We start from the raw sequence: 51,739 nt of genomic DNA on the forward strand, positions 1-51,739 counted from the left end.
TGCCAAGCAGGGCAATGTTCTTGATTTCATTCGTCTGATATACTTTCATGATATTACAAATTTTATAATATGAATAATTTGACATGCTTATGGGCATGTCTTTGACTTTAATGGGGCGCAAATTAGGAATTAATTGAAAAATACACAATTTATCGTCTGTGTTACTAAACTATGTTATATAGCATGTAGATGCTGAGGGGTGCCATTGGACGTGTAAAGGCTATGTTTTCCTTGAGGTAAATTGAAGCTTTGAACGAATACAGAGCTGTGTCTGAATGGTAGGATATGTGGATAATAATGGGTTGATAGTCAGATTGGTGCTTCTTTTATATAAGAAGCCGATTGCTTATGGCTTAGAAATTCGCTGCCTATAGCTTGGCAATTTGCTGCTTATAGCCTGGAGGATTTTTCGGAAGCGTTTATTGCCTGTTGAGTCTGTCCCAACATGGGTTCGGGTTATTATGCTGTTACGTTATCCGAATGAAGTGAAGGATGCTGCTTAAATTTGCTTTATTGGAATTTTATAGTAAGCTATGGTGTCGGCAAAGACTGGTTCATGCGACAGGAGGCAGCTTCAAACCTTATTCTTTACCATTACTTAATAAAAGACAGAAGACACGGGAAAGCACTGCTTGATGCTTTATCCCGCGTCTTTTGCGTAGTATTGGGAGAACTGCTAAATCAAATGAATGTGATGTTTCAGACATTCTTGGCGCATATCCTCAGGCCAGATACTGGCTTGTATCTCGCCGATGTGTGCCTTGCGTAGATAGAACATGCAGAGGCGTGACTGTCCGATACCTCCTCCGATAGACAAGGGCAGGGTGTCGTTCATCAGTCGCTTATGGAAATAGAATTGCAGCCGTTGTTCTTGTCCTTCCAGTTTGAGTTGGCGTAACAAGGTCTCTTTGTTGACTCTGATACCCATCGATGAAAGTTCGATGCTGCGTTGCAGCACCTCGTCCCACAGCAGTAAGTCGCCATTCAATCCCGGCAGATCGTTCAGTCCCGGTGTGGTGTAGTCATCATAGTCTGGTGAGCGGCCATCGTGCTTCTTGCCATCTCCCAATTTGCAGCCGATGCCGATGATAAACACGGCGCCGTGTTTTTGTGCAATGGCGTGTTCCCGGCATTTGGGTTCCAGGTGTGGATAAAGCTGGCGCAATTCTTCGGCATGTATGAAATGCAGTTTGGCCGGCAGGCAAGGTTTGATTTGCGGATACATTTCATATACCATATATTCAGTACGTACCATAGCGGCATAGATGCGCGATACAATTTCTTTCAGAAACTCTACATTCCTATCGGCTTCCGTAATGACTCTTTCCCAGTCCCACTGGTCCACGTAGAGCGAATGCAGGTTGCCTAATTCTTCGTCGGCCCGTATAGCATTCATGTCCGTATAAATGCCATAGCCCGGCTCGATGTGATAATCGGCCAGAGTCAGTCTTTTCCATTTGGCCAGTGAGTGAACCACTTCCGCCTGGGCGTCTCCCATATCTTTGATGGGGAAAGAAACCGGTCGTTCCACGCCATTCAGGTCATCGTTGATGCCCATGCCTTTTAGTACGAAAAGCGGTGCAGTGACACGTCTCAGGCGCAGTTCGGAAGATAGATTCAGTTGGAAGAAATCTTTTATTTGTTTGATTCCCAACTCAGTCTGCTTTAAATCCAACAAGGGCTTGTATCCTTCGGGGGTAATCAGATAGCTCATATATTTTAAATATTATATTAAATTGTCCGGCAAATATAGGTATAATATTGATAAGTGTTATGGATTCTGTGGAAATAAATGGCAAAATGATTCTTTTTTTTCTTGTTGCGTTCCCTTTAATAGTCCCTGCCAATTTGCATAAGCCGATATTATCTGTTATATTTGCAATCCTAACCGATAACAGTTCGTTTTTATGATTATCATAGCCAACCCTATTTATGACTCCGTGTTCAAATTCCTGTTGGAAGATGAGCGTGTAGCTAAGGTACTGCTTTCAGCCTTACTGAAACAGGAGGTGCACGACCTGAAGATGCGTCGTAACGAATATACTAATCTCAGTCAGACTCGTATTTCGTTGTTCCGCATTGATTTTTCCGCACGTATTAAAGATGCTGCAGGTAGGGAACAGTTAGTATTGATTGAGTTGCAGAAAACATGGCTGGCTACGGAAACCCTGCGGTTCCGCCAGTATTTGGGCACACAGTATCTGGATGCGGAGAATATTCATGGTGAAGGACACGCTACTCGATATGGACTGCCGATTATCTCCATTTATATTTTGGGGCATAAGCTGGGCGACTTGAGTGAACCGGTGGTATATGTGCGCCGACGTTACTTGGATTATGACAGTCGGGAAATTAGGCAAGGTGTGCCTGACCCGTTTATCGAAAGCCTGACGCATGACAGTATCATTGTGCAGATTCCTTTTTTGAAAGGGCGTGCCCGTAATCATTTGGAACGTCTGCTGAGCGTTTTCGACCAGGACTGCCGTGTGGAAGCAGATAACCATTTGCTTCAGATTAACGATGAAGGCCTGGATAAGGAAGGACGCCTTTTGGTGGATCGTCTGGTAATGGCCGCCGCTTCTCGGGAAGTGAGGAGGGAAATGCAGGTGGAAGATGAAATTTTGTCGGAGATTGAGTCGCGGGATACGACCATTATGCTGAAAGAACAGGAGATCAGGCAGAAAGATTTAGAGATAGAGCAGAAGTCTCAGGAGATAGAGCAGAAGTCTCAGGAGATAGAACAGAAGTCTCAGGAGATAGAACAGAAGTCTCAGGAAATAGAGCAGAAGTCTCAGGAAATAGAACAGAAGTCTCAGGAAATAGAGCAGAAGGACAGAGAAATAGAACAGGCAAAACAACAATTGGAGCAACAGAGGAATATGTTGTGTGTAGTTGTGAAAAATATGTTCCAACAGGGGGTGTCGGTGAAGGATATTGCGCGGATGTGGGCTGTATCAGAGGATACAATAACAGAATTGTTGGCAAAGTAAACTGGAAGTGAAAGCTGACTTTTTTATATTTGGTCTGAAGAGGAGCAATGAGGAATAGCAGCGTGTTGATTACATCATGATCATGGGACGAAATGGATTATAAGCAGCGGGATACGGAACGGATTATATGTTATCTGAAAAAATACCCGGAAGGGGTAGGGGTGGAGGATATTATAGCTCACAGTGGGGCAGAGAAATTGCGTGTATATCCGGCTCTGTTTGAATTGGAGCAGTCCGGTTGTGTACGAGTGTTGGAACGCGGGCTGTTGGGGGCTCCGGAAAGGGTGTTGTGGTTGAAGTGAGAAAGAGGTAGCAAAAGCACAGGCAGGTTTGTTGGAGGAGCTGCCTGTGGGTGGTGCAAGGGGAACTGGCACAATATGCAGGATTCTCTTGCGCTTATTTTTTGAGGAGGTATGTTAACAGGTGTTGCTGTCAGCTTGATGAAATGTCCTGTTTGCGGGGCGAATCGTTCATTTTAGTGTATTTTGGTCAAAAAATACTATAAAAGAGAACAAGTATATGAGATTTCTTTCTAAATTTGTGAGGCAGTTCTAAGAACTACTATAAGAGAATTAATTTAAGAAACGAGTATATAATAACAAATGCTTATGTCACAGATAATCGGACATATTTCGCAGGTAATCGGACCTGTTGTGGACGTCTATTTTGAAGCTCCTGAATCTGAAGCCGAAAAAGTGCTGCCAAGCATTCATGACGCGCTGGAAATAAAGAGACCCAATGGTAAGCGTCTGATTGTAGAGGTGCAACAGCACATTGGTGAAAATACGGTGCGTACCGTGGCTATGGACAGCACGGACGGACTTCAGCGGGGCATGAAAGTGCGTCCGATGGGAGGACCGATTACGATGCCGGTAGGAGACCAGATTAAAGGTCGTCTGATGAATGTGGTAGGTGATACCATTGACGGTATGAGAGAATTGGACCATACGGGCGCTTATCCCATTCACCGTGAACCGCCTAAGTTTGAAGACCTGACGACTGTTCAGGAAGTGCTTTACACGGGTATTAAGGTAATTGACCTGCTCGAACCCTATAGTAAGGGAGGTAAGATTGGCTTGTTCGGTGGTGCCGGTGTGGGTAAAACCGTGTTGATTCAGGAATTGATTAACAATATTGCCAAGAAACAACACGGCTTTTCTGTGTTTGCTGGTGTCGGTGAACGTACGCGTGAAGGTAACGACTTGCTGCGTGAGATGATTGAATCGGGGGTTATCCGCTATGGCGATGAATTCAAGAAAAGCATGGAAGAAGGTAACTGGGATTTGTCAAAAGTGGATTACAACGAAGTGGCTAAGTCGCAGGTTTCTTTGATTTTTGGTCAGATGAATGAACCGCCTGGAGCACGTCAGTCTGTGGCTTTGTCCGGTTTGACTGTGGCTGAGTCGTTCCGTGACAGAGGCGCTGAAACGGATGGACCGCGTGATATTCTGTTCTTTATTGACAATATCTTCCGCTTTACACAAGCTGGTTCGGAGGTTTCGGCTTTGCTGGGTCGTATGCCTTCTGCTGTAGGTTATCAGCCTACGCTTGCCACGGAAATGGGTGCCATGCAGGAACGAATCACTTCGACGAAAAATGGTTCTATCACTTCGGTGCAGGCTGTGTATGTGCCGGCAGATGACTTGACCGACCCTGCTCCGGCTACCACTTTTACGCACTTGGATGCCACAACGGTGCTGGACCGTAAGATTGCTTCTATGGGTATTTATCCGGCCGTTGACCCATTGGAGTCGACTTCTCGTATTTTGGATCCACATATCGTGGGTAAAGAACATTATGAGGTGGCTCAGCGTGTAAAGCAGATCTTGCAACGTAATAAAGAGTTGCAGGATATTATCTCTATCTTGGGTATGGAGGAATTGTCGGAATCCGACCGCATCTTAGTGAATCGTGCCCGCCGTGTGCAGCGCTTTTTGTCGCAGCCATTTGCTGTGGCAGAGCAGTTTACGGGTATACCAGGTACTATGGTGAACATTGAGGATACAATCAAAGGATTCAAGATGATTCTGGACGGTGAGGTGGATTATCTGCCAGAACCGGCTTTCCTGAATGTGGGAACCATCGAAGAGGCTATAGAGAAAGGTAAAAAATTGTTGGCTCAGGCAGAGAAAGCATAAGGTGATATGGAAGGATTATTGCATTTGGAAATCTTTTCGCCTGAAAAGGAAATCTTCAGCGGTGAGGTGGAGCATGTGACGTTGCCCGGTACGATGGGTTCGTTTACCATTCTTCCGTTGCATGCGCCTATCATTTCATCGTTGCAGGCCGGCACTTTATCGTATGTGACAAAAGAAGGTGAGGAACATGCGGAGGAAGTCAAGGGAGGTTTCGTCGAGATGAACGGCAATAGGGTTTCCGTCTGTGTCAACTGAGAAGAAAAAGTAAGTGATGATGAGTGTGACTGTACGGAAATATCTGTTCGAAATGGCCTTGTTGACTGTGTTGACAGCGGGGATGGGAGTCTGGATTTTCGATAAATTCTACCCTGGATTATTCTTGGCTCATTACGTTTGGATACCGGTTTACTTTTATGTGGCGGGTGCCGTGCTGATGCCGGGTGTGGCGAGAAAAAACGGAGAACCTAAGCGGTTGGTGCAAATGTATATGTTGGCAAGAATCGTGAAGTTGTTCGTTTCGGTGATAGCTGTTGTGGCATTCTGTTTGGCAACACATACGGAAGTGGCGGTAGTAGTGGTTGCATTTGTCATTAACTATATTGTCTATTTAGTGTATGATTCGTGGTTTTTCTCCCGCTTGGGAAAAAAGTCGGAAAAAGGAAAATAAATGAATATGAAACAATTACGGACTATATTGGCAGGGATACTGTTTGCCGTGGGTGGAGTCTTGTGTGCTGTATCTGCACAAGCGGAGAATGTTACTGCTTCGACTCCTGCTGCCACGGAAGAAGCAGAGGCTGAACCGGTGGATGTGAAAGGCATTGTATTTGGACACATTGGCGATGCTTATGAATGGCATATCACGGACTTCGGAGATACAAAAGTCATTATTCCGTTGCCGGTAATTGTGTATAGCAGTGCGACCGGCTGGCACGTCTTTCTCTCCTCGCGTCTGGAAGAAAATCACGGAACGTATGAGGGCTTTTCTATTGCTCCGGCCGGCAGTCCTTATGAAGGTAAGTTGGTGGAACATGATGCGGCAGGAAATGAAATACGCCCGTTTGATATTTCCATTACCAAGGTGACGCTGGCTCTCTTGATAAACAGTGTCTTGTTGATGGTAATTATTTTGGGTGTGGCCCGTTGGTATAAGAAACATCCGAAAGAAAGTGCTGCACCGGGTGGCTTCGTGGGATTCATGGAAATGTTTATTATGATGGTGAATGATGATGTGATTAAGAGTTGTGTGGGACCGAATTACAGAAAGTTCGCTCCTTATCTGCTAACTGCTTTCTTTTTCATTTTTATCAATAACCTGATGGGATTAATTCCTATCTTTCCTGGTGGTGCCAATGTAACGGGCAATATAGCAATAACTTTTGTATTGGCTATATGTACTTTCTTGGCTGTCAATCTTTTTGGAACTAAACACTATTGGAAGGATATATTCTGGCCAGATGTGCCTTGGTGGCTAAAGGTGCCGGTTCCTATGATGCCCTTTATTGAGTTGTTCGGCATTTTCACCAAGCCTTTTGCCTTGATGATTCGTCTTTTTGCCAATATGTTGGCTGGGCACATGGCAATGTTGATTCTGACTTGTCTGGTATTCATTTCCGCAAGCATGGGGCCTGCTCTGAATGGTTCGCTGACAGTGGCTTCGGTACTGTTCAATATTTTTATGAACGCTTTGGAATTGTTGGTAGCTTTCATTCAGGCATACGTGTTTACCATGCTGTCGGCAGTGTTTATAGGGCTGGCGCAAGAACGTAAAGTCGAGGAAGAGCCGGTTGGCAAATAGAATTCTAACTGAAAGAACATTAAACAAATTAATAAATAACCAATTAAAAACTGAAAGTTATGTTATTGTCTGTATTATTGCAAGCTGCTGCTGCAGGTGTAGGTGTTACAAAAATGGGTGCTGCAATTGGTGCTGGTCTGGCTGCAATTGGTGCTGGTATCGGCATTGGTAAAATCGGTGGTTCGGCAATGGATGGCATTGCCCGTCAGCCGGAAGCTTCCGGTGATATCCGCAACAACATGATTATTGCTGCTGCCTTGATTGAAGGTGTTGCCTTGCTGGCAGTCGTAGTATGTCTGTTGACCTTCTTGATGTAATATTTATAACCTTGCAGTCGGCAATCCGGTTGTGTCATTACGCAACCGGATTGCGGGTTGCTTAAATTGAGTTTTCAAAGTATGTCATTGTTAATGCCCGATACCGGTTTGCTATTTTGGATGCTCCTTTCATTTCTGGTGGTTTTTGTAGTCGTTGCGAAATATGGTTTCCCGGTCATCGTCAAGATGGTGGAAGAGCGCAAGGCTTACATTGACCATTCAATGGAAGTAGCTCGTGAGGCAAATGAGAAATTCTCCAAACTGAAGGAGGAAACAGAAGCCTTGATAGCTTCGGCCAACAAAGAGCAGGGCCGTATTGTAAGGGAGGCCATGCAGGAGCGCGAAAAGATCATTGCTGAAGCGCGTAAGCAGGCAGAAACAGTTGCCCAAAAAGAACTGGAAGAAGTGCGGAAACAGATTCAGCAGGAGAAGGATGAGGCGATTCGTGACATCCGTCGTCAGGTGGCTGTATTGTCTGTCGACATTGCTGAGAAAGTAATCCGCAAGAACTTGGACGAAAACCAGGAACAGATGGATATGATTGACCGTCTGCTGGATGAAATGCTGCCCGCCAGCAAGAAGAATTAAGAATTAAGGCTTGACAGACTAGTATTGTTTGCCGGGTTGTAATCATTGGAGAAAGATGGATATAGGAATTATTTCGATGCGATATGCAAAAGCACTGATGGGCTTTGCTAAAGACAAAGGAACGGAGGAGGTTATGTATAGGGAGTGCAGTAAGCTGGCGAAGAGCTTTTCTGCTTATCCCGATTTACGGTCTGCTTTAGAAAATCCGTTGTTGCCTGCTCAGGAGAAATACTCTTTGGTTTGTGCGGCAGTAGCTGGTGACGGTAAGGTAGATACAACTTTTTCCGATTTCATCAAGTTGGTATTAAAGCAGCGGCGTGAAGACCTCTTGCAATACATGTGCCTTTCATTCATGGACTTGTATCGTCAGAGCAAGCACATTGGTGTGGCCAGGCTGATTACCGCTGTTCCGGTAAGCAGGGAAATTGCCGACCGCATCCGGAATAGTGCCTCGTCCATGTTGCACGCTCGGATGGAACTTGAGACGGAAGTAAATCCTTCGTTGGAAGGCGGTTTCATTTTTGATATAAATGATTACAGGTTGGATGCCAGCATCGCTACCCAGTTGAAGAGAGTGAAACAACAGTTTATCGACAAAAACAGAAGAATCGTATAATAAGGGGTGGGGCATACTTGACGGAGAGTTCATGCGACGTTAAAGTTACTGCTGCCCGTTAATCATTAATAATATGTTATCTGAAAATATAAAAGTAAGCGAAGTTTCCGATGTCCTCCGCAAACAATTGGAAGGCATAGATACCCAGGTTTCGCTGGATGAAATCGGTACGGTGCTCCAGGTGAGCGACGGTGTGGCACGTATCTATGGCTTGCGCAACGCCGAGGCCAGTGAGTTGGTGGAGTTTGAAAATGGCATCATGGGTATCGTGATGAACCTTGAAGAAGATAATGTGGGCGTAGTATTGCTGGGTGCCACGGACAAGGTCAAGGAGGGATTTACGGTGAAACGTACCAAACGTATTGCCTCTATCATGGTAGGTGAAAGTATGTTGGGACGTGTTATTGACCCGCTGGGGGTTCCTCTGGACGGTAAGGGGCTTATCGGTGGTGAGTTGTGTGAAATGCCGTTGGACCGCAAGGCGCCGGGCGTTATTTTCCGTCAGCCGGTAAATCAGCCTCTACAAACCGGGTTGAAGGCTGTGGATGCTATGATTCCTATCGGTCGCGGACAGCGTGAGTTGATTATTGGTGACCGTCAAACGGGTAAGACTGCTATTGCCATTGATACTATCATTAATCAGCGTCATAATTATGAGGCGGGTGACCCTGTATATTGTATTTATGTGGCTATCGGTCAGAAAGGATCTACGGTCGCGAGCATTGTGAATACCTTGCGCCAGCATGGGGCTATGGATTATACAATTGTGGTGGCTGCTACAGCTGCCGACCCGGCTGCTTTACAGTATTATGCGCCGTTTGCTGGTGCCGCCATCGGTGAGTATTTCCGTGATACCGGTCGTCATGCACTGGTGGTTTACGATGATTTATCGAAGCAGGCTGTTGCTTATCGTGAGGTTTCTCTGATTTTGCGTCGTCCTTCCGGTCGTGAAGCTTATCCGGGTGATATTTTCTATTTGCACTCTCGTCTGTTGGAGCGCGCGGCCAAGATTATCAACCAGGAGGAAGTGGCTTGCCAGATGAATGACCTGCCCGACAGTTTAAAGGGAAAGGTGAAAGGTGGTGGTTCGTTGACAGCCTTGCCTATTATCGAAACTCAGGCGGGTGATGTATCTGCCTATATTCCTACGAATGTAATTTCAATTACAGACGGTCAGATTTTCTTGGATACGAATTTGTTTAACCAAGGTAACCGTCCGGCTATTGATGTCGGTATCTCTGTGAGCCGTGTAGGTGGTAACGCGCAAATCAAGGCCATGAAGAAAGTGGCTGGTACGCTGAAAATCGATCAGGCACAGTATCGTGAACTGGAAGCCTTCTCCAAGTTTAGCGGTGATATGGATGCTGTGACAGCTTTGACCATAGACAAGGGACAGAAGAATACCCGTCTGTTGGTACAGCCGCAATATAGCCCGATGCCTGTAGAAAAGCAGATTGCCATTCTGTATTGTGGTACACATGGATTGTTGCATGAGATACCTCTGGATAAGGTGAGCGAATTTGAGCACGCTTTCTTGGAATATCTGGAAGCCAATCAGCAGGCTGATATTCTGGATGTGCTGAAGCAAGGTGTTATCAATGATGAGGTATGCCAAAAGATTGAGAAGGCTGCCGCAATGATTGCAAAACAGTTTAAGTAATCGGTTGGGATATGGCTTCACTGAAAGAGGTTAAAAATAGAATTAATTCCGTCAAGAGCACGCGTCAGATTACGTCGGCCATGAAAATGGTGGCGTCGGCCAAGTTGCATAAGGCGCAGGGTCGGATTACGAGCATGTTGCCTTATCAGCGGAAGCTGAATGAGATTCTGACGAATTTTCTTCGGACGGACACTTCGTTTGAGTCTGCTTATACAGTACGGCGGGAAGTGAAGCGAGTGGCTTTAGTTGTCTGCGCGTCCAATAGTTCGTTGTGTGGTGCTTTCAACTCAAATGTGGCTAGACTGCTGGAGAAGACTTTGGCTGAATACCATTCATTGGGTAAAGAAAATATCGTGATTTATGCAGTGGGCAAAAAGGCCGAGGAAGCTGTGAAGAGAACCGGTTGTTCCTACAAGGGAACTATGCAGCAATTGGTGGATAAACCTGCCTATGTGGATGCCTATAAGCTGGCGGAGGAACTGATGATGAGTTTTGCTGATGAGAAAGTAGACCGCGTGGAATTGATTTATCATCATTTCAAGTCTATGGGTTCACAGATTCTGACCCGGGAAGAATATTTGCCTATTGATTTATCGAAGATGACGGAAAATGGCAGCGGAGATGAAAAGAATGCTTCACGAGGATATAATAATGATTACATCGTGGAGCCGTCGGTCGGTGCTGTTATTTCCGAACTTTTGCCGATGGTGCTTTGCCAGAAAATATATACAATGTTGCTGGACTCAGTTACTTCTGAGCATGCAGCCCGTATGCTTGCCATGCAGGCTGCAACGGACAATGCCGATGATTTGGTACAGGAATTGACTATTCAATATAACAAGACCCGTCAGCAGGCTATTACCAGTGAGTTGTTAGATATAATCGGAGGTAGTATGAAATAGGAATATTTCTTATAGCATTAGGAGATAAAAAACGGAGAGTGCAGGGTTCTGCGACTCTCCGTTTTTTTTCTTTTTCTTCAGAAGAGCCATGGCTTTTATGGAATTTGTCGTACCTTTAGGGCTTTAAATGGTAACGCATATAGTATGGAAAAGAATCCTGAATTGGAATTAGCTTGGAATTTTATAGAAAATACAGGTACTCATCTCTTTCTAACCGGAAAGGCCGGTACAGGCAAGACGACATTTTTACATAAGCTGAAGGCAGAGTCTCCTAAACGCATGGTTGTATTGGCTCCGACAGGTATTGCTGCCATGAATGCCGGAGGTATTACCTTACATTCGTTTTTCCAGTTGCCGTTTGCTCCTTATGTACCGGAAAGTTCATTTCAGGCAGACGGTGATATTGTTTACCGCTATCGGTTTAGCAAGGAGAAAATCAGAATTCTCAGAAGCATTGATTTGTTGGTGATTGATGAAATCAGTATGGTGCGTGCAGATGTATTGGATGCCGTGGACTCTGTATTACGCCGCTACCGGAACAGTCGGCTTCCGTTTGGCGGGGTGCAGCTGCTGATGATTGGGGATTTGCAGCAACTGGCACCGGTAGTGAAAGAAGACGAGTGGAAAATTCTTTCCCGTTATTACAAGACTCCCTATTTTTTTTCTTCGCAGGCCCTACAAGATACAGAATATTTCACCATAGAATTGACAACTGTTTACCGCCAGAAAGATGACCGCTTCCTGGAGATGTTAAACAGTATCCGTGAGAACCGTTGCGATGCTTCAGTGTTGGCTCTACTAAACAGCCGTTACTTGCCAGGGTTCAATCCGCCTGAAGAGGAGGGATATATCCGGCTTGTTACCCATAATTATCAGGCACAGCGGGTGAATGACAGCGAACTGGAGAAGTTGCCGGGGCGTTCGTTCGTTTTTGAAGCAAAGATTGAAGGCAAATTTCCCGAGTATCTTTATCCTACGGAGAAGGTGCTGGAATTGAAGCAGGGAGCGCAAGTGATGTTTGTGAAGAACGACGTGAGTGGAGAACACCGGTACGTGAACGGTACCATAGGTGAGGTGACAGCTGTGGCTTCGGGACACGTGGAAGTCCGCTGTTTGCAGACAGGTACTGTTTTGACTGTGCAGCCTGAGGATTGGACCAATGCCCGTTATGCATTGGACGAAGAGACCAAAGAGATTACCGAAGAAGTAGAGGGCACATTCAGGCAGTATCCTTTGAAGTTGGCTTGGGCTATTACCATTCACAAGAGTCAAGGGCTGACATTTGATAAGGCAATCGTAGATGTCGGGGCTTCGTTTGCCCATGGGCAAACTTATGTGGCGTTGAGCCGTTGCCGGACTCTGGAAGGACTGGTACTGAGTTCGCCGGTGTCAGCCAAAGCTATCATTAATGACCAGGCGGTGGCTTCCTTTACGGAGGAGGCTCGTGAGAAACGGCCGGGAGATAGATTCTTTGTTCTACAGCAGGAGTATTTCAAGGAATTGCTGACGGAGGTATTCGGTTTTCAACCTTTACTGCGTGCTTTCCGACATTATATCCGTTTGCTCGATGAACATCTTTACCGGCTTTATCCCAAATTGCTGGAGGCCTGCAAGGTGGAACTGCTCCGGTTGGAACAGCGGGTGGAGCGGGTTGCAGAGAAGTTTTCTGTACAATATATGCGTCTGGTCAATGACAGCAGTGATTATGAACACGATGCTGTGCTGCAAAGCCGTATTCATGCTGCAGCCAAATATTTCGGCGACGAAATTCGTCCGTTGTATGCTGTAGCGGTGCGCAACCCGCTGGATACCGACAATAAGCAGTTGAAAAAACAACTCACCGCAGCTTATGAAGAGTTGCGTGACCGTTATCGTCTGAAAGAAGATATACTGGCTTTTGTTCGCGATTCTGGTTTCTCGGTATCTGCCTATCTTAAACAGAAGTCTTTGCTGACTTTGGAAGATGTGGGGACTCCCATCCGTGCCAGGGAAGATGCCCGTCGGATGGGCTTGCCGGATGTGGGCGAAGACGAACCGGAAAAGAGCCGGAAAAATGCGGCAAAGAAAACGAAAGAAAAGGCAGAGGTGTCTTCGGATATTTTGCATCCCGAATTGTTTGAGCAACTGAAGGCGTGGCGAAGTGCTGAGGCTGCTCAACTCAATGTGCCTGCTTACGTCGTTTTTGCTCAAAAGGCTATTATCGGCATCAGTAACCTATTACCGGTAGACAAGACCATGCTTCTCCGCATTCCATACGTAGGGAAGAAAAGTGTAGAGAAGTATGGTGATGAAATCTTGAATATCGTGCATCGGTATCGGGAAGAGCAGGGATTGGAAGATTCCGCATTGCTATGAGAACATCCGTCGTAACCCTTCTTCCAACGAAAGGGGGCGGTAACCTAACTCCCGACAGGCTTTTTCTATGCTCATTCCGGTGCGGAGCGGTCGGGGTGTTTTGTCTGGCAGTGTAGCTGTAGTCTGTGGGCGTATGAGGCTGTGCCCTTCACCTAAGACATCGGCTACGCGATAGGCTATATCGGCTATCGAAACTTCATCTTTGCCACAGAGGTGGTAGATACCGCGTCGGGGTGATTCAATCAGACGTTCAATGCCTTGCGATACGTCTCCTACATAAGTCGGCGTGCGTAGCTGGTCGGATACAACAAAGATTTCCTCGTTGTTGCGGATGCGGTTGGCTACCAGTTGGGCGATGTTGCCGTGCTGGCCGGGCAGGGGAGTACCATAAACAACTTCTACCCGCACGATGGCATGGTCCGGACATAAGGATGCTGCCAGCCGTTCGCTTTTCAGTTTGGTCTCGCCGTAGTAATTCACCGGTTGAGGTTCGTCGTTTTCGCGGTAGAGATGGGTGGCTGTGCCGTCGAAGACAAAATCGGTAGACAGGTGAATCAGTCGTGAGCCGTACTGGCGACAACAGGCAGCAAGTATGGCAGTTGCCTCGATGTTCAGTCGGTCGGCTTCCCGCCGATGTGTTTCGCAATATTCGGTAGCAGACAAGGCGGCTGTGTGGATGGTGACTGCCGGACAGATTTCCTGAAACAGTTTCTCTACCGCACAGATGTCCCGTATGTCTGTTTGCAAAAAACGGTAAGCATCTGCACGCGGACAGAGGTCGTCGTGCAGTGAGCAACCGGTTACTTCATAATGAGGGCGGCTGGACAAATCGTCCAATAGTCGGCGGCCGATGAAACCGTTGGCACCTGTGATGAGAATAGGAAGCATGATGCGATAAGTATTTAGAATGGATTTTCCCGTCCGTGCTGTACTTCAATCCGGAAGCCGAATGAGCCGTCTTGCGATTTCAGTTCAAAAGCTCCTTTGAAGTTGTTGCGTTGCCAGGGCAATGCCGAGGGGTTGTACACCCGATTCCCGTCTGCATCATATTCTCCATAAGTGTTGAGTTGCCATCCGTTGTTCAGGCGGAAACTGCTCATCTGTAGGGTGGAGGGAGTGTTCCAGAATCCGTAGTAAGGAGAAAACATGGATGAAGTTCCTTGCGAGTAGATGACATTTGTTTGAGGCCGGAAAAGGAAGCTGTAGTCCTTGCTGGCATCGGGAATTTCCAGTTTGTAGTTGCTCAGGCTGGGGCGTTCGGGCATGTTCAGATTCATAAGTCCCATGTCCAGCAGAAAGCCACCGTAACTTTTTACCGTAGAAGGAAGTATCGGAGCATCTGACGGAGGTGTGAGGGTGACTGTGTCGGCAGGCACTTCGTTCTGAGCATGTAACAAGACAATGCTGCCCAGCAAGCCCAGCAGGCAAAATAGAAGGCGTTTCATATCTCAGTCTGTAGTTTTTGGTTGACAGACAAAGGTACTTCTTTTCTGCTTAATGTAGGAAATTCTTTCACATTATTTTGTTCTCTACCCGTTCAGTTTACAATTGGTTTGTAGCCGGTGCCCTTGTCCGGCTGACTAAATATGTTCGAAAGTGTTTGTATGTTGGAAAAAAAGTCTATTTTTGCGCATGAAAAAATTAAAGCAATCTGTTTTTATGAGAAAAAGGAATGTATGTGCCGTCCTTTTCGTCTGTCTGCTGGCAGCTTGTGGCGGTAATCCGAAGACGACGGCGGACAGCCTTTCCGTCATTGATGTGAAGAGTGCCATTGAGCACCCTACCGAACTGAAAGTATCGCAACTGGGGCAGACCGTGCGATATGTGCCGTTGGAAACTGGCGACTCGTGCTTCGTTGGCAATCGCTCTCAGATTCGGATTTGCGGAAAGAACATAATTGTCACGTTCGAAGGCAATTGTCTCAGTTTCGACCGGGAGACGGGTCGCTTCATTGCCCGTATCGGTCATGTCGGTGATGACCCGCAGGGTTATTCGAGCACGGAATTTTCTTACGATGACCGTAACGGACTGTTCTACTTCATACGCCAGCCTAACCTGTTGCAGAAGTATGATGCGCAAGGTAACTATCACGGTAGTGTCACTGTTCCCACCCCGCCGCCCTTGAATGCCATGCCGACGGATTATAGTTTTACGGAGACCTCGCTGGTGGGTTACTATGCCAACATGGGCCGTCAAGACGCCCATCATAATGCTCTGTTGCTCTTCAGTGCAGACGGACAAGTGGTCGATACCATTCCCAGCCGTCTGCCTGCCCTTTCCGCCATGACCGTAGTAGACATTGCCGGCATCAGCGTCATGAAGTTTGGCGAAGCCGGCGCCATCCTTATCCGCTATAAAGACGGTTCTGCCTCTGCCAATCTGGCGGGTACGCGTCCGTTATGGAGGCGAGACGGTCAACTGCATTTCAAGGAGCCTTTCAACGACACCCTCTATACGGTTTCTGCCGGGGGCGACCTTGCTCCTTATGCTCTCTTTGATATGGGTGACCGTGGCGTACGGCTGACGGGCGACTGGGAATCGCATGACCTTAACGGCAAGCAGTTCATTGTCTTCACGCTGGAAGGCCGGAACGCTCTCTTCTTCCAATGCGTGACTGAGTTGGAAAAGACCCTGAACGGTATTTATGATAAGACAGCCGGTACTGTCTACATGGCTCCCGAAGCGGATGGCCTGACGGATGATCTTACCGGTTTCTTGCCTTTCCACCCGTCTTCCTGCAGTGAACAGGGCGAATTTGCTTCCCTTGTCTGGTCTGAAAAGATTTTGCCTTGGTTGGACGAACATCCCGAAGCCAAAGACAATCCTGCCTTGAAGCCGTTGCTGGAAATCGGCGAGGAGGACAATCCCGTGGTAGTCATTGTTCAATGATCAGTGCGGGCATTCCGCTTCAGTTCACAATCAGTTTGTAGCCGATGCCCCACACATTGACAATCCGTACCCGCTTGTCTTTGTTCAGTTTATGGCGTAGCTTGGTGATGAACACGTGCAAGCTGCGCTGGTTGAAGAACGAGTCGTCGCCCCACAGTTCCAGCAGAATATCACGCATTTCCACCACCTGGTCCTGGTGTTCGCACAGGCGACGCAAGATTTCGCTTTCGCGGTGGGAGAGTCCGGTGACCGTTCCCTGGTAAAGCAATTGCTGGGTGCGGGGGATAAAGACATAATCGCCTATCTCGAACAAGGCTTGAGTGCGGGGCGGTCGGGCTGTGCGCAGGACGCGTCCAACCAATGCCCTGATACGCACGATGAGTTCTTGCATGCCGAAAGGTTTTTTCAGGTAGTCGTTGGCTCCCAGTTCAAATCCCTCTACCACGTCGTTAATGGCCGAGCGGGCGGTGAGAAACAATACGGGTGTCACAGCATCGCTCCGACGGATATGACGCACCATCTCGAAACCGTCCATGCGGGGCATCATGACATCGGCCACTAACACGTCGGGCTTTTCGTGGAAGAAGCATTGCAATCCCTCTTCGCCGTCTTTGGCCAAGCGGATGCGGAAGCCTTGGCCTTCCAGCGTGTCTTTGATAATCATGGCCAGGGTTGATTCGTCCTCTACCAATAATACATTTATTAAATCTTCACTCTTCATCTTCCATTCTTGATAATTTAATAATGAATTCGCTTCCCTGTCCCGTTTCGCTGTGTGCTTCCACCGTGCCGCCGTGCTTTTCCACCATCGTCTTGACGTAGAACAGGCCGAGTCCGTAGCCTTTCACCTCGTGCCGGTTGCCTGTGGGGACGCGGTAGAACTTGTCGAACACCCGGGGCAGTTTGTCGTGGGGAATGCCGATGCCGTGGTCGCGAACGGAAATCACGGTGTACATCTCTTGCTTGTGGCTGGTAATCTCCACTTCGGCTTTCTTCGGAGAATACTTGATGGCGTTGTCCAGCAGGTTGCTCACGATGTTGCAGAAATGGGTGCGGTCGGCCGTGACGGTCAGGTCGGGCGGCGTGATATGCAAGGCTATATCCACGGGCTTGTCTGCTTTCAGCCTGTGTTGTTCGATAAGGGGGGCGATGGCTTCGCCCACGGCAAAGGTCGTGGGGTGCAGGCGGAAGGTCCTGCGCCGCTCCATGGAGAGGGAGAGAATCTGCTCCACCAGTCCGCCGAGCAGCTTCAGTTGTTCCTGGCAGATGTGCAGGTAACGGTTGCGTTTGGCTGCGTCGGCATCTGCACCGAAGTTCAGCAGGGCGTCGTTGGCGGCGTAGGCCACGGCGATGGGCGTCTTCAGTTCGTGGGTGATGTTGTTGGTGAAATCGTCCTTCATCTCCTCCAAGGTGCGTTGGCGCAGCAGGATGCGGATGAGGTACCAGAAGGAGAACCCCAGCACCACCAGGATGAAAGCCGATGTGGCCAGTATGCCCGCCATCTGCCGGAGCACGAGGCCGTCCACCGGCTCCATGGTGAGGCGGTATATCCAATGGTAGTGCAGGTCGTAGGCATAATCGTAGGTCACGGCCCGGGGCGAGGGCACATATCCCTGCGTGCCGCCCACGGCCAGCGTATCGGTGAACACATAGCTGGAGTCGTAGGTCGCGCCCCGGTGCAGATGCTCCAGGTGATAATCGGCCGTGATATCCACCTGTCTCAACTCTTCGGCCAGCAGGCTGTCGTAAGCCTGGAAGTCAGGGTCGTTCAATACATCCAGACCGCCGTGCAGCCCGCGTTGGAAGTATGCGGCCAGTTCCTGCATCGTGTTCTTCCGTCCGAAGAGGAAGCCCATGTCGCTGGTGTGCAGGGACGACTGCATGTGGGCCGTGTCCTTCATGGTCTGCTGCGTCAGGTTGATGAGCGTGGAGTCGCCCTTCTGTTCGGTGACGATGGTGCGGCTTTCCACGTAGGGAGTATCGTTGTTGAACCCGGCGTTGACGGACACCTCGCCGTGTTCGGTAGAGTCCCGGTTCAGCCGGTCGATGCGGAGGATGATTTCGTTGTAGTCGCTCATGCGCAAGGCTTCGTTGATGTTGCGCTCCACGGCCTGCCGTTGCGTGCGGTAGAGGTTCACCAGCCAGTAGGCCTGGTAGGCGAAGATGGCCGCAAGCGAGAGGATGACCACGAGGGCGATGTATTTCGAGGGCAGTTTCATGAGAATGCAGGGCGGATTATTGGTCGGCGGCTTCTTCAAACTCTTCAATCCATGCCTTCAGCTTGCTTTGCAGCAGAGCTTTATCCGGCAGATAGAGGGCATATTGCTGTGCGTAGATATGGGCATCCTTGGGCAATGTCAGCTCTACCAGCGCGTCGTTTTTCGATTCGCACAACAGGATACCGATGGTGGGATTCTCGAAATCCTGCTTTACATAACGGTCGAAATAGTTGACATACATCTGCATCTGTCTCAAATCCTGGTGGCTCAGGCGGTCTGTTTTCAAGTCTATCAGCACGTAGCACCGCAACAGTCTGTTGTAAAAGACCAGGTCTACAAAGAAATGTTCTTCGTCGAAAGTAAACCGTTTTTGACGTGCTTCAAACAGGAAGCCGCGCCCCATCTCCAGCAGAAACATTTGCATCTTGTCGATGATGGCCTGTTCAAGGCGGGTTTCTGTATAAACGGCCTGTGGCTTCAGCCCTAAGAATTCAAGCGTCAGCGGGTTTTTGATGATGTCGTCAGGTTTTTCCATCGTTTGTCCTTCGTTGGCCAGACGCATCACTTCTTCCTTGTTGCGGCTCAGTGCCAACCGCTCGTACAGGCTGCTGCCTACTTGCCGCTGGAGTTGGCGGACGCTCCATTGCTGGCGGGCGCACTCTATTTCGTAGAAGCTCCGTTCGGCGTCATCGGCAACGCGCATCAGCACCAGGTAGTGGCTCCATGAGAGGACGTTGGAAAAACTGTCTACACTGTGGACACTTTTTGAATATACATTGTAGAACTTGATGCATTTGTGCAAGGTTTCCAACGACCAGCCCTCCCCGTATCGCTCCGTCAGCCTTGCCGAAAGGCGTTTCAGTACTTCTTTGCCATACGCTGCGCGGGGGTTCCCTCCCTGCTCGTATTGCACGATGTAGTGGCCTACGCCATAGTAGGTGCGAACCATGGCCACGTTTACCGCCGTCTTTACTTGGCGGCGCGATCCTTCTATCAGTGTGGATATGTGGCAGAACAACTGGTCGAAGTCCTGCCCATCAGTCGGATGTGTCATACGTATCTTCTTATTCCTGTTTAGCGGGACAAAGATAAATCAATTCTCCCGGATATGGCAGGCAGGGCAGCATGAAATAGGAGGGACGGTAAGACTAAATAACACTTCCAGTAAGACTTGCTAAGCCGCTTCCTTCTCATCTATCGGGGAAAAATGCCGTACTTTGCACCATTTTTCAGATAAGGAAGAGAATAGAAAAGGTGCCATCTTTTTCTTGTCAAGGTAGCAAGGAGGTTGTCTCTTAATGCAATCAAGGCAAGGCCTAAGTTTTTAGGCTAATGTGGAAAAATAGAACTAAAATGAGGATAAGTATGAAACGAATGACTCTATGGGCATTTGCCATGCTATGCGTGCAAATGCTGGATGCGCAAGAAGTGAAGACGGACAGCCTCTGGGCGGACAGCCTGGTGCAGACGCTGCCCGAGGTGATGGTGACGGGCGAGCGTCCCGTGGTGCGGGCCAAGGCCGGGAAGCTGGAGTATGACCTACCGCGCCTCATCGAGGGCAAACCCGTGGACAATATCTACGATGCCCTGAAGCAGTTGCCCGGCGTGGTGGAGATGAACGGCTCGCTGACCCTCGGTGCGCGCAGTGTTACCGTCGTCCTGGATGGCAAGGTGACGAACATGAGCACGGAGCAGCTCTACGCCCTCCTCCGGTCGATGCCCGCCGACCGTGTGGAGCAGGTGGACGTGATGTTCAACGCCCCGGCGCGTTACCAGGTGCGCGGCGCGATGATTGACGTGCGGCTGCGCCATCGCATCGGCGACCCCGGCACGGTGCAGGGCGAAGTCTACGGCAAGTACGACCAGAGCCACGAGGCCAGCTTCCAGGAGCGCGCCTCCTTCTTATATAATGGTGGACGATTCTCTCTCGACCTTCTTTACTCGCACGACCACGGCAAGGGCTTCAACACCACCGACAAGGAGGCGCGCCACTGGCAGGAGGCCACGGACGAGACGCACCTCATCGAGAACCACGAGGTGATGCGCGGCCGGAGCCATACGCACAATTTCCGGCTGGGGGCGGACTACGACATCGGGAAAGACCACGCCCTCTCCTTCGTCTACAACGGTGCATACGCCACCAGCCATACCCGCCAGCACACCACGGGCACGCAGACGGCCACCAACCTGAGTACGCAGACTTCGTGGCTGCACAACGGCCGTCTGGATTACGAGGCGCCCATCGGGCTGAAGGCAGGCGCGGAGTTCACGTGGTATCAAGCCCCCGGCGACCAACTCCTCCACAGCGAGATGGAGGGCGCCCGCATGGACTTCTACACCACGGACAAGCAGCGCATCAATGCCTGGAAGTTCTTCCTTGCGCAAGAACATGCGCTGAAGAACGGATGGGGACTGAACTACGGGGCGACATACACCACGAGCGTGGACAACTCGTACCAGTACTATTATAATGAAGAATTGAGAATGAAGAATGAAGAATCCGTGTTGCCGCCGGACATGCGGTCGCGCCGCAGGGAGCAGACGCTCAACCTCTATGCCGGGTTCAACAAGAGCTTCGGGCAGAAGTGGATGCTGGACTTCTCGCTGGCGGGTGAGTGCTACAAGACGCCCGTGTGGGATGAGTGGGATGTCTATCCCGTGCTGAATGTGACTTACCTGCCCAAGCCGGGGCACATCCTGCAACTGTCCTTCAGCAGCGACAAGAGCTATCCGTCCTACTGGGAAGTGCAGGACGCCGTGTCCTACCTGGGCGGCGGATACTCCGAGATACAGGGCAACCCGCTGCTGAAGCCCGAGAAAGACTACCAACTTTCGCTGAGCTACATCTTGAAGTCGAAGTACGTTTTCTCTTTCTGGTTCGACCACAACAAGGACATGTCCATGCAGACCCTCTACCAGTCGCCGGAGAAGTTGCTGGAGATATACAAGTCTCTGAACTTCGACTTCCGGCAACAGGCAGTCGTGCAGGTCTCAGTCCCCTTCAAGGTCGGCCAGTGGCTCGACTCGCGCCTCACCCTGGTGGGCATGTGGCTGCGCGACAAGGACTCCGACTTCTACGACCTGCCCTTCGACCGCCGTACATTGGCGGGTGTCGCCGTGCTGAACGCTACCTTCAAGCTGCCAGTCAAGCCCGACCTTCGCCTGACGCTTAACGGCTTCTGCCAGACCGGGGCCATACAGGGCATCTACGACCTGCCCACCAGCGGCAATCTCGACCTTGGCCTGCGTTATGCCTTTGCCGGGGGCAACTGCATCCTCACGGCCTGGTGCAAAGACATTTTCCAGACGGCCGGCATCGACCCGCAGATACGCTATGGCCGCCAATGGGTGACGAACGATTATTCATGCTTCCGCTCGGTGGGCCTCTCCTTTGCCTGGAAGTTTGGCGGCTATCAGGAGAAGAAAAGGGAAGGGGTGGATACTTCGCGGTTCAAGTAAAATTCTCCATGTGCTTTTGGGGGCTCTGTAACGGATAAGTGTAGAAGGGGAATTGCGGTAAATCTACTCACGGCTTGCCAGGATAAGGATTGATTCATATTTTGTTGATAATCAATATGCTATTACTAATATATTACCACTCTGCTGCTGATGGCTTGGCAGTGGATTGGTTATCGCTTAGCAATGGATTGCTGATAGCTTGGCAATGGATTGCTTATTGAGACTGCTTGTGTGGGTAGGATTCCCGTTCATCCGTTTGAGGTAATTTCATTGTGCGGAATATGGGGCAACGAAGCGGGCAGGGGTGCCGGCTTATAGTCAATGACTTGGAATAAAAAATACTGTAAGAACAGTTTCTTATCTGATTGAAAGTTTTTTTTCCTCATAAAAAAAACTACTTTTGCGGAGAATTTTATCAAATGAACTCACGCAATGAGAGAAAGAATAGGCTGCTTAATCAAAACTTACGGGTTATTTGTTTGTCTTTTTGTCATACAGAAGCCGCTATTCATGCTGTTTTATAATGCGCTATATGCCGATTGCCCGTGGGCAGATTGGCTACGCGTGCTATGGTATGGTTTGCCGCTCGATCTTTGTGTGGCAGGGTATCTTACGGTTTTGCCCGGCTCCTTGCTCGTTGTTTCTGCATGGACTCAGGCCCGATGGCTGCGCATGGTCTGGCAGATATATTTGTGGGTGGTGTCTTTGCTTCTTGGAGTTGTATTCGTGACAGATTTGGTTCTTTATGAATATTGGGGATTCCGCTTGGATACAACCCCCTTTTTCTATTTCTTCTCTTCGCCGAAAGTTGCAGTAGCCAGTACAAGTGGTTGGATGGCGGCATTAGGTTTTCTGTTGATGGCTGTGACTACAGTGTTGATATACATTTTGCTATATGTGGTTACATATCGTCCGCTGGACCGGCTGAAGGTACCTTTCCGCCGTGTGCGGGTTTCTATGGTGATGTTGTTTCTTACAGTATGTTTGTTTGTTCCCATTCGGGGTGGATTCACGTCGTCAGCAATAAATATAGGAAAAGCTTATTTCAGTACCAACCGGCAGTTGAATCATGCTGCCGTCAATCCGGCGTTCAGCTTGCTGGAATCAGTGTCTGAGCAGACAAATTTTTCTGCACAATACCGTTTCCTTCAACCCGCAGATGCCGATAATCTGTTTGCCACTTTGCTGGACCCTCAGGTTAAAGCCGCTTCGACTTCCGTTGCTGTCCCAGATAGCCTGCATGCTCTTTTGAACACATCCCGTCCTGACATTCTATTTATTGTTTTAGAAAGTTTCTCTTCACATCTCATGTCAACGCTGGGAGGTAAGGGCAATGCGACCCCTTGCCTTGATTCGTTAGCTGACGAAGGGGTGTTGTTTACCCATTTGTATGCCAATAGCTTTCGTACCGACCGGGGATTGGTCTCTTTGCTTAGCGGTTATCCGGCACAGCCAACTACCAGCATCCTGAAATTTTCCCGTAAGACACAGTCGCTGCCGGCTATAGTTGGCGTGCTGAAAGAAGAAGGATATGCCACATGCTATTATTATGGCGGCGATGTCGATTTTGCTAATATGCGTTTCTATTTGATGTCTTCGGGCTTTGAGAACCTTGTGTGTGATAGTGATTTCCCGTCTGCCGAACGTTTAGGCAAGTGGGGAGCGCATGACCATATTGTTTTTCGTCGGTTGTTGGACGACCTTCGCGCTGATTCCTTTCCTTCGGAGAGACCATTCTTCCGTGTGCTCCAGACATCGAGCAGTCACGAGCCTTTTGAAGTGCCCTATCGCCGTCTGTCTAACGACCGTCTGAATGCTTTTGCCTATACAGACAGTTGTGTGGGTGATTTTATCCGTCAGTTCCGTAACTTGCCCCAATGGAAGAATACACTTGTGGTGCTGGTTTCAGACCATCAGGGAGGGTATCCTGAGGTTTTGAGTAATTTCAGTGAAGAACGCTATCGCATTCCTATGTTGTGGCTGGGAGGGGCGGTACAACGCACTTCCCGCATCGACACCTATGGCTCGCAGCATGACCTCGCTGCTACCTTGCTGGCTCAGTTGGGGTTACCTCACGGGCAGTTTGTTTTCAGCAAGGATATGCTTAATCCGCAAGCTCCCCATTTTGCCTATTTTACTTTTCCGGGGATGTTGGGGATGCTGACCGATACGTCTTGTGCAGTTTATGATATTAGTGCGGAAATACCCGTTACTATGCAGGGAAACTGGCCCGAGCGGACGTTAGTGGAAGCCATGGCTTATTTGCAGAAACTTTATGACGATATAACTAAAAGATGATAAGATGACAGACTTTTTACAACTGCTAAAGGATTGGGATACTTCATTTTTGTTAGCAATCAATGGATGGCACAGCCCTTTCTTTGATACGTTTATGTACACGTATAGTGGCAAGCTGATTTGGGTGCCGATGTATGTGGCTTTGGTGTATGTACTTTTCCGCAATCTTCAGTGGAAGGTGGCTTTGATGTGTCTCGTAGGAGTGGCTTTGACCATTGTGTTTGCCGATCAGGTAGGTGCTTCTCTCATCCGTCCGTGGGTGGAACGCCTCAGGCCGTCTAATCTGGACAATCCCATTTCGGAATATGTGCATTTAGTCAACGGCTACCGGGGAGGGCGGTATGGTTTCCCGTCATGCCATGCAGCCAATACATTTGGATTGGCCTTTTATCTGATGTTCCTCATCCGTCGGAAAGGTTTTACTTGGCTGATGGTGGCTTGGGCTGTGCTGACTTGTTATTCGCGTGCTTATCTTGGAGTGCATTATCCGGGCGACTTACTGGCTGGAGCCCTGATCGGTTTGTGTGGAGCTGCATTGATGTATGGGGTGCTGGTCAGATGGGGACGTTATCGTCGTCCCAGACAGTTCAAGGAGCTATGGGTGCCTATGGCCGTGTGTATGCTGACTGTAGCCGGGATATTGGTGTATGCCGCCTTCTGATGGGCACTTCGGATGAAAGGTTTTGATTTTGGGGCGAACAACTTGTGGCTTTGGCGTGTTATCACAAGCATATAAAACTATTTGAATTATGGAAAATATACGAGACATCGGTACGTTGGGCGGTTGGATGAACGACTTGCTCATTTCTTGGGGTTTCTCGCCCGAATACGCCGATATGTTGGATGAATTTGTAGTGGCAGCTCTTATTATTTTGCTGGCCATCGGTTTGAATTATTTCTTCCAGGCGATTGTGGTGGGAGGCATCAAGCGTTATACGCGTCGGTTCCCCCGGCGCTGGAATACTTTGTTGGTAGAACGTAAGGTTGTGCATCATCTGTTGCATGTGGTTCCGGGTGTCATTATTTATCTGCTGTTGCCTTTGGCATTTGTCAAGGGCAAGGGAATGCTGGATTTCTCGCAACGGGTCTGTGCTGTCTATATCATTGCAGCTATACTGCTTACTTTGAATGCTCTGCTCCTTGTCGGGCTGGACATCTATAATTCGAAGGAGATACGCAAAAACCATCCTATTCGCGGGCTGGTACAGGTGTTTCAGGTAATTCTTTTCTTTTTGGGAGGAATTTTGATTGTAGCCACACTGATAGACAAGTCGCCTGTGACACTCTTTGCTGGTTTGGGTGCTTCTGCGGCAGTGCTGATGTTGGTATTCAAGGATAGTATATTAGGGTTCGTGTCGGGTGTGCAACTTTCGGCTAATGATATGTTGCGTATTGGCGACTGGGTGACTTTGCCCAACGGAACAGCCGATGGTATTGTGCAGGAGATAACCCTGAATACAGTGAAGATTCAGAACTGGGACAATACCATTACGACCATTCCTCCCTACACAATGGTGAACAGTACTTTCCAGAACTGGCGTGGCATGCAGGAGAGTGGCGGACGCCGTGTAGACAAACGTATCTGGTTGGACTTGGATACCTTGCGTTTCTGCACGACTGATGAGTTGGAGCAGATTCGGAAAGACATCCCTCTTATGGCCGATTATCAGCCTGACGGACAACCCACCAATTCACAAGTGTATCGCGTCTACATAGAACGATATCTGATGAGTCTTCCCGTAGTCAATCAGGATCTCGACCTTATCATTGCACAGAAAGAGCCTACGGAACATGGCTTGCCCATCCGTGTATATTTCTTTTCGCGCGTCAAAGCGTGGAAAGAATACGAACGCATTCAGTCGGATATTTTCGACCATCTGCTGGCCATGGCTCCCCGTTTCGGGCTGAAGTTGTATCAGGGAATCTGACTTAGATACTCAGTACTGAATATTATAGCTTTTTAAGCTATTGGAACTACTTATCCTTTTGCTTCCTGGTACATGAAGCGTTTGATGCTCTTCTTTGCCGTCTTCTCAAATTCCTCGAAATGTATCTTCACTTTGGAGATTTGTGAGTAGGATGGAAGTTGCTGATTCAGCTCAACGCGGTTAGTTTCCATGGCTGTGGTAATATCTTCCACCTGGAGGCCCTTGGCAAAGGCTTCGTCGAAGTCAGGATAAATGAGGGCCACTAGCTTGTCGTTTTGCAGCACGATGAGCGATTCGGCTACGTAGGGCATGTTGTTTAGCTTGCTCTCAATTTCTTCGGGGTATATGTTCTGTCCGCTGGCGGTAAGCAGCATGTTCTTGCTTCGTCCGCGAACGGTGACATAGCCTTCGTCGTCCATTGTGGCCAGGTCACCCGTGTGCAGCCAGCCGTTGACATCAATGATTTGGGCGGTGGCTTCCGGATTCTTGTAATATCCCAGCATGGTATTAGTACCTCGGCAGATGATTTCGCCGGCCACGTGAGCGGGGTCTGGAGAGTCAATTCTTACCTCCATACGGGCGGCTGCTTTTCCGCATGATGCCTGTTTCAGAGTTTCCCACCGGCTGGAGCAGATGATGGGACCACACTCAGTCATGCCATAGGCAATGGTATAGGGAAAGCCTATCTGCTTGAGGAAGCGCTCAACATCAGCATTGAAAGGTGCTCCCCCGATGATGATTTCGTCGAACTGTCCGCCGAATATCTCCATGGCTTCTTTGCGGGCGGAAGCTTTTATCTTGTCATTGACGATGGGTACGCGGAGCAGTAGTTTGCCGATGGTGTTGTCTACTCGTGGCAGGATATTTTTCTTGATGATTTTCTCTACGATGAGAGGCACGCACGAGATGACGCGCGGACGTATTTCTGCAAACGATTGGGCAATGATTTTCGGTGAGGGCATCCGAGTAAGGAAATACAAGTGTGCACCAGCAGAGAAACCGTAGAGAAAGTCATAGACCATACCGAATACGTGTCCTAGTGGGAGCATTGATACGATGTGGTCGCCAGGACGGATACGCAGCATTTCACGGCAATAGTCCACATTGCTCCACAGACTGCGGTAGGGAAGCATGACTCCCTTAGAGTAACCCGTGGTGCCAGAGGTGTAGTTGATAACAGCCAGCTCATCAGGTGACTTCTCCTCGCGGTAATTGATGTCTTCGGGGCGGAATTTCTTGGGATAGCGGGCACCATAACGGGCATTCCGGTTTTCGAATGCTTCCAGTAATTGTTCATTGCGGCATACCACCGGTTCGAAATCCTCCAGTACTACGATGCCTTCCAGAAAGGGCATGGCCGATTCGTCTAACGCTTCCCAAGCACGGGCTCCTACAAAGAGTAGCTTCGCTTCGGAGTGGTTGACGATGTGGTGTATGTTATCGGCCTTGAATTCGTGCAGGATAGGTACGATGACGGCACCGTAGGTTACAGTAGCCAAAAAGGTCACAGCCCAGTGAGCGCTGTTTCGTCCGCACACGGCTATCTTGTCGCCTGGCTGGATACCGGCACTTTCCAGTACGATATGAAACTTGGCTATCTTCCGTGCCACGTCTTTGTATTGCAAGGTGATTCCCTTGTAGTCAGTCAGGGCATTGCGGTCCCAGTTGCTGATAATGCTTTGTTCTATGTAGTCAATAAAGGTGGCTGCTCGTTCCATATCTGTTGTTTACTGAGTAAGTTTGATGTATTTGGGCGCAAAGATAGGGCTAATTTGTGGTTCTTCCCTTATGATTAGGTCTATATTTTTATGCGATTGGGCGGAAATATGGTTGTGTAAGGGAGTTACACCTCTGTGGAGATGTCAATCAAACTTCAGCCGGAAGGTGGTGGGCTGGCCCGTCATGAGTGTGAGACTGCCTCCGGAGAGTCGCATAATTTGTCTGGAGATGCTCAGTCCGATGCCGCTTCCGTCTTCTTTGGTAGTGAAGAAAGGGATAAAAATCTGTTCGGCCACTTCAGGCGGTATGGCGGGACCATTGTTGCTGACCTCGATGATGACCGCCTCCGATTCGTCGCAGTAGCTTCGGATGGAGATGCGTCCTTCTTTGCATAGGTCGGGATCGGTTCCGATAGCCTGTATGGCGTTTTTCAGCAGGTTGGTCATGACTTGTCCGATAAGGTTTTCGTCGGCATGCAGGATGAGGTCACCGGGTGACACTTCGGTGTCGAAAACGATGTGCACGTCGGGATGCTGGTGGCGGGCCAGTTGGATCATACGATAGAGAAACCCTTTCACATAGAACAAGGTGGGTACGGGGGAGGGAATGTGGGTGAACTTGCGGTAGGTTTCGACGAATGCCAGCAACCCCTTGCCGGTGGCACTGATGGTTTGTAGTCCGTTGCTTATTTCTTCGCGGGGCGCTCCTTGCGAGGTGAGAGTGAGCAGTGTGTCGCTCAGCGAGGTGATAGGGGTAACGCTGTTCATGATTTCATGCGTCAGCACCCGGGTGAGCTGTATCCACGAGTCTATTTCCTTCTCGTCCAGTTCGTCATTGATGTCATTAAGTGTCAGTATGCGCAAGTGTTCGTTGTGCAGGGTGATGTCGCTGACACGCACCAGCAGGTTGAACGCCCCGCGTTCGTTGTGCAAGGGTATCTGCATTGTCTCGCCCGTCCGACAAGTTGCGAAGCGGTTGGTGAGTGTGGGGTCGATGCGTTCCAACTGTCTGATATGGGTAAAGACCTCAAGGCCCAGCAGACGTAGGGCTTCACTGTTTTTTTGGTAAACGGCCCCTTTGTCGTTCAGCACCACGATTCCGGTGTGTATACATTCCAGTATCAGTTCGTAGTATTTCTCTTGTTGGACGGTTTCTTTCTTTACATTATATAATAGGTGTACAATGCGGTTCAATGCACTGTTGACAAAATAGGCATGGTTGTTGCGGTCATCTTCGGGGAAGCGGATGGAATAGTCGTTATTCTCCACGGCATCGAGCAGGAAGAGCACCTGGCGGTCATACTGCCGTTGCGTCCTGTACAGTTTGCCAATCAGCAGAGGCAAGGTAGCCGTCAGCCCGATTGCCCAAGGCAAAGGGGTGGTTAAGAGTGGCAGATGGATGTCGGCGTGCAAGATGACGAGGGTCCATGCTCCACCTGTCAGGAGGGTTGCCACAAGAAGCAGGGCGGTATAGGTTATCTGGGTACGGGTTGTTTGGTTCATAAGCCGTATTTCTTCATTTTGTTGTAGAGGGTCTGGCGTGTGATGTCCAGTTGGGCAGCTACGGCCGAGAGGTTTCCCGAGCACGTGGCAAGGGCTTTGCGAATCATTTGCCGCTCCATCTCTTCGAGGGTGGAAGCAGGAGCTGCTTCATCGACCGTTTCTCCGGTTTGTTGCAGTTGGAACACCTCGGCGGGCAGGGTGGGGCCATCGCCTATGATAACAGCCTTTTCGATGGCGTGCTCCAGTTCCCGGATGTTTCCTTTCCACGGGTGGCGTGACAGTTTTCCGCGTGCCTCTTCCGTCAGGTGCAGTTCTCCTTTGTCGTATTTTTGGGCAAAACGGACGATAAACTTTTCGGCCAAGGGCAGAATGTCTTGCGGACGTTCGCGAAGTGGTGGAATCTCCAAGTGGATGGTATTGATGCGGTAGAGCAGGTCTTCGCGGAACTCGCCCCGCTGCACCAGGGCGGGCAGGTTTCGGTTGGTGGCGCAGATAAGCCGGATGTCTACGGGAATGGGCGTGTTGCTGCCTACGCGGACAATGCTACGGCGTTGGAGGGCGGTAAGCAGTTTTGCCTGTAGGTGGTAAGGCAGGTTACCTATCTCGTCGAGGAAGAGCGTGCCGTGGTCTGCTGCTTCGAACTTGCCCGGGCGGTCGGCGCGGGCGTCGGTAAAAGCCCCTTTCACGTGGCCGAACAGTTCGCTTTCGAACAACGTTTCCGTCACGGCTCCCATGTCTACCGTTACCATCGGATGCCCGTCCCGTTGCGAGAGGCGGTGCAGTTCGCGGGCCAGCATTTCCTTTCCTGTACCGTTTTCGCCGGTGATGAGCACGTTGGCATCGGTGGCGGCAACTTTTTCCACCATCTTGCGCAGTTGCAGCATGGCACTGCTTTCTCCCCAATACATGTCGGGCGTTTCTGCCGGGCGTTCCTCTTGGCGGCTACGGGCCGGGGCGGCAGCTTTCAGCAGGGTGTCAGTCAGCTTCTGGTTGTCCCAAGGCTTCACTACAAAGTCTGTGGCCCCCTCTTTGATGCCCCTTACCGCCAAGTCGATATCGGCGTAGGCTGTAAAGAGCACTACGGGCAGCTTGGGGCGCAGGCGCAACACCTCGTGCAGCCAATAAAGCCCCTCGTTACCGTTGTTGATGCCCGAGGTGAAGTTCATGTCGAGCAGCAGCACGTTCCATTCTGTCTCGCGCAAGACTGAGGGCAGCGTGACGGGTGAGGGCAACAACTCTATGCGGTTGAAGTAGGGCTTCAGTAATAATTGCAGGGCGGTCAGCACGTTGCGGTTATCGTCCACTATAAGTATGTTTCCGTTTTTCTTCATGCCAGATGTGGTTTTATTTCCTTGCAAATATAGGACTTTTGGCTGAAACCTGTATCAGGAGCTTCTTCTTTTGCGTCGTTCCTTATCCGGTTGAAGGTGTCTAATTATTTGACACTACTGTCTAATTATTAGACACTCTGTGCAGGCGTCATTTATCATATCTTCCCTGTTTATCAGACAGATAAAAGTTTGGCATGGTTTTGGCATTAGCTAAAGAGAAGAAACTGATAATAAGCACAACGATATGAAACAACTGCATTACGTCATTCAGACCCTGCTTCACTCCAAGGGGAGCAATCTGTTGAAGGTCGTCTCCCTCGGACTGGGGCTGACGATGAGCATCCTGCTCTTTGCCCGCGTGGCTTTCGAGCAGAGTTACGATACGTGTTTTCCCGACACCGACCGCCTCTATCAGGTGTGGAGCCAGTTTACGGTGAAGGGCGAGAAGCTGGACTGGCAGCAACAGAACTGCGGTCCTGTGGCGGGCGGCATCCTGGAGAGCTTTCCCGAACAGGTAGAATCGGCCACGTGCACCAGCCGCTGGATGGCTTCTTCGCCGCTGTATTATGGCAACACCCGTTTCAACGAGACGAAGATTGCCGCCGACTCGCTCTTTTTCCGTACCATGGGCATCGAGGTGTTGAGCGGCAATCCTGTGAAGGACCTCCAGCAGCCCAATATCGTTTACCTGAGCGAAACGCTGGCGGAGAAGATGTTTGGCGGTGAAAATCCCATTGGCAAGGTCGTCAGCTATAATCACGAGCGTGATTTGACCGTGCGCGGCACCTACGCCGACCTGCCGGACAACACTACCGTGAAGGCCGATGCCGTCATCTCTCTGCCTCCATCGTGGGCGGCAGAGGTGGCCAATTACTCGTGGAGAGGGGGCGATTCTTACCTTCAATACATTCGCCTGAAGCCGGGTGTGGATGCCGAGACACTGAACAGCCGCTTAGGAGCGATGGTGGACAAATACCGCCCTGAGGAAGACAAGAAATTTGGCTACACAGCCAAGATAGCTCCTTTGCGTGATACCTATCGGGGCTACGACTCAGTGAGCCGTTCCAAGGTCATCCTGCTGGTGATGGGCTTCTCCATTCTCTTCATCGCCGCACTGAACTATGCTCTTATCTCCATCTCGTCATTGTCGCGCCGGGCTAAGGCCGTGGGCGTGCAGAAGTGCAATGGGGCCAGCAGCGCAGGTATCTTCGGGATGTTTCTGGCAGAGACAACCCTCATCATCGGTCTGGCCTTGGTGGTTATGGTATTCCTGCTCTTTGCCTTTCAGGACTTTGTGGAGGACACGGCTGCCACACGGCTGGCCAATCTCTTTACGGGCAACCGTCTTTGGGTGCCTGTCGGGACGGTGGTGTTACTTTTCTTGATTGGCGGCGTGCTGCCGGGGCAGCTGTTTGCCCGCATTCCGGTGACGCAGGTGTTCCGCCGATATACCGAGGGCAAGAAGGGGTGGAAGCGTCCGCTGCTGTTCGTGCAGTTTGCCGGGGTGGCCTTCATCTGCGGCGTGATGTGGATGGTGGCGGCGCAATATAGCTATGTAATGAACAAAGACATGGGTTTCAGTCCCGCCCGCGTGGCAGTGACCAGCTGGATTGGCATTAATAAAGAAGTGGGCGATCAAGTGAAGGCCCAGTTCCTGAATATGCCTTATGTGGAAGCCATGACCTATTCCGGCACTTCCACACCGGTGGATGGATATAGCGGTACCATGGTCAATAACGAAGCCGGGCAGCCCTTGTTTTCCTCGCGCTACGATGCCTGGCCGGAGGATTATGCCAACGTTATGGGCATGACGCTCTTGGAGGGGCGTATGCCTCGTACCGGGGGTGAAGTACTGGTGAATGAGACATTGGCAAAGATGATGCACTGGGGCGACAAGGTCGTGGGAAGGCAACTGAACGATGGGTCGAACAACACGGTGGTCGGCCTGCTGAAGGATTTCCAGATAGGAGGGTTCTATTTGGAGCCCATGCCCTTCATAGGCTATTACATGTACTATCCCTACGGTATCTTTGCCTTTAAACTGAAAGAACCTTTCGGCGACAACCTGCTGAAGTTGCAGCAGGCTCTGGCCGATGCCTTTCCCGGACGGACCGTTGATGTCTACTCGTTGGAAGCAAAGGTGGCCGACTTGTACAATCCCGTCCGCGTCCTGCGCAACGCCATGATGGTGGCCGCCTTGGTCATGTTCTTAGTGATGCTGATGGGCTTGCTGGGCTATACGGCCGACGAAGTGCAGCGCCGTTCCAAGGAGATTGCCATCCGCAAGGTCAACGGAGCGGAGGCTACGGGCATCCTCGAACTGCTGGGCCGCGACATCCTCTGGGTGGCTGTGCCGGCGGTGGTGGTCGGTGTGTGCGCCTCGGCCTACGTCAACGGGTTGTGGATGGACATCTTCTCTGCCCGTGTCTCTGCCGGATGGGCAGTCTATGTGCTCGTGGCCATCGTCAACCTGCTGGTCATCCTGGGCTGCGTGCTGTGGCGCACGTGGCACATTGCCAACGAGAATCCCGTCTTGAGCCTGAAAAGCGAGTAAAAGCTGTAACAATGGTTATGTTACGACGTAACAATGGCTTTGTTACAGTGTAACAATGGCTGTGTTACACTGTAACATTCCTCACTTTACAACGTGTTACAACCACATGTATTTCATTCATCATTTAAAATAACCATCCTTATGATTCAGATTAATAACATCAGCAAAGTATTCCGCACATCGGAAGTAGAAACCGTGGCCCTCAACCACGTCAACCTCGAAGTGAACGAAGGCGAGTTCGTCGCCATCATGGGTCCCTCGGGCTGCGGCAAGTCCACCCTGTTGAACATCCTCGGCTTGCTGGACAATCCTACCGAAGGCAGTTATAAACTCCTGGGCCAGGAGGTGGCGCAACTCAAGGAGAAAGAGCGCACCCGCGTCCGCAAGGGCAAGTTGGGCTTCGTCTTCCAGAGCTTCAACCTGATTGACGAACTCAACGTCTTCGAGAATGTTGAACTGCCTCTGACCTACCTCGGCATCAAGTCTGCCGAACGGAAGGAGATGGTGAACAACATCCTGCGCCGTATGAACATCGGTCATCGCGCCAAGCATTTCCCGCAGCAACTCAGTGGCGGTCAGCAGCAGCGTGTGGCCATCGCCCGCGCCGTGGTCACCAATCCCAAGCTAATCTTAGCGGACGAGCCGACAGGTAACCTCGATTCGAAGAACGGCGCCGAGGTGATGAACCTCCTGACCGAACTGAATAAGGAAGGCACGACTATTGTCATGGTGACACACTCTCAGCACGATGCTTCCTTTGCCCATCGCACGGTGCACCTGTTCGACGGAAGCGTGGTGGCGAATACGAAGAATATGTAGTCCCCTCAACTCCCCCCGAAGGGGGAGCTTAGGAATATTACTATACTGAATAACCAACATCCGGTGGTGGCCTGGTATGTGCCGGGCAGGTCAATATCAGTGTGTTGCATTTTGCCGGGCTGGCGTTGCTGCTGTTGGCCATCATTGTCTGTATCGTGGTGCTGAGAGCCTGGCGCATCGCCAATGAAAATCCGGTGAAGAGCATCAAGAGCGAATAGTCACCGATATATTTAAAAGACATGATTCATAGAAAATGAGACACTTATATTATACTTTACAGACTTTTCGTCGGGGGCGTTCGTCCAGCTTCATTACGGTGGTTTCTTTGGCTGCCGGTCTGTTGATGTCCGTGTTCCTTTTTGCCCGCATAGCCTTTGAACTCAGCTACGACAGTTGTTTTCGGGAGGCTGACAAGCTGTATCTGATAAAAAACACTTGGATTATAGACGGAAAGCCGGGGCTGGAAGCCGAGGTAGTTCTTCATGCCGTGCCGGGCACGATTGCCGAACTTTATCCCGACCGTGTGACGGGAGCCACTGTGATGCCTGCCGTGAGTCTTACAAACGATTACCGGATAGGCGAACGGCAGGTGAAGTTGGGCACGCTGATGGGCGACACGCTCTTTTTCTCCGTGATGGGGCTGGACGTGCTGCGCGGCAATCCGCAGGAATTGGGCAATCCTGATGTGCTCTTCCTCTCCGAATCCGGCGCGCGCCGGCTGTTTGGTGATGAAGACCCCATCGGGCAGACGGTGACCTACGACTTCATCTGGAGCGATGTCACGCTGACGGTCAAAGGTATCTTCCGCGACGTGCCCCTCAACAACTCCCTGCCCCTCTACGAAAGGGGGTTGGAGGCTGTCGTGTCTTTTCCCAGCATCTGGAAGCATACCCAGTGGAGCCAGGGATGGAATTCCGGTGGCAACTATATGGGCTATGTCCGCTTACGCTCGAAGGAGGATGCCGCCTGGCTGAATGAACGGCTGACGGCTGCCCTGAGCCGCTACATCCCTGCTGATGCAGGACTCGACATCAGTGCGCGTTTGGTGCCCGTGCGTGATCTCCACATCTCCCAGCCCGATGTGCGCCGCCGGGTGGCCATCATGTCCCTGCTGGGCGTAGTGTTGTTGTTGGTCACGGCGTTGAACTATGTGCTGGCATCCGTTTCGTCGCTCACCCGACGGGCTAAGACTGTGGCCGTACACAAGTGCAGCGGGGCAGACATGGGCAACATCTTCTGCCAGTTCCTGTTGGAAACGGCGGTCGTGGTGTTGGCCGCTCTGCTGTTGGCTACCGGTTGCGTGGTCCTGCTGCCGGGGTTGATGGAGGAAATGGCGGGTATGCCGTTGGCCGAGCTTTTTGCCTGGAACAACCTTTATGCGCCGTTGGCGGCTGTGGCAGTGTTGTTCTTGTTGGGCGGCTGTCTGCCTGCGGTGTTGTTTGCCCGCATTCCGGTGACGCAGGTGTTCCGCCGTTACACCTCCGGTCGGCGCGGATGGAAACGTGTCCTATTGGTGGTACAGTTTGCAGGAGCCGCATTTATCCTGGGCATGATGCTGGTGGTGGCAATGCAGTATGTACACATGGTGAGCCGTGACCGTGGCTGGAATCCCGAAAGGGTAGCCTTTGTCTGGAACCGCGATTTGGACGGCGACCAGCTACTGACGCAGTTGCGCCACTTGCCATACGTGGAAGCTGTGGCCTCGTCGAATCAGACCATGCTGGGTTTCGGCAGCAACCGAGGCATAACGGATGCTCAGGGCAACGCGATGTTTACGCCGCGCAATACCTGGTTTGATGCCGACTACCTGCCCCTTATCGGCTTGAAACTGAAAGAGGGGCATAACCTGACGGGCGACCGCCAACTGCTGGTGAATCTTCCTTTCTGCCGGAAGATGGGCTGGACGGACAGCCCCATCGGCAAGCCGGTGAACGACTATGGCACGGTGGTCGGTCTGTTGGACAGCTTCGCCTTCCCCGGTTCGCCGGACGATGACGTGCCGGTGATGATAGAGTGGCAGGAGGGCGTGGGCAGCACCCTTTCCGTCCGTCTGAAAGCCCCTTTCGATGACAACCTGCGTCGTCTGAACGAAGACATGGGGCGTATCTATCCCCAGACGGAACTTGTCTTTAAGTCCATGACAACCATGATGCTGAAATATGCCGAGCCGGTGCGTATTTTCCGCAACGTCACGCTGATGGCTTCCATCACCATTCTCTTTATCATCTTGCTCGGTGTGACCAGTTACGTGAATGACGAAATTCGCCTGCGCTCCAAAGAGATTGCCATCCGCAAGGTGAACGGTGCGGAGACAACGGACATTCTCTGGCTGCTGTCGCGTGAAGTATGGTGGATGGCTTTCCCGTCTGTGTTGCTGGGGATGGGTGGTGCTTACCTGGCGGGGCAAGTGTGGTGTCGCCAGTTTCAGGATGTAGTGCCGATAGGGGGGATGTCTTATGTCTTGCTGGCTGTCGGCTTGCTTTTGCTTATCCTTTGCCTGGTGTGCGTCAAGGCCTGGCATATAGCCAATGAGAATCCGGTAGAGAGCATCAAGAGCGAATAGGCTTGTATAAATAAGAAAGGGGAGGCACCGTTGACGGATGCTTCCCCTTTTCTGCAACTTTTCAAGAGTTGTTTAACCAAAGTAATCACACAGCGTAAGGTAAATGATGGTCTTTCGTCCTACCTTACTTTCCTCAATTTGAATTTTCCCTTCGCGTGCCAGCCAGCCGATGGCAGCGTTCATGTCGCGGTCGGCAAGTCCTGTGGCTTCCTTTACTTCCGCATATTCCCACTTGCGGTGTTCGCTGGCCAACTGGCGCCAGACGATGCCTGAATTGATACCAATACTTTCTACGTTCATAACATTTAGATATTAAAAGTTAGTAGTACGGGACAAAGATACAAAATCTTCTGTAAATATCGCAGTTATGCTTCCATTTTGTATTGTTCTGTCATTTGGCTTCATGTCCCTGATACCTGCGTCTGTTTCTGCTTCCTGATGTACCACCACAAGGCCGCCACGGCAGTCAGGAATGCCAGCAGGTCACTTACCGGCAGGCTCATCCACACACCATCAAGTCCCCAGATTGTAGGGAACAGAAGCAGACCCGGCAGAAGGAATATGAGCTGGCGAGTCAGCGACATGAACAGGCTGGTTTTGGCCATGCCGATGTTCTGGAAGAAGTTGCCGATGACAATCTGCGCTCCGATGACCGGGAACATGGCCACGCAGATGCGCAATCCGTGGGCAGCCATACCGATAAGGTGGTCGTCGGAAGTGAAAATGGCTGATACTGCATGGGGAAACAACTCACAGATAAGGAAGCCACTGGTGGTGATGCAGACTCCAGATATGATGGCCAGGCGTAACGTTTGCTTGACACGTTCAGGCTTGCGCGCGCCGAAGTTGTAGCCGATGATAGGTTGCATGCCCATTGTCAGCCCCATGACAATCATCAGATAAAGCATCAGCAGGCGGTTGATAATGCCGTAGGCACCGATGGCCATGTCGCCTCCATGGTTCCGCAGGCTGTTGTTGATGATGATGACAATGACACAGGCCGTAATGTTCATTAAGAAAGGCGACATGCCGATGGAGAAAATGCTACCCACAATGCGACGCTCCAGCCGCAGGTAAGGACGTTGCAGGCGAATGTCGCTTTTCTTGTTTAAAAAGTGGTTCAGCACCCATAACATTCCGATAAATTGTGCGCAGATAGTGGCTAAGGCTGCTCCGCGGATGCCCCATCCGAATTGGAAGATAAACAGGGGAGCCAACATGACGTTGACCAGCACGCTGGTCATCGAGGTCAGCATGGCTTTCTTGGGGTGACCTGTAGCACGCATGACATAGTTCAGCCCAATCATAACGTAGGCAAAAGGTGTTCCTGCCAGGATAATTTGCATGAAGTCGCGGGCATAGGGCAGTGTCTCGGCACTGGCTCCGAAAAAGCGCAGGATCTCGTCCAGGAAGATAAACGTCAGTCCTCCAAAGAATATGGAATTGACGATACACAGCAACAGGGTGTTGCCCAGCACCTTGTTCACGCCTACCATGTCTCGCTGCCCTAATCGGATAGATGAGATGGTCGAGCCTCCAGCCGACACTAAGTTGCCGAAAGCTGCCGTCAGGTTCATCAATGGAAAGGTGATGGCTAAGCCTGCAATAGCCATCGGACCTACGCCGTGACCGATAAAGATGCTGTCGATAATGTTGTAAAGCGACACAATGGTCATACCGATAATGGCCGGAATGGAGTATTGCAGCAACAACTTGCCGATGGGCTCCGTGCCCATAAGATGAGGATTGTTCTGGTTCATATCGTTATATATAATAATGTGTAAGCTTGATGTGGGACAAAAAACCGTGCAAAGGTACGAAATATCTTGCATCTCTCAGATAGATTTCAGACCTTTGTGCCCGAATTAACGCGCGACAATAAGATTTAAGTATGGATACGACTACCGCAATATGCAAGGCCGTCCTCTTCGACTTCGACGGCGTGATAGTGGATACCGAAGGGCAATACAGCCGTTTCTGGAACCGGGTGGGAGCCGACTATCTGGGCGATCCCGCTTTTGGCGACTGTGTGAAAGGGCAAACGCTTGTCTACCTCTTTGACAAATTCTTTCCCGATTCTGACACGCAGCGCCGGCTGACCGACGAGTTGAACCGCTTCGAGCAACAGATGACCTATGATTATGTGCCAGGTGTACTGGACTTTCTGGAAGACTTGCGCTGCCATGATGTGCGCACCGCTATCGTCACCAGCTCGAATGCCCGGAAGATGGCTGCCGTTTATCGGCAACGTCCCGAGATTCCTACCTTGTTTGACCGCATTCTTACAGCTGAAATGTTCCGTCACTCTAAACCCGATCCGGACTGTTATCTGTTGGGTATGCGTCTCTTTGGCGTTGACGCTTCTTCAACCTGTATATTCGAGGATTCCTTTAATGGCCTGAAGGCGGGCATGGCTTCAGACGCTACAGTCATAGGTTTAGCCACAACCAATTCTCGGGAAGCCATTGCTCCGTTGTGTCATCACGTGCTGGACGACTTCTGCCATTTCACATACGCAGATATGAACGCTATATTAACTCATTAACCATTAATCATTAACCATTAATCATTAACCATTAACTTATGGCTGGATATATTTCTGAAGATACTCGTAAAGTGACTACCCATCGCCTCGTAGAGATGAAGCAGAGGGGCGAAAAAATATCTATGCTGACCTCGTATGATTATACGATGGCACAGATTGTGGACGGTGCCGGGATGGATGTTATCCTGGTGGGCGATTCTGCCTCCAACGTTATGGCTGGCAATGTGACGACGCTGCCTATCACGCTCGACCAAATGATTTATCATGCTAAAAGTGTGGTGCGTGGCGTAAAGCGTGCCATGGTGGTGGTAGATATGCCTTTTGGCTCTTATCAAGGCAATGAACTGGAAGGACTCGCTTCTGCCATCCGTATCATGAAGGAAAGTCATGCCGATGCCTTGAAGATGGAAGGCGGTGAGGAAATCATTGGTACAGTGAAGCGTATTATCAGTGCGGGCATCCCGGTTATGGGACACTTGGGCCTGATGCCGCAGAGCATCAACAGATATGGCACTTATACCGTCCGCGCCAAAGATGAGGCTGAAGCAGACAAGCTGGTGCGTGATGCCCATTTGCTGGAAGAAGCCGGCTGTTTTGGTCTGGTGCTGGAGAAGATTCCCGCTGCACTGGCTGGTCGTGTGGCACACGAACTGAATATTCCTGTTATAGGCATCGGGGCAGGAGGGGATGTAGACGGTCAGGTGCTGGTTGTTCAGGATATGCTGGGCATGAACAATGGGTTCCGTCCACGTTTCTTGCGCCGTTATGCCGATCTGCATACGGTGATGACCGATGCCATCAGCCGTTATATCTCTGATGTGAAGACTTCTGACTTCCCCAATGAAAAAGAACAGTATTGATAACCGGTCGCTGTGCAACCGCAATTATGTACTGACTTGTGCGGCAGGCTTCCTGTTGTATGTTTTGGTATATGCAGTGATTGTGTCTGTGACTGTTCATCATTCGGGATGGGCAGGTGATATTTGTTTCCCTTTTGCTATGGGGATGCTTATTGTCGGTCCTTTTCATGCCTGGCTGGCCGATAAGTTTCGCCGCAAACATATTTTGACTTATCCGTTTCTGGGCTTGCTAGTGGTGGCTTGGGGATATGCGCATGTGCTTACGTCCCAGCAGTTCTCACTCCTGGCATTATTGCAGGGCATGTGTTTCGGATTGGCTTCATCGGCAGGCATCACACTCAGCATTGATGTGGTGCATTCAGGACATCGCACGAAGGCCAACATGGTATATTCTCTGGTCTGCGGGTTGGGCATGGCAACCGGAATCATGGGCGGTCTGTGGATGCCTGGTGCTGATTCTTATAATTGGATGTGGCCGGTCATAGCAGGCATTGTCGGTTTGGCGTCGGCATCGTTTATCTATGTGCCATTTCGCGCTCCTATTGGTTTGCCTGTATGCAGTACAGACCGTTATTTATTGGGGCGGGCGTTGCTTCCGGCTGTCAACGTAGGAGTTGTCTCTTTTGCGTGCGGCTGGTTGGCAGTTTCCGTTCCTTGGGGGATAGCGGGTTTATTGCTTCTTGCTGTGTTGTCACCTCTGTTGGTTCGGATGTTTGTTAAATTGTCCCATCACTGCCAGCGTGCCACTGGTAATATGACTTTTCATTTGTGGATGGATGCCGGATTGCTGTTTGGTATACAGACCGGCACTTTGTCATGGGATGCAGATACGAGCATCTGGTGGCCGCTTCTGTTGCTCCTGTCGGGTGTACTGGTGTTTTTCCTTATTACCCGTATCTATTACAGGAAGATGCGGGTCAGGTAAGGCACAAAAATAATTAATCCTACGGCAATCGCCGCCAGAGCGCATACTAATACTGCTCCGGCGGCGATGTCTTTTACCTGACCTGCTATAGGATGCCGTTGCGGCGAAACGAAGTCCACCAGCCGTTCGATAGCGGTATTAAATAGTTCGGCTGCTATGACGAGACCGATGCATAGTATGACAGCTATCCATTCATTGCGGGATATATCGAATCCTATGCCGGCAATGATTACCGCCAGGGAAGTTATCAGATGAAAACTCAGGTTTTGTTCTTTGCCTATACAGCCACGGATGCCTTGCCAGGCATAACCGAAACTGTGAAGCTGTTTTTTGTAATCGTAATGCATATTGGTTGTTGAGGGGTTAATATATGAGGCGGAACTCGGTATAAACCGGTAGGTGGTCGCTGAATCCACCTTGGTATTTCATGCCGTAGTAAGTACGGAAAGGTTGCATTCCTCCAAATTTTATGTCATCTGTCAGCAGGAAAGGAGCAGTAAAAACATTGGCTTGTCTTTCTGATGTTTGCAGAGGTGCATCCGGTTGTAGCAATGTGCCCGACACGATGATGTGGTCCAGCCACTGCCAGGCACCTTGGTATTTGTAAGTGCCTCTATGCTTCTGTGCGGAGGCTTTTCGTGCCAGCAGATGATAAAGACGTTGTTTCTCCGGTTGTGCCGGAGGAGCTTCGGCTTGCAATGTAACGCGGACGGAGGGACTGTGTGGATAGTCGTTGAAGTCTCCCATAATAATGATTTGTGGGTGGCGGCGTATCTGAAAAAGACTGTCGGTTGTTCTTTTGAGTCGTTCTGCCGCTTTTTTCCGGTAGGGAGCCGAAAGTTTGGCTCCTCCGGAGCGGGACGGGAAATGGGCTACCAGTACGTCCAGCGTATCGCGGTTCAACAACAATCCTCCCACGTGTAGGATATCCCGTGTAGGGCGGTTATTCTTGTGGGCTTTTTCTACATATAGATTTTGTTGGAAGAGCGGCTTGAACAGACCTCGTTGGTAGAGTAGGGCTACATTAATGCCTCTTTCGTCCGGTGATGAAGTGATGAGATAGCGGTAACCGCTTTCGCGCAAAGCTGAATAGCGTGTAAGGTCTGTAAGTACAGTGTCATTCTCCACTTCGCACAATGCTACAAGAGCCGGAGGAGTCCATCCGCCTACAGCAACAATGACACGGGCAATGTTGTCCAGTTTCTTTTTATACTTGAAGTAATTCCAACGGCGTGTGGCATTCGGCAGAAACTCTTCGTCTTTTTTCAGAGAATCATCTTGACAGTCAAACAGATTCTCTACATTATAACTCATGACGTGAAATGTCACTGTGTCCCGCATTTCTTGTGCCTGCCCCGTTAGGAGGCAGGCTACAAGAATGACAAATAGTAAGCAGTGTCGTTTCACCTATACAGTTATTTTTTATGTGGTATGTGCTTTAAAATATCCAGCAGGTGTTCCCAGAAACGTTCTACGCTGAGGATGTCCATACATTCGTCGGGCGAGTGGACACCTTGCAAGGTGGGACCGAACGAAATCATGTCCAGCGAAGGATATTTGTCAAGGAACAGGCCGCATTCCAGTCCGGCATGAATGGCTTTGACTTTGGCTTCTGTGCCAAACAAGCGTTTATATGATTCTGTAGCGATTTCCAGTATTTCAGAGTGTGTGTTCGGTTTCCATCCCGGATAGCCGTCACTGTGGGAAATGCTGGCGCCTGCCAGGTCGAAGACGGTGCGTACCATGTTGGCTATATCCTGCTTGGACGATGCAGTAGAACTGCGTTGACTGGTTTCGATGCGGATGATATGGTCTGGCTTCATTTTTACGGAAGCCAGATTGGTCGACGTTTCCACTAAGCCGGGGATGTCCTGGCTCATGGCATATACACCATGAGGTATGGCGTAAAGTGCCTGGATGAGGCGTTTGGCAGTGTCTCGGTCTATGGCATGGGAAGATACCTGTTCTGACTCAAGAACAATCTGCATGTCAGGGTCGGTAACAGCATACTCTGCTTCTACTTCGGCAGCAAAGATATTGAGTTCGGCACGAAGAGCGTGTTTGTCCGCTTCGGGTACTGCAATAACCGCATAAGCCTCTCGCGGGATAGCGTTGCGCAGGTTGCCGCCATTTATTTGGCAGAGGTACATGTCGTGTTGCCGGTAAGTCTGGCTCAGAAAGCGGGTCAGCAGTTTGTTAGCATTGGCGCGTCCCAAGTGAATGTCACCTCCGGAGTGTCCTCCTGTCAGACCTTTGACTTGCACTTTGGCATAGAAATATCCTTGCGGTACATCTATCTCTTGATAAGCAAATTCGCCTACCGAATCTACACCGCCTGCACAACCGATAAACAGTTCGCCTTCGTCTTCCGAATCCAGATTCAGCAAAATGTCGGCATGCAGAAAACCTTCTTTCAGCGCAAATGCTCCTGTCAGTCCCGTTTCTTCATCTACAGTGAACAGACATTCCAGCGGACCATGTTCGATGCTGTCATCAGACAAAATGGCTAACGCAGTGGCCACGCCAATTCCGTTATCTGCTCCCAAGGTCGTTCCTTGAGCCTTCATCCAATTGCCTTCTATGACAGTTACAATGGGGTCTGCCATAAAATCGTGCTGTACATCGTGATTCTTTTCGCACACCATATCTACATGAGCTTGCAGAGCTACGGTTTTGCATTGTTCCATCCCCGGTGTGGCTGGTTTCTTAATCAGTACGTTTCCTGCTTCGTCTGTCAAAGTTTCCAGATGATGTTCTCTTCCGAAATCTTGCAGGTAAGCTATTATTTTTTCTTCATGTTTAGAAGGCCGCGGCACTTGACAAATCTCTTCGAAATACCGGAAAACCCCGGTCGGTTTCAAATCTTTCTTTTCCATATTTCCCGTGTTAGGTGGTTTATGAATGTTTTATTGTTAAATATAGTCAAAATGATTATCTATTTTATTCTTGTATTTCTTTTTTATGGTAAAAATAGTGGTGTAGTTCGTGCAAACCTCTATCTTTGCACCCGCAAATTTAAATGAAATGCTTGATACAATACTGATAACATTGTTAATAGTTGCTATTTGTGTGCTATTATTGGGTGTAAAGGTCTTTTTTGTAAAAGGTGGAAAGTTTCCCAATATGCACGTGAGTGGTAATAAGGCTTTGCGTGATAAGGGTATCGGGTGTGTGCAGTCTCAAGACCGTGAAGCACGCCGGAAGCGTTCTTTTTCTTTGGAAGAAGTGGAGAAAAGTTTGCATAACTGAAAAAAACAAGGAATTTAATTAAACTAAAAATAATATTGTCTGACATTATGAAGAGATTGAACTATCTTGTAAACGGTCTGGCTGCTTTGGCGCTTATCGTTTTGTTTTCTCAATGCGGTGGAAATTCCGGTCAGCAGACTACTGCTGTCGCAGCTTCTGCCGATGGTGTTTCGGGTTTAAAGATTGCTTATGTGGAAGTAGATACGCTTTTGAGCAAGTATAAGTTCTGTATAGACTTGAATGAAGCTATGGTGAAGAAGAGTGAGAATGTCCGTCTGACCTTGAATCAAAAAGCCAGTGATTTGGATAAGCAGAAGCAGGAGTTCCAGACTAAGGTTCAGAACAACGCCTATCTGTCTCCCGAAAGAGCCCAGCAGGAATACAACCGTATTGCCAAACTGGAACAAGACTTGCAGAATCTGAGCAATAAGCTGCAATCGGAACTGATGAGCGAGAACGAGAAAAACAGCATTCAGCTTCGTGATTCTATCAATAACTTCTTAAAAGAATACAACAAGGATAAAGGATACGACTTTATCATCAGCAATACAGGTTTTGATAATTTGCTGTATGCCAACGATGCTTATAACATCACGCAGGAAATCCTTGATGGTTTGAATGCGCGTTATACTCCGGAGAAGAAATAAATATCTTATTGTATATCCCAAATAAAAATCCGTCAGTAGCCTATGGGTCACTGGCGGATTTTTATTTGTACAAGTCTTTTGTCAAAAAGGGATATATAGCGACAAAGAGCAGTTATGCCTGTCTGTGTCTTGTGCCAGACAGAACCGGCAGAAAGAGTTTGTTGCTTTTTCGGTGTGAACCCCTACAATGGCTCTACTTCTCCTCCTTTCCTTCTTCATCTTCGTTGTGTTTCACTACCAGAAGCTTGTCTACTCGTCCGCGGTCCATGTCTACTACTTCGAAATCCAGATTCTGGTAGCTGAACAAGTCACCGGCTTTGGGTACTCTTCCTATCAGGAACATGGCTAATCCGCTGAGGGTTGTGAAATCTTCTTCTTTCAGGTCATCATAATTCATAATGCCCATAGCTTCCATAAAGTCGTCCAGGTTCATGGAGGCCTCCACTAATAATGAACCGTCCTGGCGCGAAACAATCTCTTCTTCTTCCGTTTCGTTTTCTTCCAGAATATCGCCAAAGATGCTTTCTGTCAGGTCGTGTAGGGTGATGATACCCTCTGTGTTGCCATATTCATCGACCACTACGCCAAATTTGTTCTTGTTTTTCTTGAACAGCTCCAGTACTTTCTTGGCATACAAGCTCTCAGGAATGAAAAGGGCCGGGCGGGCGATATTACGCAAGTTAAAGGGCTGGTTGCTTCCCAGCATGATAATGATGTCTTTTACAGATACAACGCCGATGACTTCATCCTTCCCGTTTTCCACCAATAAGTATTTGCTGAAATGCTGTTCGCGGATGATACGCAGCACGTCTTCGCGCGTGTCAGTGGGATGCATCACTACAATGTCGCGGCGGTAAGTCATCAGGTCGTTGGCACGTTTGTCCGAGAAACGGAATACATCACGTAGCATTTCTGTTTCTTCCTTGTCTATCACTCCCTGTTCCGAGCTTTGGTGCAGAATCATTCTCAGTTCTTCCTGCGTCATCTGGCGTTCTTCGTTATCTTCCAGCCCGATGAGCTTGTTGACCAGTTTGGTAGAAGCACTGAGCAGACAAACAAACGGGTAGGATATGTTCTTTACGGTTATCATAAGCGGGCTGAGTCTTGTCGCCCATTTTTCAGGGTCGCTCAGTGCGATGGATTTGGGTACCAATTCGCCAATGATGAGCGAGAGATAAGTGATGGCAACCACTACAATGGCCACGGATAGTGTATGCGCATAGGGTTCGGCGCCGGGAATAAGCAGGAACAAAGGTTCCACCTCGTCGGACAGCGTAGCACCGCCATACGCACCCGATACAATTCCGATAAGAGTGATTCCGATTTGAATGGTAGAGAGGAATTTTTCGGGTTCTTCCAGCTGCTTAAGCACATCCTTGGCTCTTTTGTTGCCTTTTCCTACTAAAGTTTCAAGTCGTGCTTTACTGGAAGACACCAGTGCTAATTCATACATGGCAAAGATGCCGTTAAAAATCAATAAAAGTAGAATTATTAAAAAGTCCATAAAGGGATTTAAATGGTTTCTGGCGCAAATATACTAATTTTGTAGGAAATAACAGCAATTTATTTTTAAAACGATGAAAAATATGATGAGAAAATTTGGTTTGCTAAGTGTTTTGTTGCTTTGGGTTTGTATTTCTTTGCAAGCTGCGCGGGTAGATACACTGATGGTTCACAGTCCTTCGATGAAGAAAACGGTAGAGGTCGTGTTTATTGTCCCTGATCAATCGTGTGGAGAGAATCCGCAATCCTGCCCGGTGGTTTATTTGCTTCACGGTCATGGAGGCAATGCGAAAACTTGGATTGGTATAAAGCCTGAATTGCCTGCCATAGCCGATGAGAAAGGAATGATATTTGTCTGTCCGGACGCTGAGAATAGTTGGTATTGGGATAGTCCTCTGCGAAAAGATTACCGGTATGAGACATTTGTCGCTTCTGAATTGGTCGATTATACCGACAGCCATTATGCGACGCGGGCAGACCGCAAGTTTCGTGCCATTTCAGGGCTCAGCATGGGAGGACATGGGGCTTTGTGGCTTTCTATCCGCCATAAAGATACATTTGGTGCGGCGGCCAGCATGAGTGGCGGCGCGGATATACGTCCCTTTCCTGACAGTTGGAATATGAAGGAACAGTTGGGGGAATATGCTTCCAATAAGGATGTATGGGATGCACATACGGTTATGAGTCAGTTAGATAGAATCAGTAATGGCGACATCGCCCTATTGATAGATTGTGGGGATGACGATTTCTTCTTAGAAGTCAATCAGGAGTTACATCGACAATTGTTGTCCCGCAAAATAGGCCATGACTTCATTACCCGCCCGGGTGCACATACTGTTACATATTGGAACAATTCCATAGACTATCATTTGCTGTTTTTTCAGAAATTTTTCGCAAAAGGAGAGCAGGTCGGGCAATAATTGGGGAGTTGTCCTTTACCGTCCCGTATCTTACCTTCTTTCCCCTTGCCCTTTGTCGCAAATAGTCTTCCTTTTTCCTCTTGTTGGGAGATGTTGTCTGTTCCTGGGTATAAGAAGTCTATTGTTAAGCACTACGGAGCAGTCTTCTTATCTATAAGCGGTCCGCTTCCAATATATAGGCAATTTCAATGGAATGTCTGGTATTGTGCGTCAGGAGTCTTTGGGGCTACAGCGGGGGTAACGGTGAAAAAAATATGGGGGTGTGCCGGAATGCAAAACGATTACCATTTTGCTTTGTGATCTCGACACACCTCCATAATTAGTGTTCTATCTTCTATTTTCGACTTTACCTTCTCGGTAAACCGGTAGAATAGGCAGAGGACATTTATTATTGTATAGCTATCTCATCCAAAAACAGGAACGTCTTCTTTCCGGCTCCAGGGTGCCATTGAGGCAACACCGGTGTATTCTTGCCTACAATCCGGACATAATGTGCTTTAGTCTTATTGAAAGAGATTTCTTCGCGTTTCAACACATTGTTTTTACTGCCTTTTTCTAAGGTTGGAATAGATTTGGAGGCTATTTTATGGAAGTTTTTTCCATCTTCAGACACATAGACCTCTAATCCGGTAAGCCCGAAAATATAGTCGCCTGGAACCAGATAGGTACCGATAGAAACAGATGATATTTCTTTTTCTTCCTGCAGGTCGACAACAGCATCGAAGTTTTGGCCGTAAATACCCAGATACCGTCCGGAGCGATAATTATCGTCACCGGTCAAACCATCTACCAGCAACTGGGCACCTTTGTAAGTGAAGCCGGCATCTGGCGTGCAGTTCAGTGTGATGGGGCGCATTGTGGCCAGATTGTATTCCAGCGTGGTTGTAGCCGTGCTGCTTTCCCGTCCGTTGCGTATAGCTTTGGCCTTGATAGTGGTTGTTTCTCCTTTCAGGGTAAACGGTTGCGTATAGACTGGTGATTCTGCGGTAGGTTCTGAACCATCTGTGGTGTAGAAGACCGGTGCATTGTCGAAAGTCGTCAGGCTGACAACCGCTTCACCGCCTTCTCCTTGAGGCCCGGCACTGATTGTTACATCTTCTATATCTTCCTTATAATGATAACCGGATAGAGCGTACAAATCCAATTGATGGCGTAATCGCTTTAAAAAAGAGTTGAGGTCTTTTTGTGCGGGATTACTCCATTGCAGTTCACTCAATGCTGCGATACGTGGCATCATTTGCCATTCCATCTTCACACTGTCTTTGGTCCATTCAGTCCAGATGCAACCCTGTACACCGATAATATTTTCTTTTTCTTCCTCTGTCAGTTTGGGGGAAGCCGGTTCGAAGTTATACACCCGGCCTACGCTGTTTACACCTTTCAGCCGGTTATAGCCAGGATTACTGAAATAAAGGTGGGTGATAGGGCATACAATGGTTTGGTGCCCTAATTGTGCCGATCTGATAGAAGCCGGAACGCCGGTCCATGCCATGACAGTAGTTGTTTGAGGGTCGGGGTTTCCTTCCAGGATTTCGTCCCATGCCAGCATCTTTTTTCCGCGCTTGGCAATTTCTTTTTCCACCTCACTCATGAAGTAAACCTGCAGTTGGTTCTCTTTGCTATGCTCTTTGGTGTCCCGCAAGCCCAGTTCACGTATTTTAGCCTGGCATTTAGGACATTTTTTCCATTCTGTTTTCGGGCATTCGTCCCCACCTATATGTATGTAAGGTGCGTCCGGAAAGATATCCATAATCTCATTGATTACGTCTTTGGCAAATTGCAGTGTCTTTTCATTGCCGCCGCACAATACATCTTTGAATACTCCGAATTGGGTTGCCACTTCATACGGGCCACCGGTGCAGCCCAATTCCGGATAAGAAGCAAGGGCTGCCAGCATGTGTCCCGGCATATCAACTTCGGGAATGACAGTGATAAACCGTTCGGCTGCATAGGCAACAATTTCTTTCGCTTGGCTTTGTGTGTAGAATCCTTTTACGGGTGTACCATCAAATTTTCCGGAGCCAGGGGCTGTGATGGTTTCTTTGCGTACCGAACCTATTTCAGTAAGCTTTGGGTATTTTTTTATCTCGATACGCCAGCCTTGATCTTCAGTCAGGTGCCAGTGGAAATAGTTGATATTATGCAAAGCCATTACATCAATCAACTCTTTCAGATAATCTATTGAGAAGAAGTGTCGTCCTACGTCAATCATAAAGCCACGGTAGCCGTATTGGGGAAAGTCTTTGACTGTTCCTGCGGGTAAGGAGCCAAGCGCCTTTCCTTCCGTGATGGGGAGTGCCTTATGGATAGTTTGTGTGCCGTAGAACACGCCAGCTTCGGTTTGTCCGTTCAGTATGACTTGGTCGGAAGTAATGTTCAGAATATATCCTTCCTTTTGTGGAATAGACGGATCCAGTCCCAAAACAATGCAGTTTTTTCCTGCTTTTGTCCCAGTTTTAACTTCTGTACCTGTCACTTCCTTGATATAAGTAGCCAGAAGATGGGCCGTATGTTCTAACTTGGCGTTACCTTCGGGATAACAGATGGTGGTAGAAGAACGGATAACGAAAGGTGAAGCATCTGCCGTTTCCGTGATTTCTTGTGGCAAAGGGATTACGTTCAGATTACCGGTCTGAATTTCTTTGGGTGAACAAGCCAGCAGACTTCCACCTGCCAGCAGGCCGACAATCCACATTTTTACTTGATTTTTTGTCATAGCAGTATTTTTTAGGATGATATTGTTGGGGGACAAAGATAATATAAAAAAGTGAGGTACCGGATAAATCGCAGGAATATGATTGAAGATAAATGATTTATGAAACTTTGACGAATGGGATGGGTGTTGACTGGGAATGTGAAAATATTTGCTTTGCAGAGGCAACTGCCCCAAAAGGAGATTTGTCCACACACAGATAACGCAGATTCTAATGATTAAAAAGCTATTATCCATTAGAACCTGCGTTATCTGTGTGTGGACAAAATATCCTCTTGGGGCAGTTTGAGAATATTTTATTGAATGAATTTGTGTGCTTACAAGGCGGCGATTTCGTCAGCAGACAATCCGGTTGCCTGTGCAATCAACGTAGTATCCATCCCCAGCGTTTTCAAATTGCGGGCTGTTTCCAGAATACCTTCAGCTCGTCCTTCATACCAACCAGTCTTGATAACGCTGCGTTGATACCTCAAAGCTTCCATGTCACGCTTATAGGCTTGCCGGTCGGCTGGCGGAAGGCAATCCACCCGGAGTTTTTCTCGCGCTTCTGGCAACCCTTTTGCAGTGGCATCTTCTTCAATCCGTCCTGTTTTCAAGAACTGGATCCATTCGTCCAGTGGAGTCTTTGCCACAGTGTCGAAATCATTCACACGCAGTACATAATACTCGGGGAAGATATCACCTGCATCCTTGCCCACAAACAGTTCACGCTGACGGACGGACAATTGTAATACATCATCCGGATTATGAAGACCACGGAAAATGGTCTTGCCGTGATATACGTAATCTTTCCCTTGGCCTAAATCAAAGTAGACGATATTGATAGAGTAGAACTTCCGCACCTTTTCATAGTCGTCTCCCAAGTTGATATACTCAGAGATAGTCTTCGACACGCCATAGAGCATCCGGTGGAAATAGTCCAGTTCCCGGTTGTTCTGCACTTCAATGATAAGCAACCGTCCTTTGGAGTCTTCCACCAGCATGTCTGCCCTGTTGAACTTGTCATCGGCATCCTGCTGGTTGGATTCACTCTCCAAAAAGCGGCAGATGTGCAAATCGTCTTCCAACAACGTCGAGAGGAAACCTTCCAATACCACGTAGTTGCTCTTGTCGCGAAGCAGGCGTTTCATCGCCCAGTCAAAACGGATCAGGTTGTCGTTCATACTTCTATGATATTTCATGTGTTACACCATGCAAAGAAGCAAAGATGCTTCCAATTTTCCAAGTGCCAGGAACGAAAACTACACCTGGCAATCTCTGTAACCTTCCTTTATTCAGATAACAAAGCAGATACTGTTTCTTCAGACACCGCCAATACAGAAGCTATATCTTTCACGGACATACCGCGCTGAGACAGATTCCGGACAGTTGTGCGCAAGATAGATTTTTGTTGCTCTATTTCTTGAGATTTCTGCTCGATCTCCTGGGTCTTCAGTTCAATCTCTTTATCTTTCATCATGATGGCTGTATCCCGTGCCTCTATTTCAGACAGTATCTCGTCTTCCACCTGCATCTCCCGTCTGACATCGGGAGAAGCTGCCGCCATCACCAGGCGGTTCACCAGCAACCGCCCTTCCTTATCCATGCCCTCGTCATTTATCTGAAGGAAATGAACATCCGTAGCCATCCGGCATTCCTGGTCGAAAACGCTCAGCAGACGTTCCAGATGATTGCGTGCCCGTCCCTGCAGGTAAGGGATTTGGACGATGATGCTGTCATGCGTCAGGCTTTC

44 protein-coding genes and 1 pseudogene (1 of these 45 running past the window's edge) are annotated in these 51,739 nt (G+C 49.3%); 26 read left to right on the plus strand and 19 right to left on the minus strand.

Translation table 11 applies throughout. The features are described from left to right. Both B5F34_RS09125 and asnA read right to left on the minus strand, forming a co-directional pair. On the minus strand, positions 1-49 hold the beginning of the coding sequence (locus tag B5F34_RS09125; protein WP_087337828.1) for an elongation factor G. It extends 2,108 nt beyond the left edge of the window; only the first 49 of its 2,157 coding nucleotides appear in the window; it begins with the start codon at positions 47-49; the stop codon falls past the left edge of the window. Between the two features lie 627 nt (positions 50-676). After that, the gene (asnA, locus tag B5F34_RS09130) at positions 677-1,714 is read right to left on the minus strand and encodes an aspartate--ammonia ligase (RefSeq protein WP_087337693.1); all 1,038 of its coding nucleotides are present in this window, start codon (positions 1,712-1,714) and stop codon (positions 677-679) included. 193 nt (positions 1,715-1,907) lie between these two features. Between asnA and B5F34_RS09135 the strand changes: the two genes are divergently transcribed. The 12 genes from B5F34_RS09135 (at position 1,908) to B5F34_RS09190 (ending at position 13,364) form a co-directional block, all read left to right on the plus strand. Then, the gene (locus tag B5F34_RS09135) at positions 1,908-2,990 is read left to right on the plus strand and encodes a hypothetical protein (protein ID WP_204245592.1); all 1,083 of its coding nucleotides are present in this window, start codon (positions 1,908-1,910) and stop codon (positions 2,988-2,990) included. Between the two features lie 92 nt (positions 2,991-3,082). Further along, on the plus strand, positions 3,083-3,292 hold the full coding sequence (locus tag B5F34_RS09140) for a hypothetical protein (RefSeq protein WP_087337696.1): 210 nt from the start codon (positions 3,083-3,085) through the stop codon (positions 3,290-3,292). A 306-nt stretch (positions 3,293-3,598) separates the two neighbouring features. After that, positions 3,599-5,128, plus strand: coding sequence for a F0F1 ATP synthase subunit beta (atpD, locus tag B5F34_RS09145; protein ID WP_087337699.1), 1,530 nt, complete (start codon positions 3,599-3,601; stop codon positions 5,126-5,128). A 6-nt stretch (positions 5,129-5,134) separates the two neighbouring features. Beyond that, entirely contained in the window at positions 5,135-5,383 is a 249-nt protein-coding gene (gene atpC / locus B5F34_RS09150; RefSeq protein ID WP_087337702.1) for an ATP synthase F1 subunit epsilon, read from the plus strand. A gap of 16 nt (positions 5,384-5,399) precedes the next feature. Further along, positions 5,400-5,795: a hypothetical protein gene (locus B5F34_RS09155; RefSeq protein ID WP_140392990.1), complete on the plus strand. Its 396-nt coding sequence runs from the start codon at positions 5,400-5,402 to the stop codon at positions 5,793-5,795. 6 nt (positions 5,796-5,801) lie between these two features. After that, positions 5,802-6,926, plus strand: coding sequence for a F0F1 ATP synthase subunit A (atpB, locus tag B5F34_RS09160; RefSeq protein ID WP_087337831.1), 1,125 nt, complete (start codon positions 5,802-5,804; stop codon positions 6,924-6,926). 59 nt (positions 6,927-6,985) lie between these two features. Then, positions 6,986-7,243: an ATP synthase F0 subunit C gene (atpE, locus tag B5F34_RS09165; protein ID WP_087337708.1), complete on the plus strand. Its 258-nt coding sequence runs from the start codon at positions 6,986-6,988 to the stop codon at positions 7,241-7,243. Positions 7,244-7,324: 81 nt separating this feature from the next. After that, the gene (gene atpF / locus B5F34_RS09170) at positions 7,325-7,831 is read left to right on the plus strand and encodes a F0F1 ATP synthase subunit B (RefSeq protein WP_087337712.1); all 507 of its coding nucleotides are present in this window, start codon (positions 7,325-7,327) and stop codon (positions 7,829-7,831) included. A gap of 55 nt (positions 7,832-7,886) precedes the next feature. Further along, positions 7,887-8,447: a F0F1 ATP synthase subunit delta gene (locus B5F34_RS09175; RefSeq protein WP_087337715.1), complete on the plus strand. Its 561-nt coding sequence runs from the start codon at positions 7,887-7,889 to the stop codon at positions 8,445-8,447. A gap of 73 nt (positions 8,448-8,520) precedes the next feature. Next, complete coding sequence (atpA, locus tag B5F34_RS09180) at positions 8,521-10,107, plus strand: F0F1 ATP synthase subunit alpha (RefSeq protein ID WP_087337718.1); 1,587 nt, start codon at positions 8,521-8,523, stop codon at positions 10,105-10,107. An 11-nt stretch (positions 10,108-10,118) separates the two neighbouring features. After that, a complete protein-coding gene (locus tag B5F34_RS09185; RefSeq protein ID WP_087337721.1) occupies positions 10,119-11,009 on the plus strand; it encodes a F0F1 ATP synthase subunit gamma in 891 nt (296 codons plus the stop codon). A gap of 144 nt (positions 11,010-11,153) precedes the next feature. After that, positions 11,154-13,364 carry an HRDC domain-containing protein gene (locus B5F34_RS09190; protein WP_087337723.1) on the plus strand — a complete coding sequence of 737 codons (2,211 nt, stop codon included), beginning with the start codon at positions 11,154-11,156 and terminating at the stop codon, positions 13,362-13,364. Here B5F34_RS09190 and B5F34_RS09195 read toward each other — a convergent pair. Together B5F34_RS09195 and B5F34_RS09200 are read right to left on the minus strand one after the other, a co-directional pair. Then, on the minus strand, positions 13,359-14,252 hold the full coding sequence (locus B5F34_RS09195) for a sugar nucleotide-binding protein (RefSeq protein ID WP_087337726.1): 894 nt from the start codon (positions 14,250-14,252) through the stop codon (positions 13,359-13,361). The two genes, B5F34_RS09190 and B5F34_RS09195, sit on opposite strands and share 6 nt — an antisense overlap. Positions 14,253-14,266: 14 nt before the next feature. Beyond that, positions 14,267-14,809: an occludin gene (locus B5F34_RS09200; RefSeq protein ID WP_087337728.1), complete on the minus strand. Its 543-nt coding sequence runs from the start codon at positions 14,807-14,809 to the stop codon at positions 14,267-14,269. Positions 14,810-15,023: 214 nt separating this feature from the next. Between B5F34_RS09200 and B5F34_RS09205 the strand changes: the two genes are divergently transcribed. Further along, positions 15,024-16,253 (plus strand): DUF4934 domain-containing protein, encoded by a 1,230-nt coding sequence (locus tag B5F34_RS09205; RefSeq protein ID WP_162609310.1) that lies wholly within the window; start codon positions 15,024-15,026, stop codon positions 16,251-16,253. 19 nt (positions 16,254-16,272) lie between these two features. Here the strand turns inward: B5F34_RS09205 and B5F34_RS09210 are convergent, their stop codons facing one another. From B5F34_RS09210 to B5F34_RS09220, 3 genes are read right to left on the minus strand one after another with little or no spacing between them, the layout of a single operon-like run. Continuing rightward, positions 16,273-16,974, minus strand: a complete 702-nt coding sequence (locus B5F34_RS09210) for a response regulator transcription factor (RefSeq protein ID WP_087337734.1) — start codon at positions 16,972-16,974, stop codon at positions 16,273-16,275. Then, positions 16,964-18,472 (minus strand): HAMP domain-containing sensor histidine kinase, encoded by a 1,509-nt coding sequence (locus B5F34_RS09215; protein ID WP_087337737.1) that lies wholly within the window; start codon positions 18,470-18,472, stop codon positions 16,964-16,966. The genes B5F34_RS09210 and B5F34_RS09215 overlap by 11 nt, the downstream gene beginning before the upstream one ends. Positions 18,473-18,488: 16 nt before the next feature. Beyond that, positions 18,489-19,526, minus strand: coding sequence for a PDDEXK nuclease domain-containing protein (locus B5F34_RS09220; RefSeq protein ID WP_087337740.1), 1,038 nt, complete (start codon positions 19,524-19,526; stop codon positions 18,489-18,491). Between the two features lie 356 nt (positions 19,527-19,882). On the opposite strand from B5F34_RS09220, the gene B5F34_RS09225 reads away from it, so the two are divergent. The 4 genes from B5F34_RS09225 to B5F34_RS09240 all read left to right on the plus strand — a co-directional run bounded on the left by B5F34_RS09225 (position 19,883) and on the right by B5F34_RS09240 (position 26,157). Next, a complete protein-coding gene (locus B5F34_RS09225; protein ID WP_239448904.1) occupies positions 19,883-21,931 on the plus strand; it encodes a TonB-dependent receptor in 2,049 nt (682 codons plus the stop codon). Between the two features lie 432 nt (positions 21,932-22,363). After that, positions 22,364-24,229, plus strand: a complete 1,866-nt coding sequence (locus B5F34_RS09230) for an alkaline phosphatase family protein (protein ID WP_087337745.1) — start codon at positions 22,364-22,366, stop codon at positions 24,227-24,229. Between the two features lie 4 nt (positions 24,230-24,233). Further along, on the plus strand, positions 24,234-24,890 hold the full coding sequence (locus B5F34_RS09235; protein ID WP_087337748.1) for a phosphatase PAP2 family protein: 657 nt from the start codon (positions 24,234-24,236) through the stop codon (positions 24,888-24,890). A 106-nt stretch (positions 24,891-24,996) separates the two neighbouring features. After that, positions 24,997-26,157 carry a mechanosensitive ion channel domain-containing protein gene (locus B5F34_RS09240; RefSeq protein WP_204245593.1) on the plus strand — a complete coding sequence of 387 codons (1,161 nt, stop codon included), beginning with the start codon at positions 24,997-24,999 and terminating at the stop codon, positions 26,155-26,157. 50 nt (positions 26,158-26,207) lie between these two features. Here B5F34_RS09240 and B5F34_RS09245 read toward each other — a convergent pair whose 3' ends face one another. From B5F34_RS09245 to B5F34_RS09255, 3 genes are all read right to left on the minus strand, one after another. Continuing rightward, positions 26,208-27,875 carry a long-chain fatty acid--CoA ligase gene (locus B5F34_RS09245; RefSeq protein WP_087337751.1) on the minus strand — a complete coding sequence of 556 codons (1,668 nt, stop codon included), beginning with the start codon at positions 27,873-27,875 and terminating at the stop codon, positions 26,208-26,210. Between the two features lie 144 nt (positions 27,876-28,019). Further along, entirely contained in the window at positions 28,020-29,378 is a 1,359-nt protein-coding gene (locus tag B5F34_RS09250; protein ID WP_087337754.1) for an ATP-binding protein, read from the minus strand. Beyond that, positions 29,375-30,709, minus strand: coding sequence for a sigma-54 dependent transcriptional regulator (locus B5F34_RS09255; RefSeq protein WP_087337757.1), 1,335 nt, complete (start codon positions 30,707-30,709; stop codon positions 29,375-29,377). Before B5F34_RS09255 ends, B5F34_RS09250 begins: the two co-directional genes overlap by 4 nt. Positions 30,710-30,953: 244 nt before the next feature. Between B5F34_RS09255 and B5F34_RS09260 the strand changes: the two genes are divergently transcribed. From B5F34_RS09260 to B5F34_RS09270, 3 genes are all read left to right on the plus strand, one after another. Continuing rightward, positions 30,954-33,263, plus strand: a complete 2,310-nt coding sequence (locus tag B5F34_RS09260) for an ABC transporter permease (RefSeq protein WP_087337760.1) — start codon at positions 30,954-30,956, stop codon at positions 33,261-33,263. A 141-nt stretch (positions 33,264-33,404) separates the two neighbouring features. After that, complete coding sequence (locus B5F34_RS09265; protein ID WP_087337763.1) at positions 33,405-34,082, plus strand: ABC transporter ATP-binding protein; 678 nt, start codon at positions 33,405-33,407, stop codon at positions 34,080-34,082. A gap of 253 nt (positions 34,083-34,335) precedes the next feature. Beyond that, positions 34,336-36,645 (plus strand): FtsX-like permease family protein, encoded by a 2,310-nt coding sequence (locus B5F34_RS09270; RefSeq protein WP_087337766.1) that lies wholly within the window; start codon positions 34,336-34,338, stop codon positions 36,643-36,645. Between the two features lie 72 nt (positions 36,646-36,717). Here the strand turns inward: B5F34_RS09270 and B5F34_RS09275 are convergent, their stop codons facing one another. After that, on the minus strand, positions 36,718-36,945 hold the full coding sequence (locus B5F34_RS09275; protein ID WP_087337769.1) for a winged helix-turn-helix domain-containing protein: 228 nt from the start codon (positions 36,943-36,945) through the stop codon (positions 36,718-36,720). Between the two features lie 101 nt (positions 36,946-37,046). Continuing rightward, positions 37,047-38,405 (minus strand): MATE family efflux transporter, encoded by a 1,359-nt coding sequence (locus tag B5F34_RS09280; RefSeq protein ID WP_087337772.1) that lies wholly within the window; start codon positions 38,403-38,405, stop codon positions 37,047-37,049. Positions 38,406-38,536: 131 nt separating this feature from the next. On the opposite strand from B5F34_RS09280, the gene B5F34_RS09285 reads away from it, so the two are divergent. From B5F34_RS09285 to B5F34_RS09295, 3 genes are read left to right on the plus strand one after another with little or no spacing between them, the layout of a single operon-like run. Beyond that, a complete protein-coding gene (locus B5F34_RS09285) occupies positions 38,537-39,190 on the plus strand; it encodes an HAD family hydrolase (protein ID WP_087337775.1) in 654 nt (217 codons plus the stop codon). A 38-nt stretch (positions 39,191-39,228) separates the two neighbouring features. Then, positions 39,229-40,050 carry a 3-methyl-2-oxobutanoate hydroxymethyltransferase gene (gene panB / locus B5F34_RS09290; RefSeq protein WP_087337777.1) on the plus strand — a complete coding sequence of 274 codons (822 nt, stop codon included), beginning with the start codon at positions 39,229-39,231 and terminating at the stop codon, positions 40,048-40,050. Further along, complete coding sequence (locus tag B5F34_RS09295; protein ID WP_087337780.1) at positions 40,031-40,975, plus strand: hypothetical protein; 945 nt, start codon at positions 40,031-40,033, stop codon at positions 40,973-40,975. Before panB ends, B5F34_RS09295 begins: the two co-directional genes overlap by 20 nt. On the opposite strand, the gene B5F34_RS09300 is transcribed toward B5F34_RS09295, so the two are convergent. From B5F34_RS09300 to B5F34_RS09310, 3 genes are all read right to left on the minus strand, one after another. Then, positions 40,951-41,322 (minus strand): diacylglycerol kinase family protein, encoded by a 372-nt coding sequence (locus B5F34_RS09300; RefSeq protein WP_087337783.1) that lies wholly within the window; start codon positions 41,320-41,322, stop codon positions 40,951-40,953. The two genes, B5F34_RS09295 and B5F34_RS09300, sit on opposite strands and share 25 nt — an antisense overlap. Before the next feature lie 16 nt (positions 41,323-41,338). Next, positions 41,339-42,316: an endonuclease/exonuclease/phosphatase family protein gene (locus tag B5F34_RS09305; RefSeq protein ID WP_162609311.1), complete on the minus strand. Its 978-nt coding sequence runs from the start codon at positions 42,314-42,316 to the stop codon at positions 41,339-41,341. A 74-nt stretch (positions 42,317-42,390) separates the two neighbouring features. Then, a complete protein-coding gene (locus B5F34_RS09310; RefSeq protein WP_087337790.1) occupies positions 42,391-43,851 on the minus strand; it encodes an aminoacyl-histidine dipeptidase in 1,461 nt (486 codons plus the stop codon). A gap of 148 nt (positions 43,852-43,999) precedes the next feature. On the opposite strand from B5F34_RS09310, the gene B5F34_RS09315 reads away from it, so the two are divergent. Continuing rightward, the gene (locus B5F34_RS09315; protein WP_087337839.1) at positions 44,000-44,224 is read left to right on the plus strand and encodes a hypothetical protein; all 225 of its coding nucleotides are present in this window, start codon (positions 44,000-44,002) and stop codon (positions 44,222-44,224) included. 47 nt (positions 44,225-44,271) lie between these two features. Then, positions 44,272-44,871 carry an OmpH family outer membrane protein gene (locus B5F34_RS09320; protein ID WP_087337793.1) on the plus strand — a complete coding sequence of 200 codons (600 nt, stop codon included), beginning with the start codon at positions 44,272-44,274 and terminating at the stop codon, positions 44,869-44,871. 193 nt (positions 44,872-45,064) lie between these two features. Here B5F34_RS09320 and B5F34_RS09325 read toward each other — a convergent pair whose 3' ends face one another. Then, positions 45,065-46,375, minus strand: a complete 1,311-nt coding sequence (locus B5F34_RS09325; protein WP_087337796.1) for a hemolysin family protein — start codon at positions 46,373-46,375, stop codon at positions 45,065-45,067. Between the two features lie 73 nt (positions 46,376-46,448). Between B5F34_RS09325 and B5F34_RS09330 the strand changes: the two genes are divergently transcribed. Next, on the plus strand, positions 46,449-47,294 hold the full coding sequence (locus tag B5F34_RS09330) for an alpha/beta hydrolase family protein (protein ID WP_087337799.1): 846 nt from the start codon (positions 46,449-46,451) through the stop codon (positions 47,292-47,294). A 388-nt stretch (positions 47,295-47,682) separates the two neighbouring features. Here the strand turns inward: B5F34_RS09330 and B5F34_RS09335 are convergent, their stop codons facing one another. From B5F34_RS09335 to B5F34_RS17570, 3 genes and pseudogenes are all read right to left on the minus strand, one after another. Further along, on the minus strand, positions 47,683-50,010 hold the full coding sequence (locus B5F34_RS09335; protein WP_087337803.1) for a family 20 glycosylhydrolase: 2,328 nt from the start codon (positions 50,008-50,010) through the stop codon (positions 47,683-47,685). A 314-nt stretch (positions 50,011-50,324) separates the two neighbouring features. After that, positions 50,325-51,170, minus strand: a complete 846-nt coding sequence (locus B5F34_RS09340; protein WP_239448901.1) for an Rpn family recombination-promoting nuclease/putative transposase — start codon at positions 51,168-51,170, stop codon at positions 50,325-50,327. A gap of 107 nt (positions 51,171-51,277) precedes the next feature. After that, positions 51,278-51,739 (minus strand): annotated as a pseudogene (locus tag B5F34_RS17570) (hypothetical protein); the annotation flags it as partial.

The sequence above is a fragment of the Mediterranea sp. An20 genome, from assembly GCF_002160055.1.
In the GTDB taxonomy this organism is placed as follows: Bacteria; Bacteroidota; Bacteroidia; order Bacteroidales; family Bacteroidaceae; genus Bacteroides; species Bacteroides avicola.

Coding starts and splice junctions, on each gene's coding strand:
- asnA (WP_087337693.1), bottom strand. CDS start 1,714: ATGAGCTATCTGATTACCCCCGAAGGATACAAGCCCTTGTTGGATTTA.
- B5F34_RS09135 (WP_204245592.1), top strand. CDS start 1,908: ATGATTATCATAGCCAACCCTATTTATGACTCCGTGTTCAAATTCCTG.
- B5F34_RS09140 (WP_087337696.1), top strand. CDS start 3,083: ATGGATTATAAGCAGCGGGATACGGAACGGATTATATGTTATCTGAAA.
- atpD (WP_087337699.1), top strand. CDS start 3,599: ATGTCACAGATAATCGGACATATTTCGCAGGTAATCGGACCTGTTGTG.
- atpC (WP_087337702.1), top strand. CDS start 5,135: ATGGAAGGATTATTGCATTTGGAAATCTTTTCGCCTGAAAAGGAAATC.
- B5F34_RS09155 (WP_140392990.1), top strand. CDS start 5,400: ATGATGAGTGTGACTGTACGGAAATATCTGTTCGAAATGGCCTTGTTG.
- atpB (WP_087337831.1), top strand. CDS start 5,802: ATGAAACAATTACGGACTATATTGGCAGGGATACTGTTTGCCGTGGGT.
- atpE (WP_087337708.1), top strand. CDS start 6,986: ATGTTATTGTCTGTATTATTGCAAGCTGCTGCTGCAGGTGTAGGTGTT.
- atpF (WP_087337712.1), top strand. CDS start 7,325: ATGTCATTGTTAATGCCCGATACCGGTTTGCTATTTTGGATGCTCCTT.
- B5F34_RS09175 (WP_087337715.1), top strand. CDS start 7,887: ATGGATATAGGAATTATTTCGATGCGATATGCAAAAGCACTGATGGGC.
- atpA (WP_087337718.1), top strand. CDS start 8,521: ATGTTATCTGAAAATATAAAAGTAAGCGAAGTTTCCGATGTCCTCCGC.
- B5F34_RS09185 (WP_087337721.1), top strand. CDS start 10,119: ATGGCTTCACTGAAAGAGGTTAAAAATAGAATTAATTCCGTCAAGAGC.
- B5F34_RS09190 (WP_087337723.1), top strand. CDS start 11,154: ATGGAAAAGAATCCTGAATTGGAATTAGCTTGGAATTTTATAGAAAAT.
- B5F34_RS09195 (WP_087337726.1), bottom strand. CDS start 14,252: ATGCTTCCTATTCTCATCACAGGTGCCAACGGTTTCATCGGCCGCCGA.
- B5F34_RS09200 (WP_087337728.1), bottom strand. CDS start 14,809: ATGAAACGCCTTCTATTTTGCCTGCTGGGCTTGCTGGGCAGCATTGTC.
- B5F34_RS09205 (WP_162609310.1), top strand. CDS start 15,024: ATGAGAAAAAGGAATGTATGTGCCGTCCTTTTCGTCTGTCTGCTGGCA.
- B5F34_RS09210 (WP_087337734.1), bottom strand. CDS start 16,974: ATGAAGAGTGAAGATTTAATAAATGTATTATTGGTAGAGGACGAATCA.
- B5F34_RS09215 (WP_087337737.1), bottom strand. CDS start 18,472: ATGAAACTGCCCTCGAAATACATCGCCCTCGTGGTCATCCTCTCGCTT.
- B5F34_RS09220 (WP_087337740.1), bottom strand. CDS start 19,526: ATGACACATCCGACTGATGGGCAGGACTTCGACCAGTTGTTCTGCCAC.
- B5F34_RS09225 (WP_239448904.1), top strand. CDS start 19,883: ATGCTGGATGCGCAAGAAGTGAAGACGGACAGCCTCTGGGCGGACAGC.
- B5F34_RS09230 (WP_087337745.1), top strand. CDS start 22,364: ATGAGAGAAAGAATAGGCTGCTTAATCAAAACTTACGGGTTATTTGTT.
- B5F34_RS09235 (WP_087337748.1), top strand. CDS start 24,234: ATGACAGACTTTTTACAACTGCTAAAGGATTGGGATACTTCATTTTTG.
- B5F34_RS09245 (WP_087337751.1), bottom strand. CDS start 27,875: ATGGAACGAGCAGCCACCTTTATTGACTACATAGAACAAAGCATTATC.
- B5F34_RS09250 (WP_087337754.1), bottom strand. CDS start 29,378: ATGAACCAAACAACCCGTACCCAGATAACCTATACCGCCCTGCTTCTT.
- B5F34_RS09255 (WP_087337757.1), bottom strand. CDS start 30,709: ATGAAGAAAAACGGAAACATACTTATAGTGGACGATAACCGCAACGTG.
- B5F34_RS09260 (WP_087337760.1), top strand. CDS start 30,954: ATGAAACAACTGCATTACGTCATTCAGACCCTGCTTCACTCCAAGGGG.
- B5F34_RS09265 (WP_087337763.1), top strand. CDS start 33,405: ATGATTCAGATTAATAACATCAGCAAAGTATTCCGCACATCGGAAGTA.
- B5F34_RS09270 (WP_087337766.1), top strand. CDS start 34,336: ATGAGACACTTATATTATACTTTACAGACTTTTCGTCGGGGGCGTTCG.
- B5F34_RS09275 (WP_087337769.1), bottom strand. CDS start 36,945: ATGAACGTAGAAAGTATTGGTATCAATTCAGGCATCGTCTGGCGCCAG.
- B5F34_RS09280 (WP_087337772.1), bottom strand. CDS start 38,405: ATGAACCAGAACAATCCTCATCTTATGGGCACGGAGCCCATCGGCAAG.
- B5F34_RS09285 (WP_087337775.1), top strand. CDS start 38,537: ATGGATACGACTACCGCAATATGCAAGGCCGTCCTCTTCGACTTCGAC.
- panB (WP_087337777.1), top strand. CDS start 39,229: ATGGCTGGATATATTTCTGAAGATACTCGTAAAGTGACTACCCATCGC.
- B5F34_RS09295 (WP_087337780.1), top strand. CDS start 40,031: ATGAAAAAGAACAGTATTGATAACCGGTCGCTGTGCAACCGCAATTAT.
- B5F34_RS09300 (WP_087337783.1), bottom strand. CDS start 41,322: ATGCATTACGATTACAAAAAACAGCTTCACAGTTTCGGTTATGCCTGG.
- B5F34_RS09305 (WP_162609311.1), bottom strand. CDS start 42,316: ATGCGGGACACAGTGACATTTCACGTCATGAGTTATAATGTAGAGAAT.
- B5F34_RS09310 (WP_087337790.1), bottom strand. CDS start 43,851: ATGGAAAAGAAAGATTTGAAACCGACCGGGGTTTTCCGGTATTTCGAA.
- B5F34_RS09315 (WP_087337839.1), top strand. CDS start 44,000: ATGCTTGATACAATACTGATAACATTGTTAATAGTTGCTATTTGTGTG.
- B5F34_RS09320 (WP_087337793.1), top strand. CDS start 44,272: ATGAAGAGATTGAACTATCTTGTAAACGGTCTGGCTGCTTTGGCGCTT.
- B5F34_RS09325 (WP_087337796.1), bottom strand. CDS start 46,375: ATGGACTTTTTAATAATTCTACTTTTATTGATTTTTAACGGCATCTTT.
- B5F34_RS09330 (WP_087337799.1), top strand. CDS start 46,449: ATGAAAAATATGATGAGAAAATTTGGTTTGCTAAGTGTTTTGTTGCTT.
- B5F34_RS09335 (WP_087337803.1), bottom strand. CDS start 50,010: ATGACAAAAAATCAAGTAAAAATGTGGATTGTCGGCCTGCTGGCAGGT.
- B5F34_RS09340 (WP_239448901.1), bottom strand. CDS start 51,170: ATGAACGACAACCTGATCCGTTTTGACTGGGCGATGAAACGCCTGCTT.